The 57,671-nt window shown below is 61.6% G+C and carries 41 protein-coding genes (1 of these 41 cut by a window edge); 10 read left to right on the top strand and 31 right to left on the bottom strand.

The genetic code is table 11. The annotated features are described in order from the left end of the window. Nucleotides 1-96: 96 nt before the first annotated feature. Genes V7651_RS12260 through V7651_RS12285 form a run of 6 tightly spaced genes read right to left on the bottom strand, consistent with a single transcriptional unit; the run spans nucleotide 97 to nucleotide 6,403 of the window. A complete protein-coding gene (locus V7651_RS12260) occupies nucleotides 97-1,056 on the bottom strand; it encodes a C1 family peptidase (protein ID WP_035539203.1) in 960 nt (319 codons plus the stop codon). 2 nt (nucleotides 1,057-1,058) lie between these two features. Then, entirely contained in the window at nucleotides 1,059-1,556 is a 498-nt protein-coding gene (locus tag V7651_RS12265; protein WP_035539206.1) for a hypothetical protein, read from the bottom strand. After that, on the bottom strand, nucleotides 1,553-3,076 hold the full coding sequence (locus V7651_RS12270; RefSeq protein ID WP_084146301.1) for a serine/threonine-protein kinase: 1,524 nt from the start codon (nucleotides 3,074-3,076) through the stop codon (nucleotides 1,553-1,555). Before V7651_RS12270 ends, V7651_RS12265 begins: the two co-directional genes overlap by 4 nt. Next, a complete protein-coding gene (locus V7651_RS12275) occupies nucleotides 3,073-4,218 on the bottom strand; it encodes an FHA domain-containing protein (RefSeq protein ID WP_162174845.1) in 1,146 nt (381 codons plus the stop codon). The genes V7651_RS12270 and V7651_RS12275 overlap by 4 nt, the downstream gene beginning before the upstream one ends. Nucleotides 4,219-4,223: 5 nt before the next feature. Beyond that, entirely contained in the window at nucleotides 4,224-5,849 is a 1,626-nt protein-coding gene (locus tag V7651_RS12280; RefSeq protein WP_335613374.1) for a hypothetical protein, read from the bottom strand. 2 nt (nucleotides 5,850-5,851) lie between these two features. Next, complete coding sequence (locus V7651_RS12285; RefSeq protein ID WP_335613375.1) at nucleotides 5,852-6,403, bottom strand: hypothetical protein; 552 nt, start codon at nucleotides 6,401-6,403, stop codon at nucleotides 5,852-5,854. A gap of 145 nt (nucleotides 6,404-6,548) precedes the next feature. Between V7651_RS12285 and V7651_RS12290 the strand changes: the two genes are divergently transcribed. Continuing rightward, complete coding sequence (locus V7651_RS12290) at nucleotides 6,549-7,133, top strand: ECF-type sigma factor (RefSeq protein ID WP_335613376.1); 585 nt, start codon at nucleotides 6,549-6,551, stop codon at nucleotides 7,131-7,133. 48 nt (nucleotides 7,134-7,181) lie between these two features. Here the strand turns inward: V7651_RS12290 and V7651_RS12295 are convergent, their stop codons facing one another. After that, complete coding sequence (locus V7651_RS12295) at nucleotides 7,182-7,664, bottom strand: TetR/AcrR family transcriptional regulator (RefSeq protein ID WP_418887244.1); 483 nt, start codon at nucleotides 7,662-7,664, stop codon at nucleotides 7,182-7,184. Nucleotides 7,665-7,912: 248 nt separating this feature from the next. Here V7651_RS12295 and V7651_RS12300 point away from each other — a divergent pair, with 248 nt between their 5' ends. The 5 genes from V7651_RS12300 to V7651_RS12320 all read left to right on the top strand — a co-directional run bounded on the left by V7651_RS12300 (nucleotide 7,913) and on the right by V7651_RS12320 (nucleotide 15,008). Next, nucleotides 7,913-9,112, top strand: coding sequence for an efflux RND transporter periplasmic adaptor subunit (locus V7651_RS12300; RefSeq protein ID WP_335613378.1), 1,200 nt, complete (start codon nucleotides 7,913-7,915; stop codon nucleotides 9,110-9,112). A 22-nt stretch (nucleotides 9,113-9,134) separates the two neighbouring features. Beyond that, a complete protein-coding gene (locus V7651_RS12305) occupies nucleotides 9,135-12,281 on the top strand; it encodes an efflux RND transporter permease subunit (protein ID WP_335613379.1) in 3,147 nt (1,048 codons plus the stop codon). Continuing rightward, nucleotides 12,278-13,690: an efflux transporter outer membrane subunit gene (locus V7651_RS12310; protein ID WP_051624846.1), complete on the top strand. Its 1,413-nt coding sequence runs from the start codon at nucleotides 12,278-12,280 to the stop codon at nucleotides 13,688-13,690. The genes V7651_RS12305 and V7651_RS12310 overlap by 4 nt, the downstream gene beginning before the upstream one ends. Nucleotides 13,691-13,810: 120 nt before the next feature. Further along, a complete protein-coding gene (locus V7651_RS12315; RefSeq protein WP_035539219.1) occupies nucleotides 13,811-14,455 on the top strand; it encodes a TetR/AcrR family transcriptional regulator in 645 nt (214 codons plus the stop codon). Nucleotides 14,456-14,513: 58 nt separating this feature from the next. After that, complete coding sequence (locus V7651_RS12320; RefSeq protein ID WP_035539220.1) at nucleotides 14,514-15,008, top strand: MarR family winged helix-turn-helix transcriptional regulator; 495 nt, start codon at nucleotides 14,514-14,516, stop codon at nucleotides 15,006-15,008. Here V7651_RS12320 and proB read toward each other — a convergent pair. Beyond that, nucleotides 15,005-16,165 carry a glutamate 5-kinase gene (proB, locus tag V7651_RS12325; protein ID WP_035539221.1) on the bottom strand — a complete coding sequence of 387 codons (1,161 nt, stop codon included), beginning with the start codon at nucleotides 16,163-16,165 and terminating at the stop codon, nucleotides 15,005-15,007. The genes V7651_RS12320 and proB overlap by 4 nt on opposite strands. Nucleotides 16,166-16,449: 284 nt before the next feature. Here proB and V7651_RS12330 point away from each other — a divergent pair, with 284 nt between their 5' ends. Both V7651_RS12330 and putP read left to right on the top strand, forming a co-directional pair. Further along, complete coding sequence (locus V7651_RS12330; protein ID WP_035539223.1) at nucleotides 16,450-17,229, top strand: pyrroline-5-carboxylate reductase family protein; 780 nt, start codon at nucleotides 16,450-16,452, stop codon at nucleotides 17,227-17,229. Between the two features lie 71 nt (nucleotides 17,230-17,300). Beyond that, a complete protein-coding gene (putP, locus tag V7651_RS12335) occupies nucleotides 17,301-18,845 on the top strand; it encodes a sodium/proline symporter PutP (RefSeq protein WP_035539225.1) in 1,545 nt (514 codons plus the stop codon). A gap of 14 nt (nucleotides 18,846-18,859) precedes the next feature. Here the strand turns inward: putP and mdoH are convergent, their stop codons facing one another. Together mdoH and V7651_RS12345 are read right to left on the bottom strand one after the other, a co-directional pair. After that, nucleotides 18,860-20,980 (bottom strand): glucans biosynthesis glucosyltransferase MdoH, encoded by a 2,121-nt coding sequence (gene mdoH / locus V7651_RS12340; RefSeq protein WP_084146305.1) that lies wholly within the window; start codon nucleotides 20,978-20,980, stop codon nucleotides 18,860-18,862. Further along, entirely contained in the window at nucleotides 20,980-22,716 is a 1,737-nt protein-coding gene (locus V7651_RS12345) for a glucan biosynthesis protein G (protein WP_156950480.1), read from the bottom strand. Before V7651_RS12345 ends, mdoH begins: the two co-directional genes overlap by 1 nt. A gap of 506 nt (nucleotides 22,717-23,222) precedes the next feature. Between V7651_RS12345 and V7651_RS12350 the strand changes: the two genes are divergently transcribed. Beyond that, nucleotides 23,223-23,825, top strand: a complete 603-nt coding sequence (locus V7651_RS12350) for a 4'-phosphopantetheinyl transferase family protein (RefSeq protein WP_162174846.1) — start codon at nucleotides 23,223-23,225, stop codon at nucleotides 23,823-23,825. Here the strand turns inward: V7651_RS12350 and V7651_RS12355 are convergent. The 21 genes from V7651_RS12355 to V7651_RS12455 all read right to left on the bottom strand — a co-directional run bounded on the left by V7651_RS12355 (nucleotide 23,822) and on the right by V7651_RS12455 (nucleotide 55,608). After that, nucleotides 23,822-29,941, bottom strand: coding sequence for a beta-ketoacyl synthase N-terminal-like domain-containing protein (locus tag V7651_RS12355; protein WP_051624849.1), 6,120 nt, complete (start codon nucleotides 29,939-29,941; stop codon nucleotides 23,822-23,824). The genes V7651_RS12350 and V7651_RS12355 overlap by 4 nt on opposite strands. Then, nucleotides 29,938-31,251 (bottom strand): SDR family NAD(P)-dependent oxidoreductase, encoded by a 1,314-nt coding sequence (locus V7651_RS12360; RefSeq protein WP_335613380.1) that lies wholly within the window; start codon nucleotides 31,249-31,251, stop codon nucleotides 29,938-29,940. The genes V7651_RS12355 and V7651_RS12360 overlap by 4 nt, the downstream gene beginning before the upstream one ends. A 113-nt stretch (nucleotides 31,252-31,364) precedes the next feature. After that, a complete protein-coding gene (locus V7651_RS12365) occupies nucleotides 31,365-35,309 on the bottom strand; it encodes a type I polyketide synthase (protein ID WP_051624850.1) in 3,945 nt (1,314 codons plus the stop codon). Nucleotides 35,310-35,318: 9 nt separating this feature from the next. Further along, nucleotides 35,319-36,872 carry a PfaD family polyunsaturated fatty acid/polyketide biosynthesis protein gene (locus V7651_RS12370; RefSeq protein WP_335592011.1) on the bottom strand — a complete coding sequence of 518 codons (1,554 nt, stop codon included), beginning with the start codon at nucleotides 36,870-36,872 and terminating at the stop codon, nucleotides 35,319-35,321. A 218-nt stretch (nucleotides 36,873-37,090) separates the two neighbouring features. Continuing rightward, nucleotides 37,091-38,998: an ABC-F family ATP-binding cassette domain-containing protein gene (locus tag V7651_RS12375; protein ID WP_035539310.1), complete on the bottom strand. Its 1,908-nt coding sequence runs from the start codon at nucleotides 38,996-38,998 to the stop codon at nucleotides 37,091-37,093. Nucleotides 38,999-39,068: 70 nt separating this feature from the next. Continuing rightward, nucleotides 39,069-42,224 carry an efflux RND transporter permease subunit gene (locus V7651_RS12380; protein ID WP_035539231.1) on the bottom strand — a complete coding sequence of 1,052 codons (3,156 nt, stop codon included), beginning with the start codon at nucleotides 42,222-42,224 and terminating at the stop codon, nucleotides 39,069-39,071. A gap of 15 nt (nucleotides 42,225-42,239) precedes the next feature. After that, on the bottom strand, nucleotides 42,240-43,490 hold the full coding sequence (locus tag V7651_RS12385; protein WP_335613381.1) for an efflux RND transporter periplasmic adaptor subunit: 1,251 nt from the start codon (nucleotides 43,488-43,490) through the stop codon (nucleotides 42,240-42,242). A 246-nt stretch (nucleotides 43,491-43,736) separates the two neighbouring features. After that, nucleotides 43,737-44,225 carry a hypothetical protein gene (locus V7651_RS12390; protein ID WP_035539232.1) on the bottom strand — a complete coding sequence of 163 codons (489 nt, stop codon included), beginning with the start codon at nucleotides 44,223-44,225 and terminating at the stop codon, nucleotides 43,737-43,739. Between the two features lie 2 nt (nucleotides 44,226-44,227). After that, nucleotides 44,228-44,980: a type II secretion system protein N gene (gene gspN, locus V7651_RS12395; RefSeq protein WP_335613382.1), complete on the bottom strand. Its 753-nt coding sequence runs from the start codon at nucleotides 44,978-44,980 to the stop codon at nucleotides 44,228-44,230. After that, nucleotides 44,977-45,453, bottom strand: a complete 477-nt coding sequence (gene gspM / locus V7651_RS12400; protein ID WP_335613383.1) for a type II secretion system protein GspM — start codon at nucleotides 45,451-45,453, stop codon at nucleotides 44,977-44,979. Before gspM ends, gspN begins: the two co-directional genes overlap by 4 nt. After that, nucleotides 45,450-46,604 carry a type II secretion system protein GspL gene (gene gspL / locus V7651_RS12405; RefSeq protein WP_035539238.1) on the bottom strand — a complete coding sequence of 385 codons (1,155 nt, stop codon included), beginning with the start codon at nucleotides 46,602-46,604 and terminating at the stop codon, nucleotides 45,450-45,452. Before gspL ends, gspM begins: the two co-directional genes overlap by 4 nt. After that, a complete protein-coding gene (gspK, locus tag V7651_RS12410; RefSeq protein WP_335613384.1) occupies nucleotides 46,604-47,569 on the bottom strand; it encodes a type II secretion system minor pseudopilin GspK in 966 nt (321 codons plus the stop codon). The genes gspL and gspK overlap by 1 nt, the downstream gene beginning before the upstream one ends. Continuing rightward, nucleotides 47,566-48,171: a type II secretion system minor pseudopilin GspJ gene (gspJ, locus tag V7651_RS12415; RefSeq protein WP_335613385.1), complete on the bottom strand. Its 606-nt coding sequence runs from the start codon at nucleotides 48,169-48,171 to the stop codon at nucleotides 47,566-47,568. Before gspJ ends, gspK begins: the two co-directional genes overlap by 4 nt. After that, entirely contained in the window at nucleotides 48,168-48,539 is a 372-nt protein-coding gene (gene gspI / locus V7651_RS12420; RefSeq protein ID WP_335613386.1) for a type II secretion system minor pseudopilin GspI, read from the bottom strand. Before gspI ends, gspJ begins: the two co-directional genes overlap by 4 nt. Next, nucleotides 48,532-49,038: a prepilin-type N-terminal cleavage/methylation domain-containing protein gene (locus V7651_RS12425; RefSeq protein WP_418887245.1), complete on the bottom strand. Its 507-nt coding sequence runs from the start codon at nucleotides 49,036-49,038 to the stop codon at nucleotides 48,532-48,534. Before V7651_RS12425 ends, gspI begins: the two co-directional genes overlap by 8 nt. Nucleotides 49,039-49,046: 8 nt before the next feature. After that, nucleotides 49,047-49,496 (bottom strand): type II secretion system major pseudopilin GspG, encoded by a 450-nt coding sequence (gene gspG / locus V7651_RS12430; protein WP_035539245.1) that lies wholly within the window; start codon nucleotides 49,494-49,496, stop codon nucleotides 49,047-49,049. Between the two features lie 25 nt (nucleotides 49,497-49,521). Continuing rightward, entirely contained in the window at nucleotides 49,522-50,730 is a 1,209-nt protein-coding gene (gene gspF, locus V7651_RS12435) for a type II secretion system inner membrane protein GspF (RefSeq protein ID WP_035539247.1), read from the bottom strand. Then, a complete protein-coding gene (locus V7651_RS12440; RefSeq protein ID WP_035539250.1) occupies nucleotides 50,717-52,219 on the bottom strand; it encodes a GspE/PulE family protein in 1,503 nt (500 codons plus the stop codon). The genes gspF and V7651_RS12440 overlap by 14 nt, the downstream gene beginning before the upstream one ends. Before the next feature lie 4 nt (nucleotides 52,220-52,223). Then, entirely contained in the window at nucleotides 52,224-54,167 is a 1,944-nt protein-coding gene (gene gspD, locus V7651_RS12445) for a type II secretion system secretin GspD (protein ID WP_335613388.1), read from the bottom strand. Nucleotide 54,168: 1 nt separating this feature from the next. Beyond that, nucleotides 54,169-55,032 (bottom strand): type II secretion system protein N, encoded by an 864-nt coding sequence (locus tag V7651_RS12450; RefSeq protein WP_335613389.1) that lies wholly within the window; start codon nucleotides 55,030-55,032, stop codon nucleotides 54,169-54,171. Nucleotides 55,033-55,284: 252 nt separating this feature from the next. Further along, nucleotides 55,285-55,608, bottom strand: a complete 324-nt coding sequence (locus tag V7651_RS12455) for a helix-turn-helix transcriptional regulator (protein WP_335592026.1) — start codon at nucleotides 55,606-55,608, stop codon at nucleotides 55,285-55,287. Nucleotides 55,609-56,113: 505 nt separating this feature from the next. On the opposite strand from V7651_RS12455, the gene V7651_RS12460 reads away from it, so the two are divergent. After that, nucleotides 56,114-57,671: the 5' portion of a hypothetical protein gene (locus V7651_RS12460; protein WP_335613390.1), read on the top strand. It continues 968 nt past the right edge of the window; 1,558 of the gene's 2,526 nt are visible here — the first part of the coding sequence; the start codon lies at nucleotides 56,114-56,116; its stop codon lies beyond the right edge, outside the window.

Consider the following 57,671-nt stretch of genomic DNA (forward strand, 5'->3'; position numbering starts at 1 on the left):
GCTGCCGGGAGGGGGACGCCCGGAGGAACGCCACCTGGCTTGCTAATCTCCATAGCGGCCGGGTGGCGGTCCATTGGCTGCCCCATGGCAGACCGATCAATAGCCGCCCCCGGCGCCCGGTCCCCGCAGGCGATCCCGTATACCGCGCTTGGCCTGTTCGAGGCTGGATTCCAGGTCGGCGCCGATATTGCGCTTCAGGTTGGACAGGGCGCTTGTCATCTGGGCGGGCGCCTCGGCCCGGACGGCTGAGACGGCCTGCTGCTGCGATGGCCCGCTGACGGAGAAGTTCGAGCGGCTCTCGATGGAACCGATGGTCCAGAAGCCATAGGGGTGGCTGTAATGCTCCATCACATCATAGGCGATCCAGAGGTGGCCCTGTTGCCCCCAGTCGGCGCCCCATGAGTTGCGCACGAGCCAGGCGCCGCGCGCGTCGTCATACCCGACGATGAGCATGGCGTGGCCGCCCGACGGCTGGAGCCAGCCGCCACGCGGGCTGGCGATCTGGCCGGTATCGCGGGCTTCGACCATCAGCATCTGCTCCGGCAGGCTGATGCCGAACACGACAGGCAGGCCATTGGCGACGGTGGCCTTGGCGCCGAGGCCACTGCCTGTGCGGGCATAGGATATGGCGCTGAACTGTTCCGCGCCCTGGTAGCAGGCCTGAACGGGCTCGGTGGCCCACATGGCCTGCTGGTAGGGCCAGGCGCGTTCGGGGCAAGCGCCGAAGGCGAGGACAGAGGCCATGACATGGTGGATGAAGGTGCCGCAGTCTTTGTCGGTTGTGCCGCCGATCTTGCGGGCGTTGTAGTAGACATAGAGGCGCGAAAGGTCTGTCAGGCCCTGACCGGAGAGGCGCTGGTGATATTCCAGTGCGCCGACGACGGCATTGGCCGCGCAGGAGCCGACATGGCCCTGGTTCTCGACTGGCGAACACAGGCCGCGCAGGTCGATGCGTTCCGGAAGGCCGCTATTGTCGGCCTTGAGCATGGGCGCGGCGCTTGGCGTCTCCTCGATCAGGCAGCCATCCGTGCGGTACTTTGAGTAATCCTGTGGCATTCTCAGTCTCCTGTTAGATCTGTGTCGGGATCAACTGCTTGCGGGCGTAGCTCGGTTGGTTGTCCCGCCGGAACGAAGGCCGCGTGATTGAAGTGAAGCAGGCCGTGGGCGTTGAGTGAGCCGTCCAGGTTGTGCGTTTCGAAAAGGGCGTGCGTGTCGTCGATCAGGTGGGCCTCGCCCTGGGCGAGCGGCGTGCTGTCTGGATAGGCGATCTGGTAGAGGAGCTGGCCGTTACGGATGTGGCCGGTCATCGTCACCCCGGCTAGATTGCCGTTGCCGAGCGTTGCGGCCAAGTTGGCGCCGGTGACGCTGACATCCCAGTTATTGCCGAGGCCGTCTTCCCACTCGCCTGTCGGATAATAGAGGGCGGGTGAGACTGGCAGCTCGGTCGTTTCACCGCCGAGCAGCTCATCCTTCTTCTCGCTTTCGGGGCCGAAGACGGAGCTGGGTTTGCAGGCTGTGAGGGCGAGGACAACGGTCAATATAAGGATAAGTCTCATGGGCAGGGCCCTCCGGGCTCATGATTGACGTGGAACTGGCCTGACAGGTTGAGATTCCCGTAGCTGTCGAAGGTCCGGTAGTTGAAGTGGCACTGGTCGGTCTGGGTGCCGGTGCCGCTGGCGACGTCCATGCCCTGCACGTTGAGAACGTATTGAAGTTTCTGGCCGTTGATGCCGCCGCGAATGTTGATCGGTGTTCCATCGGCGGCGCGGCCGGATCCGGAGAAGGCGCCATTGTTGTTGAACTGGAGATTGTAGTAGCCGCCGATGCCGTCGGCCCATGTGCCGTTGTAATAGGCGAATGGAGAAGCCGGAGGCAGGGGTGGAGGCAGAGGTGGAGAAGGAGGTAGTGGCGGCGGGAGTGGAGGAGCCGGAGGAGCCGGAGGAGGCTGGGGATTGCCGGGTGAGTCGACAACCATGCCGACGACAACAAGACTAAACAGGACCGCAGAGCCGGCGGCGACCCAGATGAGCGGCTTTGCAGATGTCTTGTTTGGGTTCGGCTCAACGGGCTTGTGCGGGATGCGGTTGACTGCGCCGATGAGGGACTGACGGTACTCAGCCGCCGACTGGGGGCGGGAGTCGCGATTGTCGGACATGCCCTTGAGAATGAGTGCGTCGACTTCCAGCGGCACGTCCGAGCGCCCGCCAGATGGCGGTTGCCAGTGGCGGCCGGGGACCACGCCGACGAGAAGTTCGTAGAGCATGACCGATATGGAGTAGAGGTCTGCCGAGGGGCCGGCGGCGTCCGCATTGGTGCGCTGTTCGGGGGCCATGTAATCGGGCGTGCCGAGGCCCGTGCCGCTGGACGAACTGGCAAGGTTGCCTGCGGCGCGGGCGATGCCGAAGTCGAGCAGCTTGAGCGGGGCGGACCGATCCGTCGGCTCGTGCAGGAGAATGATGTTCTCGGGTTTGAGGTCGCGGTGGATGACGCCTGCATCATGGGCAGCGCGAAGGCCGTCGAGGATTTCCACGATGATGCGGGCGGCGACGCGGAGCGGCACGGACTCACCGCGCTGCATGACGCGGCCATGCCAGCTGCGCAGGGAAATGCCGTCGAGATATTCCATCGCCACGAAGGGCTGCTCGCCCGCGAGGCCGACGTCATAGACGGCAACGACATTGGGGTGGCGGATGTCGCGGGCGGTGACGCCCTCTTCGATGAGGCGCTTGATGGCGCGCTCGCCGCCGAGATGGGAGGCATTGATGAGCTTCAGGGCGACAGTCTTGCCGGAGACCTTGTCGGCGGACTTGTAGACGACGCCCATGCCGCCGCGCCCGATGACGCTGTCGATTGTGTAGCGGTCCGCGAAGACCTGTCCTGGCTGGAGCGTGGGAGAGGTTTTCGACTGAGTGCCGGTTGGGTTGTCCGGGTCAGGCGTGATGAGGCCGGTCATGGGTGTAACCTGGTCCACGGCGCCCGACAGCTCGCTGTTCGCACGAACGGGTTTTCCGCAATTGGGGCAGAAGAGGGAATCGGGCGGCAGGTCTGCGCCGCATTTCTCGCAAGGGGTCATCATTGGCCTCCGACCAGACGTTTGAGGATGATCCTGTCGACTTCGTCGTGCTGGGTTTCGAACTGGACCTTGAGGGCGATGGCGTTGGGATTGCGGACGAGCGGGCGGATCATGTCTCCGTCGCTGAGGGCGACCATTTTGCCGCGCCGCAAGGCTTCGTCGTTCACCAGGAGGCCATTCTGGCTCTCCACGCGGAGCATGAGACGATCATTTTCTATGAAGAGCTGGAAGTGACGGCGGGAGATGTGGATCGAGGCATCCTCATCAATCTCGCCATTGCGGGAGATCAGCAGGCGGACGTCATTCATGCCGCCTTCCGGGGCATTCGAGGCGCGGCCGATGCCGATGACGCCGGTATGCGTGCGGATTGGGCCATCATAAGGCGCGTGGCCCTTGTCGAAGCCCTGCCAGACAAGCGCGGTTGACTTGGTGACGGCGAGATTGGCCGCGTATCCGCGATGGCCGAGCGTGCGCTCGAGTGTATCGGCGCGGCGCAGGGTGAGGCGGATCGGCTCAGCATGGGTGGCGATGCCGGCCTCGCGTTCCTTCTGGATGCGGGTCGGGTTGTAGATGGTCATGCCAGCGCCGATGGCATCGGCCTGGATATTGTAATTCTGGACAATTTCGGACGGGCCATCGGGATCAACCGGAATGGCGATGGATGTGGTGAAGACGTAGCGCTCCTCGCGCCAGAGATAGCGGGTGGCTACGGTGATGTGGACGTCGAAGCGATGGAGGCCTGCGGTTTCGAGGACACCCGTACGCAGGCCGACTTCGGCTGTGCCGCCCGAATTCAGCCGCTGGAAGGTGAGATCGACGGGGCGTACCTCGCCGTCACCGCCGCGTATCCACATTTCCTCGACGAAGAGGGGACGACCGACCGGGGAATTGTTTGCCACGACCAGCGGCAAGGCCAGCGTGCCCCCGACCTTGATGCTTGAAGCGGAGCCGGCGTCGAGGCTGATCTCGGGTGAGACGCAAACGGGGCAGCAGCCGGCCGCATCGAGCAGGCCGCCGCACTCGTCTGTCGCCATACAGCGCTGCAGTGGCGAGCCGCATTCGTCGCAGAAGGTCGCCTCCCGGTCGAGCGATGCCCTGAAGCAGCACTTTCCGGGATAGACGGTGGAGGGCTGGGGACGTGCCATCAGGGTCATGTCCGAAGCTTGTGGCCGCACTGTTTGCAGAAGTTCGCCTTGGCGAGGTTTACAGCCGAGCATTTGGCGCATTCGATCGAGGTGGCAGCTGCCGCTGAGGAGCCGCTGCTGGCCGGGGCGCCACCTTCCTTGCCACCTGCGCCATGGGCAACACCGACGGCGCCGTCCATGCCCATGCGGAACATGTCGCGGGCTTGGGCCTCTGACCGGATCTGGGCGGCGGTGGCGGCCTCGACCATGTCGCGCATGGCCTGCATGGTTTCGCCCGAGGATTGCCCCTTGGCGCGGGCCTGTTCGGCGAGCACGGCGGCAACGTCTGTCGAGAGGCCTGCATTGATCGCGAGGATCTGTTCGGGCGACATGGACTTGAAGGCGTTGATCTCGTTAGCTTTGGCGCGGGCCTTGGCATCCAGCATGGAGATTTCATTCTGGGTCGTCGCGCCTGACATGCGGATGGCGAGATTGGCCTCGGCCTCATTGGCCTGGAGTTCGATCTGCTGCAGGCGGGCGATGTGGTCGGCCTGCTGCTTCTGGACGGCGCCGGTGATTTCAAGTTCGGTGAAGGCACCGGACTTGCGCATCTGGTCGGCCTGGCTCTGCTGGATCAGGGCGATGTCGCGTTCGACACCGGCCTGGCGTTTGCGGATTTCGAGCAGGTCGACATCATTGCGGGCCGTGGCGAGGGAGTCTTCGAAACGGGCGCCGCGTTCGATTTCGAGCGTGTTGATCTCGTGGCCGAGGGCTTCGAGTTCCTGCCGCCGCTTGGCCCCTTCACGGGCATCGAGGAATTCGATCTCGCTGTTGAGGGCCATGTGCTTCAGTTCGTCTTCCGACGCGCTTTGCAGCTTGGCGAGGTCGACCTGCGACTTCAGCGTAATTTCGGTCGCGTCATTCTCGCGTTCGATTTCGCGCTTGATGATTTCGAGCTGGTGGTCGAGGGCGTCCTGCCGGCGGTCGGCATCGGCGCGTTCAATCTCTGCGACTTCGGCCGTGTTGGTAGCCCATTCGAGGGAGACGGCGCGGACGATGAGGCCGAGATCGCCGACGATGCGCTCGACTTCGAGCATGATGTCGGCCTGGATCTTATCCTGCAGGCCGGTTTCGCCGCGGATCTCGGCAGCATCCATGCGGCCGATGGCGGCCTCGAAGACGCGGTCGGACAGGTGAGGGCGGATGCGATCCAGCACGTCAGCCTTGGAGAGGGCCTTGCGGCCGGGTGTCTGCTCGTCGCCATTGGAGCGGCTGACGCCGTGCATCATGCCGAGAATGTTGGAGGGCTTGTCGGGATCGACCTGCAGTTCGAGCGTTGCGACGCCGGCGATCTCGATCTTGTCTTTCGACATGGCCTTAAGGGCTGTCTGGACGGAAAATGGCTTAAGGTCGGCGATCATCATGCCGATATGGGTGGAGCCACCGACGAGACCCTTTAACTTGTCGACGACACCGCCGACCGAGAAGTGGCCGCCCTTGAAGGCATCGATCAGCTGACCGTTCTTGAACAGGAGCGCAGCATAGTCCGGCGGGACGGCATAGCGTTTTTCGAAGAAGGCCTTGAATTCGGACTGGCGCATGAATTCAGCCAGCATGCGTGGGTCGCTCAGGACGATTGGCTCGGATGCCATGACTATTTCTCCTCCCATTTGCGGTTGGTGACGAAGGTGACGAGGTTGTAGAGAATGACGACAACAGTGACGCCGACGCCGATCGGGTGGGCCGTGATGACCGCCATGAGGCGCTCGCTGGCAGAGTATTTTTCCCAGATGGCGCCCATGAAGGTGACCTGGAACACGGTGCCGGAGATCATCGTGGCAAGCGAGAAGAGCGCCATAAAGAGCGAGATGAGACGCGCGATGCGGCTGATCCGCGTTTCCTTGGCGCGTGCGAGGCGGCGGGCGTGAAGCTCTTCATCGCGCTGGCGCTTATCGAGGTCCTTGTCGAAGCTTTCGCCGCGCTTGATGGCTTCAGCACGGGCCTTCTTGTCGACCGACAGGAAATCCGGCTGTGCCTTGCGGTTCGGACTGGCCGAGCTGGCGGTTGTCAGGTTTGAGGCTGAGCGGCGCCAGAGGACAAAGACTGTCCAGGCGAGCCAGACGGCGGTGACGACGCATGTCACATTGAAAAGGATGTCGATCAGCGGCCATGCTTCGGCCGGTATTGATCGCAGGGTCTCGTCCATTGGCTTGCTCCTTGCATCAGGCTTCCAATGACAGAGGCGCAGGGACGCGACGTTTCGGTTCAGCCAGGCCAATTTTATTTTTTGGCTTTGATCGGGCAGGGCGCTGTGCTTCACTGATTGCGGGGACGACAACAGGATGCGGGTGGTGGCAGACACAGACGGGATTGAAGCCAAGCAATTGCTGACAGCATGGCGGGCCGGCGACATGGTCGCGCGCGATCAGTTGTTCACGCTTCTGTACAGTGAGTTGAGACAGGTTTCGGCGGCTTTGCTGAGGTCTGAGCGCAACAGTTCATTGTCGACCGGCGACCTTGTGAACGAGGCCGTGATGCGGCTGGTTCAGATGGACCAGATCGAATGGGCCGACAAAACGCATTTCCTGGCACTCTCAGCGCGGGCCATGCGCCGTATCCTGATCGACAATGCCCGCAAGAAGCACACTGACAAGCGTCACCATCACAAGGTGACACTGGTAACGCGGCTGGGCGGCGTGACCAGTGAACGGATCGATTTCGATGTGCTGGAAAAGGCGCTGATCCGGCTGGCGGCCATAGACAAGGAAAAAGCCGATATTGTCGAGCTGCGCTATTTCGCCGGGATGAGCCACCAGGAGATCGCCGAGGTGACGGGATCGTCGGAGTCCACCGTCAAGCGCGGCTGGCGCGCGGCGCGGGCCTGGCTGATCGATGCGCTGCAGGAAGACCGCCGGGTCCGCAACGCGCCATCCTGAGCGTTCTTCATTTTAAAGAGATTGTTGCTATCGCTGGACGGCGTGTGATCAGTCCGACAAGACGGCGCGGATGACCTTGCGCAGATAGCGGAGAAGGGCTTCGCGATCGAGGTCCGGGTTGCGAAGGATGCGTATCGGCAGGCCGCCAAACAGCGTGAACATGAGTTCGACGCGGCCTTCGGCGTCGCTGAGCCCCAATTGCTCGCCGAGCAGGCGCTTGAAGGTCTCGCGTGTCTCCGCGTCGTTGGCCCGCAGTTTTTCAGCAATGGCCGGGTTGCGCTGGGCTTCGGCGATGATTTCCAGGTTTAGGGCGGACTGGAAGGGGTCTGTTTGCGTGCGGACGCCCTCGTCGGCGCGCTCGACCAACTCGTGCATGAGCTCTTCCCGCGGAATATCGTGGAATCCGAGCATCTTTTGACTGTGTAATTCCGCTTCACGGTCCACGATGGCTTCGATGATGGCGTCCTTATTTTCGAAATAGTGGTAAATATGCCCGGCGCTCATACCAGCCTGTTCGGCAATGCGGGCCATGCCTGCGCCGTGAAACCCTTGTTCCACAAAGCAAATTGCCGCTGCGTCAAGGATTTGCGTACGCCTCACCTCTGCGCGTCGCGACAGTTTCGCGGTTTCGTTCAGTGGGCTCATCAATCTTGCGACCGCTTATTCATGAAAAATTCTGCCTTTAGGGGTTGATTTGTTGCAGCGCAGTATTATTTCGAACGTTCATTCTAACATTTCAATCAGTACCTACATAGCGGCGATTGATCAAGGTGAGTTTAATGCCACATTTTTCCAATAATATCCGGGCGTTGTTTGCAACTGCGCTTTTTGGCGCAGTCGCCGCGTGTGGTCCTTCGGGACAAGACGCTGCCCCACAGGCGCCGCCTGCTCCCGCCGTCGACATTACTGTTGTCCACAAGACGAGTGTGGAAAGCACACGTGAACTACCAGGGCGTGCCCGCGCTTATCGCGAGGCTGAAATCCGCCCCCAGGTGACAGGGCTGATCCAGTCGCGCCTCTTCACGGAAGGCCAGATGGTCACGGCCGGCCAAGCCCTTTACCAAATTGATGCATCCGAATACGCCGCCAGTGTAAACAGCGCGAAAGCCGCGCTTCAACGCGCCGAGGCGACAGCTGAAGCTGCGCGCCAGACGGCCAGCCGCTATCAGCGCCTTTCCGAGATCAACGCCGTCAGCCGCGAGAATTACGACCAGGCCGTCGCTGCCCAGCGGCAGGCCGAAGCCGACGTTGCCATGCAGAAAGCCGCAGTGCAGAGCGCGAGCATCAATCTGGCCCGCACGAAAGTGACGTCGCCCATTGATGGCCGGATCGGCCGCTCAACGGTGACGCCGGGTGCGCTCGTCACCGCAAACCAGGCAACCGCGCTGGCCAATGTGCTGCAACTCGATCCAATCTACCTGGACCTGACGGCCGGCAGCTCGAAAATCCAGGAATGGAAGCGGGATGTGGCCGAAGGCCGGATCCAGTCGACTGATGGCGAAAGCGTCGAAGTGAAGATCAAGCTTGAGGATGGCACGGTCTATCCCGAGCCGGGCAGGCTGGAATTCAGCGAAGTCAGCGTCGATGAGACGGCCGGTTCGGTGATCATCCGCGCCGCTGTCGCCAATCCGGACGGCCTGTTGCTGCCCGGCATGTATGTGAACGCAAGCTTCAGCGCCGGTGCCTATGACGACGTTTTCGTGCTGCCACAGGCCGCCGTGAACCGCGATACCAAGGGCAATCCGACCGCGATGGTCGTGTCTGCGGACAATAAGGTCGAAGTACGCAACCTGAAGATTATTGAGGCCTCCGGCAGTGACTGGATTGTTTCCGATGGACTTGAAGACGGCGACCGGATGATCGTGAGCGGCTTCCAGAAGATCCAGCCGGGCGCATCCGTGACCGTCAAGCAGCCAATGGCCGAGACGGCTGGTGGCACACAGCAGCCCGGCGCCGATATGGCCGCGGGCAAACCCTAACAAGAACGCGGGCTGATCCCTTATGGCTAATTTCTTTATCGACCGCCCCATCTTTGCATGGGTTGTGGCAATCATTGTCATGATTGCAGGCGCGATCGCGCTGCGCTCCCTTCCGGTTTCCCAATATCCCGACATCGCCCCGGCGACGATTTCGATCAATGCTGTCTATCCCGGCGCTTCTGCCAAGGCGGTCGAAGATACGGTGACGCAGGTTATCGAGCAGCAGATGACCGGGCTGGACGGCTTGGACTATATGTCTTCGTCGTCGAGCTCGCAGGGTGCTGCCTCGATCACGTTGACCTTCAAAACCGGGACGGACCCGGACATCGCGCAGGTCCAGGTGCAGAACAAGCTGTCGCTTGCGACGCCGCTTCTGCCGCAACAGGTGCAGCGCCAAGGCGTTGTGGTGACCAAGGCCTCTGCCGGCTTTCTGATGGTTGTGGCGCTCGTTTCGCCGAATGGGACGTATGATTCCATCGACCTCGGCGACTATGCGCGGAGCAACATCATCGACCCGCTGAGCCGGACCGATGGTGTCGGCAATGTGCAATTGTTCGGGTCGGCCTATGCGATGCGCATCTGGCTCGACCCCAACAAGCTGAACCAGTATCGCCTGATGCCAAGTGACGTGATCGCGGCCGTTACCGCGCAGAACGCTCAGGTGTCTACGGGCTCGCTGGGCGGCGCTCCGGCCGTTGAGGGCCAGTCTATTACGGCCACGATCTCACTGCAGACCCTGCTGTCGACGCCTGAGCAGTTTCGCGACCTCCTGATCCTCACCACGGCTGATGGCGGCTCTGTTCGTCTCGGTGATGTGGCGCGGGTCGAAATGGGCGGCGAGAATTATCAAACGGTTGCCAAGTATAACGGACAACCAGCGGCGGGTATGGCTGTGGCGCTGGCATCCGGCGCCAATGCGCTGGATACGGCTGAAGCTGTGCAGGCGCAGGTGAAAGCGCTCTCTGCGAATTTTCCGGACGACATGACAGTCGTTTACCCGTTTGACTCCACGCCCTTCATCAGCACATCGATCCATGAAGTCCAGAAGACGCTTATGGAAGCTGTCGTCCTGGTCTTTATCGTCATCCTCGTGTTCCTTCAGAGCTTCCGGGCTGCCTTCATTCCGATGATTGCCGTGCCGGTCGTTCTGCTGGGTACGTTCGCAGTGCTGCTGGCCTTTGGCTATTCGATCAATACGTTCACGATGTTCGCCATGGTGCTCGCGATCGGCCTGCTGGTTGATGATGCGATCGTTGTGGTCGAGAACGTCGAGCGCGTGATGACGGAGGAGGGGCTTTCGCCCCGTGAAGCGACGCGCAAGTCGATGAACCAGATTACGGGTGCCCTTATCGGCATCGCGGTTGTGCTGTCGGCTGTGTTCATCCCGATGGCATTCTTCCCTGGCTCGGCTGGTGTGATCTATCGCCAGTTTTCGGTGACCATTGTTTCGGCCATGACGCTTTCGGTTCTGGTGGCGATCATTCTTTCACCGGCCCTTTGTGCGACGATCCTGAAATCGCATGACAAGGACGCGGCGCATGGCAAATCGATTGTCGGACGCGGCGCCGCCCTGTTTGACCGAGGTTTCGACAAATTGCGCAGCGGTTATGAATCCGTGGTGGAGCGCATCGTGCGCCGGCGCTGGATTTTTGCGGGCGTGTTTGTCCTTATGCTGGCGGCACTTGGTATTGGCTATACGAGCCTGCCGTCATCCTTCCTGCCTGATGAAGACCAGGGATCCGTGATGACGGTCGTCCAGCTGCCGGCCGGTGCAACGCTTCAGCGTACCGAGGCTGTCATGGATGATGTCTGGGATTATTACAGCACAGCGGAAGCCGACAATGTGGCTGGCGCGATGCTGGTTTCCGGATTTGGCTTTGCGGGGCAGGGACAGAATGTCGGCATGTCATTCATCCGCCTCAATGATTGGGAAGATCGCACGGCGAAAAAGGACTCGGCAGCGAGTATTGTCGGTCGTGCGTTTGGCACGTTCAGCCAGCGTACCGATGCGTCGGTCTTTCCGGTGCTGCCGCCGCCGATCCGCGAGCTGGGCACGGCCAGCGGTTTTGATCTCTACCTGAAAGATACCGGCGGTATCGGCCATGAGGCTCTTGTCCAGGCCCGAAACCAGTTGCTGGGCATGGCTGCAGGCGATCCGAGCCTGGACGCCGTGCGGCCAAACGGCCAGGAAGACAGCCCGCAGTTCAAGCTGAACCTTGACTACCAGAAAGCTCAGGCACTCGGCGTGAGCCTGTCGGATGCGACGAGCCTCCTGTCGGTCGCGCTCGGTGGCTCCTATGTGAACGACTTCATCGACCGTGGCCGGATCAAGAAAGTGTACGTGCAGGGCGATGCGCCTTTCCGTATGCAACCGGAGGCGATTGGCGACTGGCGCGTCCGCAACAATTCAGGCGAGATGACGCCGATGTCGGAACTCCTGTCGTCTGACTGGCAGTATGGTGCGTCTCTGCTCCAGCGCTATAACGGCGTGCCGGCCCTGAATATTCAGGGACAGGCCGCTCCGGGTGAAAGCTCGGGCGTTGCCATGGACAAGATGGAAGAGCTGATCGGCCAATTGCCTAAGGGCACCGGGTTTGAGTGGACGGGCATCAGCGCGCAGGAGCGCAGCTCCGGCAACCAGACGACGCTGCTCTATACGCTCTCGGCCCTGTTCATCTTCCTTTGCCTTGCCGCTCTTTACGAGAGCTGGACAGTGCCGATCTCGGTGCTTCTGGTCGCGCCGATTGGTGTGATGGGCGCGGTGGCGGGTGCGCACTTTGGCGGACTGTCGAACGACGTGTTCTTCCAGGTCGGCCTGCTCACTACCATCGGTCTGGCATCGAAGAACGCCATCCTGATTGTCGAGTTCGCACGCGGACTTGAGGCGGAAGGCAAGGAACTGATCCCGGCAACGATGGAGGCGATCCGAATTCGTTTCCGGCCGATCATGATGACGTCGCTTGCCTTTGGCTTTGGCATTCTGCCATTGGCCCTGAGTTCGGGCGCCGGTGCAGGTGCCCGGTCGGCGCTCGGCATCACGGTGCTGGGTGGTATGGCGGCCGTTACACTGCTCGGCCTGTTCGCAGCGCCTCTGTTCTACGTGATCGTTCGTAAGCTGACGACACGCAATCCGAAAACACCCGCGCAAGCAAATGGAGCTGCATCATGAATAACGGAATGCGCGTTGCGCCATTGATGCTGTCTGCCTTTCTGGCAGGGTGCGTGAACTTGTCGCCGGATTACAAGCAGGCCGATGCGCCTATGCCGACGGCGCTGCCGATTGCGGACGAGCAAGGCGCGGATGCCGTGTCTGTGGGCGGCTGGGAGGACCTGATCGTATCGCCGGAGCTGGAGCGGGTTATTGCGCTGGCACTGGAAAACAACCGCGACCTGCGGGCGGCAACGGCGCGTATTGCTGTGGCGCGCTCGCAGTACGGGATCACGCGTGCTGCACGCCTGCCATCCGTTGCGGCGTCGGGCGGCGTGACGGAAACCGGGACGTTCGGTGACCCAAGCGCAGCGATCGAGCAGGCCGCCAATGCGCAGGAAGGTGTAAGCGCACAACTGGGCGTAACCGCATTCGAACTCGACTTCTTTGGCCGCGTGGCGAGCCTCAACGAGGCCGCACTGCAAAGCTACCTGTCGACGGTTGAGGGTGAGCGCAGCACGAAGATCGCGCTGATCTCCTCCGTGGCGCAGGCCTGGCTGACGCTGGCGGCGGATCAGGAGCTGCTGCGCCTCGCGCAGGAGACGATCGACAGCCAGACGGAATCCCTGAATCTCACCAATGAGATGTTCGACTCGGGCGTTGTCACCGAAATCGATGTGCGCCGTGCATCGGCGAGTGTCGAGACGGCCCGTGCGCAGCTCGCCCAATATACCGGGTTGGTGCGTCAGGACCTGAACGCCTTGCGCTTCATTGTCGGAACGGACTTGCCGGACAATATTGCCGAGTCGGCCCAGCTGTTGCCGTCGCCTGTCGTGAACAGGTTGGCGGTTGGGCAATCGTCCGCCCTGCTGCTGAACCGGCCGGACGTGCTGGCGGCAGAGCGGTCGCTGCGTGCGGCCTATGCGAATATTGGCGCCGCACGCGCAGCCTACTTCCCCAGCATCTCGCTGACGGGATCGGCTGGCTATTCGAGCAATGAACTCGATGGCCTGTTTGATGGTGGTATCTGGAGTGTCGGACCGAAGGTGTCGCTGCCGATCTTTGATGCAGGCAATCGCAAGGCCAATCTCGGTGTCTCCAAGGCAAACCGGGACCTGGCGCTGGCCCAATATGAGCGGGCGATCCAGACGGCTTTCCGTGAGACGGCCGATGCGCTGGCAACGGCGCAGACCGTTGACGAGCGGATCGACGCCTTGCGCCGTCTGGTCGAGGATACGTCCGTGACTCTCAACCTGTCCCAAGAGCGGTTCCGTGTCGGTATCGACGACTATCTCTCGGTCCTGGATGCCCAGCGGGACGATTACACGTCACGCCAGCAGCTGATCAGCGCCGAACTGGTCAAGGCGCTCAACGTGGTGACGCTGTTCCAGGCACTCGGCGGCGCGTCGACCCCGGCTGCATCCCAGTAAGCTCTAATCAGCCTGTCCGGTCGCCCGGGCAGGCTTTTCCACCCTCAGGGCAAGACAAACGCGATTTCGCGGTTAGTATCGCACATCTGCTGCGAACGAGCCCCTGAATGATGCGCCTTCATGCCTGATACAAAGACAGACCGGCGCACGGCTATCCTTGATGCCGCCGAGGGCCAGTTCGCGCGGCATGGCTATGATGGTGTGAACCTGCGGGCCATTGCGCGTGAGGCGGGCGTTGACGTGGCGCTGGCCAATTATCATTTCGGCAAGAAGCAGGACCTGTTTGATGCCGTGCTGATGCGGCGTGCGGATGTGCTGAACGGATGGCGCCTGAAAGCGCTGACGGATGCGATGGGGGAGGCGAGCCCCGCTGCGCCGAGCGTGGAGGCTATCGTTCGGGCCTATCTCGGGCCCTTGCTGACGGGACCGCATGTCGCCGAGCCGGGCTGGAAGCACTATTATGCGCTGATTGCCTATGTGAACAATTCGCCCGAGTGGGGCGGCAAGCTGATGACGCAGTTCTTTGATCCGCTGATCCGGCGCTTCATTGATGCGCTTCGCATGAGCCTCGCGCCGGTGGATGAGAAATCCCTGTACTGGGCATACCATTGCTTTTCTGGCGCCCTGACGCTGACCTTTGCGCAGACAGGACGCATCGACCAGCTTTCGCGCGGGCTCTGCCACTCGGATGATCTGGATGACGCCTATGAGCATGTGGTGCAATTCATCACAGCAGGATTTGAAGCGCTGAAGGCGGATCGATAAATTTGGATGGCAGGCGCCTGCCTTGCAGGCTTGGCTTCGAGCCCTTACCAGAAGACCCATGACCAATCCTTCCGACCTCCTGAAATCACTGCGCCAGATTACGCAGGCCATCGACCTCTATTCCAAGCATTTGCTGAAAGAGACCGGGCTGACATCACCACAGTTGCTGGTGCTGCATGCCGTCAATGCGCAGGGGCGGGAGAAGCCGACAGATATCGCCAAAACGGTGAACCTCTCTCAAGGCACAATCACATCGATCGTGGACCGGCTCGCGCGTGCGGGGCTGGTCGCGCGCGAGCGCAGCGCCGAGGACAAGCGCGTGATCGAAGTCGTCGTAACGGAGGCTGGTCGCGCGCGCCTGAAGAATGCACCTGAGCCGTTGCAGCAGAACTTTCTCGCCGCCTTCAACGCGCTGGCTGAGTGGGAGAAGACGCTACTTGTCTCCTCCGTACAGCGTATAGCCGCGATGATGCATGCGGACGGCCTGGACGCCGCGCCGATACTTGAGATTGGTGACCTCTCTCCGGAAGAGGCGAAAGCCCAGGACGCCTAGCGCGTCACAGGCTCCATCTCGTCTTCGGCGGGGCTGTCCCATGGCAGGTGGCGTTCGTCGAGCACGACGAGATTGTCACGCGACACGAGCGTTGCCTTTGTATGGTAGCCGAGCAGCTTGGTCGTTTCCGTATCCAGGTTGCGGGCGAGCAGCATGGTCTCTTCCGACGAGAAGTTCGTCAGGCCACGGGCGCGCTCGACGCCTTCCTCATCATAGATATGGATGACATCACTGCGGACATATGGCCCGTGAATGGACTGGACGTCTGCACGCTCGACGCCGCGCTTACCGGCGGCGAGGGCATCTGCTGCTTCATTGGTGATGACGAGGCTGCCGGCCATCTGCAGGCGATCAGTAAGCCAGGCGGTCCATGCGGACGCAGGCTCGGTATTCGCGATACACTTGGTGTGCGGGCGCTGGTTCTTGAGCACGGACGAGACGGGATTGTCGGCCTCGCCATTGGCGATAAGGGTGGTGCAACCGGCGTTCTGGGCCATGTTGGCGGCTTGCATCTTGGTCAGCATGCCGCCGCTGCCGAGGGCGCTCGTGCCTTCGGTGACGGACAGGTACTCAGACACATCGTGCAGCTCTTCGACCAGCTTGGCGCCGGGCTCGGACGGGTCCTTGTCATAGAGGCCGTCGACGCTGGTGAGGATGACGAGATGCTGGGCCTGGATCATCTGGGCGATGCGGGCCGCGAGACGGTCATTGTCTCCGACGCGGATCTCTTCAGTCGTGATCGTGTCGTTTTCGTTGACGATCGGCATCACATTGCCGTTCAGCAGGCGGTGAACCGTGTTCTTGGTGTTCAGGAAGCGGCGGCGCTCTTCTAGGTCGCCGCGCGTGACGAGCACTTGCGCGATGTCGAACCCGAATTCATGTGCGACCTGCTTGTAGGCGTTCAGCACGATAGGCATCCCGCAGGCTGCCGCAGCCTGCTTGTCGCGCAGGCCGGCATTTTCGGGCTTTACATTCAGGGTGTTCAGGCCGAGTGCCACTGCACCAGATGATGTCAGAACGACTTCATAGCCTTCTGAACGCAGCAGCGCGATATCTTCAAGCAGCCGCTGGATGAATGCCCATCGCGGGGTGAGCAGGTCTGGATTGGCCAGTAGGCTCGATCCGACTTTCACGACGATCCGTTTGGTTTGGGACAAAATTTCGCTCCATTGGTTTGTGGCCTCGAACTAGGTGTATTTTGAGCAGGAAACAACATGCCAGACTCAAAAACCTCGATGTAATAGCAGCCAGAGGCCTGCGATACGGTAAATATACGTTGTATAACAGGGCGTTGAATAAAGAGTTACAGCGCGCAGGGGCTAGATCTATCTGAATTTCCTGTCATTAAAATTTGAATACAAAACAAAAATGTCTAGGAAGGCAGAATACAGGATCCAACGCGATTCCACTAACAAGAGCATGATGGGAACAGACTATCGCAATGAAGGCACTTTTGATCGGATGCGGAAAAATGGGCGGCGCACTGCTGGAGCAGTGGGCGCAGTCGCCGGACTGGGATTTTACCGTTGTGGACCCCTATACCGAGAAGGTGCCGAATGGCGTCCGTCTCGTGAAGGAGCGCAGCGCAATTGAATCCGAGCGCTTCAACCTGCTGATCGTGGCGATCAAGCCGCAGATGGTTGATGACGTGATGCCGGACTATCGCGACCAGCTGGAAGAGGGCGGCGTAGTTGCCTCCATCGCAGCGGGTTGTTCGGTCAAGCGCCTACAGACGGCGACGGCGGTGGGCCCGGTCATTCGGATCATGCCGAACCTGCCCGCCCTGATCGCCAAGGGTGTCAGCGGCCTGTTCGCCAGCCCGGAATGCTCAGACCAACACAAGCAATCGGTCGAGGCGCTGATGGCGCGCGCCGGTACGGTTGTGTGGGTGAATGAAGAAGACAAACTGGACCGCGTGACAGCGGTGGCCGGCAGCGGACCGGGCTATGTGTTCGAGATTGCCCGTACCTATATTGAAGCGGCCAAGTCGCTGGGCTTCACCCACGAGCAGGCGCGAGACCTTGTGCTGGGAACGATGCAGGGCGCGATCGAGATGGCGCTTGGCTCTGATGACAGTGTCGAGACGCTGCGTAACTCGGTGACCAGCAAGAATGGTACGACGCAGGCAGGGCTTGAAGCGCTGAACGCGGACGGTGCCCTGACGGAGCTGATGCGCCGCACGACGCAAGCCGCCTATGACCGGGCCGTGGAGCTGCGTTAGCCAATTCCCGCCGCTTCTGGCATGACGATCACCAATCATCGCAGATAAAGACGACAGAGAAGAAGGTTTACATGAATATAGCAGCCATTGTTTCACTCGGCGCCTATTTCGTCCTCATGATGCTCATCGGGCTTTATGCCTATCGCAAATCGACGAGCGACGTGTCCGAATACATGCTTGGCGGTCGCCAGCTGCATCCTGCTGTGGGCGCGCTGTCTGCCGGGGCATCGGATATGAGCGGCTGGATGCTCATGGGCCTGCCGGGAGCTGTGTTCGTGACGGGCTTCAGTGCGGCGTGGATTGCTGTTGGCCTGGTGATCGGGGCGTATTTCAACTACCGCCTCGTGGCGCCGAGACTGCGCGTCTATACCGAGCTGTCGGAAGACTCGATCACGATCCCGGATTTCTTCGAGAAACGGTTCAAGGATCGCTCGCACCTGCTGCGTGTCCTGTCATCCGTCGTCATCGTCATCTTCTTTACGCTCTACACGTCATCCGGCGTTGTGGCTGGCGGCAAGCTGTTCGAAGCCTCGTTCGGGCTTGATTACACGCTGGGCCTGTTCGTGACGGCGGGCGTTGTGGTGGCCTATACTTTGTTTGGTGGGTTCTTGGCGGTCAGCCTGACGGACTTCGTGCAGGGCTGCATCATGTTCGTGGCACTGGTACTGGTGCCAATCGTGGCGATCAATGCGGTTGGCGGGTTTGATGCGACGCATGCCGAAGTGCTGGCGTCGCCGCCGGCAAGCGTTGAGGACGCACCGAGCCGCGCGAACTTCTTCAACTGGTTCCAGGGCCTGTCAATTATCGGGATCGTATCCGCTGCGAGTTGGGGGCTTGGCTATTTTGGCCAGCCGCACATCATTGTGCGCTTCATGGCGATCCGGTCACTCAAGGATATTGCGACGGCGCGTTATATCGGTATGAGCTGGATGCTCGTGACGGTGCTCGGCGCCGTTGCCGTGGGTGTTGCTGGCGTGGCGTATGTTAACGAGCAGGGCATCAATGACCAACTGATCGATCCGGAAACGATTTTCATCCTGTTCTCGCAGGTCCTGTTCCATCCGCTGATCACGGGCTTCCTGCTGGCGGCCATCCTTGCGGCGATCATGAGTACGATCTCGTCGCAGCTGCTTGTGTCATCGAGCTCGCTGACTGAGGACTTCTACAAGACCTTCCTGCGCAAGGAAGCGAGCCAGAAGGAACTGGTGCTCGTCGGGCGCCTGTCGGTGCTCGTCGTGTCGCTGATTGCCATCCTGCTGGCCTTTGACCGGTCGAGCAGCATCCTCGCGCTGGTCAGCTATGCCTGGGCCGGCTTTGGTGCCGCATTCGGCCCGATCATCCTCTTGAGCCTCTACTGGCGCCGTATCACGCGCAATGGCGCCTTGGCGGGTATGATCACCGGCGCGTTGACCGTGTTGTTCTGGCTCTATGCGCCGGTCACCATCAATGGCGCGTCACTGTCGGATACGATCTACGCGCTGGTGCCGGGCTTCTTCCTGAGCTTGCTGGCAACAGTGCTGGTCAGCCTCATGCGCAGCGAGCCGCGGCCGAAGGTGCAGGAAGAGTTCGATGAAATGATGGTTGCGATGTCAGCCGAGAAGCAGCCGTTCTTCTAGGCTAAGCTAAAGTCTCACGTGGTGCCCGTGGAGTATTGCTGCTCGCGGGCACCATAGTGATCCACCACCTTTTCAAGGTCGCGTGGTGAGTTCAGCAAAGCAAGCATCTCTTTGGGTGCCAGCGCGCTGATATATTCCTCAACAGTTGGGAGGCGTTCTGCGCGTGCGCGGGCAAGGGCCAGTGGTGTGTGAACCTCGGTACGCTCAAGCGGCCAGTAAGTGTCGACGAGATGTGAGCGGCGCGTGCGCAGGTTGCTGTCGGCGAACAGGCCGGCGATGCTTGGTGCAGTAAGGCCTTTGTAGTGTGCGCGGTCAGCAACCGAGTCGAGAAAGGATTTCGGCGGGTCGATCTCGTCCGGGCTGTGCAGCAGGTTCATGCGGTTGGCAGCGTCACCGCTGCGCTCGCGGCCGGTCCACCAGGAAAGGGTTGCTGCCAGAACCATACCGATCGTGGCGGGCGCGAGCCAAGCCGCGAAGAGGGGCGAGATGGCGAAGGCGGAGACCGTCAGCAGGACGCCGAGCACGATGGCGGGCGTGTGATGACGGAACGTGTCCTTGAGGCTGTACTCGTTGGAGTCTCGATGCTGGGGGTTCCAGCCGCCATCACGGCCTGTAAACACGCGGTACACGGCCACGGTCTGCTCGACAAGCAGTACGGGTGCCAGCAGGACCGATAGGATTGTCTCAGCGAGAACGCCATAAAAAGTGCGCAGCAGGCCTACGGTGTTGCGCCAGCGCGGCGCGGCAAAGCCATAGATCATGCCATAGAGCTTGGGCGCGAACAGGATGGCCATCGTAATCAGGAAGAGGTGCAGGGATCGTTCGGAGTCGATGACGGGCCATGAGGGGAAGAGGGCGGCCGACTCGCCGAAATATTCCGGCGTGAGGAACATGTTCTGCAGGGACAGCATCATACCGATGGTGATGAAGAGCAGCCAAAGCGGTGATGCAAGATAGGAGAAAATGCCGATCATGAGGTGCATGCGGCTGGTAAAGGTCAGGCCGCGCGTTTTCAGGAGCACGGCCATGTGCTGCATGTTGCCCTGGCACCAGCGGCGGTCACGGATCGAGAGGTCGATGATTGAGGGCGGGCCCTGCTCGTAGGATCCGCCCAGTTCCGGCGCGATCTGGACATTCCAGCCAGCACGGCGCAGGAGCGCTGCCTCGACAAAGTCGTGGCTGAGGATTGAGCCGCCGAAGGGGGCGCGACCGGGGATTTCGGGCAGGCCGGCAGCGCTGGCGAGCGCTTCGATCCGAAGGATCGCGTTGTGACCCCAGAAATTACCCTCGTTCTGGGCCCACCACGCCAAGCCACTGCCGAGAACGGGACCGTAGAGGGCCGCAGCGAACTGCTGGGTACGCGAGAAGAGGGTGCGACCGCCAACCAGCTGGGGAATGGTCTGGATGAGGCCTGTTGCAGGAGAAGCCTCCATGCGGCGGGCGAGTTCGATGAGGGTTTCGCGGTCCATGAAGCTGTCGGCGTCGAACACGATCATGTAATCGTAGCGACCGCCCCAGCGCGTGATGAAATCGCGAATATTGCCGGACTTGCGGTGCACGTTCATCGTGCGGCGGCGATAATGAACCAGGACGCCGGGTGATAGACGCGTGCGCATCAGCTCGAATGCGGCTTCTTCCTGCAGGGCGACTTCGGGATCATTGGTGTCGCTTAGGATGAAGCATTCGAAGCGGCCGGGAGCATTCGCAAGCGACTCTGCGGTCGATTCGACTGTGGCGAAGACGCGGTCGACACTTTCGTTATAGATCGGGAAGACGATAACTGTGCGACCGGTGAGCAGGGCCGGGCCGGGCGTGGCCCGGCGTTTCCGGAACAGGCCGACCATGGCCGCGAGGAAGCCAATCGTGCTGCTGACGAAGGCGTAGGCGATCCAGCTGATGTTGATGCAGAAGACAACAAGCAGCAATTGCTCAAGCGATGTCACCCCGGACACGTTGAGCACATGGTACATTTCAATCGTTGCCCAGCCCGCCAGCAGTATGGACAGGCCGAAGAGCGTCACCTTGCGCCACATCTGCGATCTCGGAGCGTTACGGTTGACCGTTGGCGCTGTTTCGAATGCCTGATCAGGCATTGCGACGGGAAATTCGGCAGGGCGAGCGCGAAATGTGATCATCAAGGTCTCCAGCGATAGAGCCAGGTTTCAGAGACCGGACGGTCGGCCTTGGTAAGGCGAGCGCGCAGTTCCGAGAGGCTGGCATCCTTGGAATCCAGCTCAAAGCTGAGACGCATCCCGCCTGTATCCGGATTGGGGCGCACAACAGGCGCAATGATGGTGCCTGACGATGTCGAGACTTCAGGAATGGCGTCCCGCAAGAGGGCGTCATTGTCACTTTCAAAGTCGATCAGGAAGACCGGACGTTTGCTGCTGGGTGAAATGCCGACTTTCGTGGCGGTGATCCGGGCGACAGGCGCGACAACCGGCTGCGGAAGGCTCCACGTCATCTGATAAGCCAGACGGACAGGTTTGCCCGCATCCCACGCAGTCGACGGGCGCCAGGAGACGACGATATTGTCGTTGTACTCGTTGGTTGTGGGTATTTCGACAAGAGTCAGGTTGCCGGCGCCCCAATCGCCTTTGGGGGCGATCCAGACGTTCGGGCGACGTTCGTAGCTGGCTTCGAGATCATCATAGTCCTTGAACTCGCGGTGGCGCTGGATGAGGCCAAAGCCGAGCGGCGGCTCTGTCGCGAAGCTGGAGATTTCAAGCTGACTCGGATTGACGAGCGGACGCCATACCCATTCGCCATTGTGCATTTGCATCATCAGGCCTTCGGAATCGTGCACGGCGACACGGTAGTCGCGGTTGCCGCGATTGATGCTGTGCGGCGAAAAATAATACATCGACGTGATTGGCGCGATACCGACCTCGGGGAGCTTGCGGCGCGGGAAAAAGACGGCCTCGACATCAATCATGGTCGCTGTGCCGGGCGTAATGATGAAGCGGAAGGCGCCCGTCATGCTCTGGCCGTTGAGTAGCGCATAAACGGTCATGGAGTGAGCGCCGGGTTCAGGCTTTACCAGCCAGAATTCGCGAAAGGACGGGAACTCTTCGCCCGATGGTGAGGCGGTGGAGATGGCGATACCCCGGGCCGAGGCGCCATACACTGTTCCGGCGCTGAGAGCGCGGAAGAAGCTGGCGCCCTTGAAACTGATCAGGTCGTCCCACTTGCCGGACGAATTGAGCGGCGTGGTGACATGGAAGCCAGCAAAGCCGAGGGCTGTCTTGTCTTCATCCGATAGCGGGAGGTCGAAGAATGAGAAATCTGCTTCACTGTACGGACGAGGTTTCGCGACGCCGTTCTCTATGATGTTGAGCTTGACCTCGTCATTGAAGAGGTACCCGCGCGGATCGTAGTGGACGCGGAAGGGAACCGTTTCGTCGGGCGTCCACTCGGCGGCTTCGCGTTTGAACTCGACGCGGCGATACTGGTCGTAATTGAGCGCGGCGGCGGACGAGGGCACGGGCGGAGATTTCTGGACTTCGTGCTCGGACAAAGCCTGGGCCTTGTTGATGACCTGCTCGAAGCTGAAAGGGGCTGCGGCTTGCGCAGGGGCGGATGTTGGCGTGGCGGAAGCGACCTTGGCAGTATCCGCGGGGATTTCCGCGAGCGGTTCAGTCGTGATGGCCGCGACCGAGTCGAGCGGTGTTACCACGGGTGCCGTTGGGGGCAGATTCGTACCATCGGGATCGACGGATTCGATATCGGCGGTCTGTGCTGCGCCATCGGTTGCGACCTTGCGCGACGGGTTGGACGACATTGAAACGATCAGGGCGCCACCCGCAAGGATGAGCGTCGCTGCGCCGAGGGCCACAGCGGGAATGAAGTAAGGACGTTCAGTCAGTTTCAAGGCAACCTCATTGTCGGCTACGCCATGGTCTTTCAAAGCGTTACGAATTTCCTGAGGCAAACAAAAACGCCCAGCAGATTGCTGGCGCTATTGATAGCGCCTTCCAACCGGGCATTACGCCTCACCTCAGCTTTCGTTTCACTGAGAATTTTGGTTATTTTGCGGCGCAGCATTACCATGCTGCAATGACACCCCTGACAACCGACCCATGTAACCAATGCTGCACCTTGCAATTTGTTGCAAGTGCTCAAATGCTGTAGGTGGATGTTGGGGCGGATTGCACACGTACTGCTCAGGTATTCCCGTATCTGAAGCAAGAAATCGTCCTAAACCGGCTAATTGGGGAAGACATGAGCCAGATATTGCCGTGCGGTGGATCGGGATAGGTGATGGAAACGGATGAAAACTTAAAGCGTTTGTGGCCTGTCCAGTCATTCCTGAATGTAGTGACAGGACAGGTAAGCATTGAGGCGACTTTGTGCAACAGCTCAACCTGGGCGGAATGTTTGGGCGACGCCATTCCCCCAATCCGCGAAGAAGAGGCTGCACGGGTGGCGAAGTTGGTGGATGAGGGGGCGGCCAGTCGTCTGCGGGATTCGCTTGTCTGTGCGCGGGTTATGATTGCTGAGCGGCTTGGAATTAGGGCGGACGAGGTGCGCTTTGCCCGCTCAGATGAAGGGGCTCCGCGACTGAAAAACGTGCCAGAGCGGAGCGTTTCCGTTTCCCGCAGTGGCGGGTGGACGCTTGTGGCGCTTGGCGATGGACTCGCTATCGGCGCAGATGTGGAGCTTATGCGGGACCTCAATTGGCGGGCCATGTTGGGCATGGTTTCCAGCGAGCCGGAAGCTGCGGCTTTTCTCGCATTGGCGAAAAATGAGCCTGAGCAGACGCTTCGGGCCTTCTTCACGCTTTGGACCATCAAGGAAGCCGTTCTGAAAGCCACGGGACGCGGAATGCGCGCCGGGGCGAAATCGGTGCAGGTGCCGGTTGAGGGGCTGGTCAGAGATCCGCACCCGCTCCGCGAGATCCACATGGCGGGTGTGACCTATACCGTTTGGTCTGGCTGGGAGGGTGACGTGGCCCTGAGCGTTGCTGTGGCGCGCGACTAGGGGCGATCTTCCAAAGCGATTGTCAGCAGGCTTGCCTCGTAGATGCGCAGGCCGTCGCACCAGAGACTGCCCTTGCCGGCAATGAGCGTGCGATTGCCGGAGGTGGCGATGTCCATGATTTCCATCACTGTCGTGACTTCCTGTTTGTCGGGTGCGACTTGGCCCCGATACATCCATTTGACGGGCGCGCCAGCGGCAACTGTCTCGAAGCGCGGCGACGTCATACTGTTTGCGAGGCCTTTGAGGCAGGCGGCGTGGGAGAGAAGCTGAACGAGGGCATCGAGGCCAAGTGAGCCCGGCTGAACTGGATCCTGGAAGAAGTGGGCCTTGAAGTACCAGGCGTGCGGATCGACGGACTGGCGACCACGGGCGAGGCCGAGGCCTGCCGAGCCACCATTGGCGTCGAAATAGTCGAGCCGGTCGAGCATGCGCAGGTCGCCGCGGGCGACAGGGGCGGCCGGCAGGGTGCCGTCACGGTTCGGGGCGAGGTTCAGGAGGGCGCGGTGGGCGTCCGTCACGGCGAGGCCTGCCTGCCTGACGAGAGCGGCGGCGGGGAAGAAGCCGAACTGGGTGTTTAGGTTCATCACCGGTCGGCCATCGGCCAGCCGTGCCTTCAGCGTAAAGGCAACGATGGTCATCGGGCCGACCTTGGAAAAGGATGTCAGCGTCGTGTCGACGATGATCGTGCCGTCTTGCGGGCCGACTTCCATGAAGACTTCGCCGTCGCCGTCGAGGTTACGGAAACGCTCGCCGCCTTCGAGGGCGAAGCCGCAATGGCTTGCGAGCCAGCCGCAGGGCTGGAGGACGATTTCGGAGAGGACGGCGAAGGGCATGGCGCCATTGGCATTGTCGCGGAAATACCAGGCGTCTGCAGGAATGTCGTATTCGGCGGTGATTTTGGCGCCCGCTTCCTTGACGCCGGGACGGGTCGAGACCTGCGTGACGCGGGTCATCATGTGATAGGGCGGCTGGGGCAGGCGCGGTGCGCGGCCAGCCATGTCGAAGGGGCGGTAGAGTTCGCCGAAGGCTGAGGAGGGCGCGCTGGCGGCGCAGTTCAGGAGCGCGGCATGGTCGCCCCGGCTTTCGCCCATCGGGCCTACACGGAGCGGCGTGTCGGTTGTGTGGGGCGCCGGCCAGTCCTTGCGCAGGCGGATGGCGAAGCGCGGGCAGTGGAAGACTTTCTTTCCGTCAGAGCTGGCAAGGAGCGAGGCGTAGAGGACCGGGCTTTCGCCATCAATGACATCATCGATGAAGACTTCATAGGTCACTTCGTGGGCACGGTCGGGAATGACCTGTCCACGACAGACGAATTTCGCGGTTTCGCCGGGCATGGGCTCGAAGACGTAGCCGTCGCGTTCGATGGTGAGCCCTGCGGCGGCTGCGTAGAATTCGAGCGCCTGAACGGCGGCTTCAGCCATGAGCGTACCGGGCATGCACGGGTCTTCGTGGAAATGGCCCTGATAGAACCATGCATCGGTGGGCACATGCGCGCGGGCCTTGAGATAGCCGCGTCCCCATGGGCCGCCGGCAGGATCAAAAGCCGTGATCTCGTCGAAGAAGGCGAGCTGGCCGTCCGGCAGGTGGGCCGGGCGGGAATGGGCAGCGCAGAATTCAAAACCCTTGCCGAAACAGGCGAAGGCGTCGCCGGCGCGGAAGGCGGCGAGGTCCGTTGCAGAAAAGGCGCGCTTGGCGCTGGCGCGCGACGTGTCGAACGGGTGCGGTGCGGCGATGGATGGCGCGTTCGTTGCGGCGTCCCAGATGACGCCCTTGCCGGAGGCCAGTTCGTCGTCCGTGAAGAAGCCAGCTTGACCATTACGGACGGAGAAGACCTTCCGGTCGCCGACCATGCAGTCATACTGGAAGAAGAACATACGCACACCTGCGAGCGTGGCGTGGCCGGTGATCTCGATCTGGAAGGCGAGCGTGTCGCCGGGGCCGGGCAGGCCGCCATCATGGAAGGTGATCTCGCAGCCAAGGAGGCGGTAGACGCGCTCGTTGCGGTTTTTAAGGTCGGCGCCCATCCAGCCGATCAGTGTGAGATCGGCCTGGCCACATTCGATCAGCGGGCCGGGGCGGACACGGCCACCCCGAACATGCCAGTCGTCGGCGGTGAGGTCCGTCTCGGTCCAGATCACGCCGAGGCTTTCGACGCCGGCCTCGGCATCGATGCCTGTGATGCGGTCTACGAGCAGGAGCGGCGGGGCAGGCAGGCGGACCTGGCGGGCGAACTGGTCCTGTCCGATGAATTCGGGGCCGAAGAAATCTGACATCAGGCCGCGCGAGGCGGCTTCGATAGCAGGGCGTGTCCATGCCGGGCCAGTCGGCGCGCGCGGGGTGAGCGGCTCGTTGCCGGAGACGACCTTGCGGGGCGGGGCGCCGGGCGTGCGGGGCGGGGCGCCGGGCGTGCGGGGCTTGGGGGCGGAGCATGGGCGCGGTGCAGGCGCGACTGTGACGGCGCTGCTATGGGCGTAATGTGGCACAGGCAGGGCCGGAGCGGGTGGCAGGCCGCCTGCTGGGGCCGGGCGCGATTGCGGAATTTTGGGGGTCGGATAGTGAACCGGTGTCGTGAGGGGCATGGGGTCGGTTCCTGTCCAGGGATTGTTGCGGGCTGCATCGAGCCTTTCGGCGACGCGGGCAATATTGATGTGGCGGCCATCCGCGAAGAGCGTGCCGGTGAAATGGGCGATTTGCGCGAGGTCAGATGCGACGATCCGGTCGGTGGCGACGGCGACGTGGGGCTTGTCGCCGAGGATGCTGGAGATGGCGCGGCTGAGCGTGGCGCGGGGGCCGAGTTCCACAAAGGTGCGTACGCCATCTTCATACGCCTGCAGAACGGTCGGTGGGAAATCGACCGTGTCGACGGCCTGACGGGTCAGCATGTCGGCGACGCGTGCCTTGGTCGGCGTGTAGCTGGCATTGATGGCATTGGCGTAGAGGCGGATGCCCGGGACGCGGGAGACGGGGCGCGTGTGCAGCTTGCGCCACTGGCCCTCGAAGGGTTTCATGGCCTTGGCGTGGACGATCAGATGCTGGTGCATTGCGGCGCCCGCGCGGGGACCGAGGGATTCTGCGACGGCGCGGCATTCCGCCGAGGGGCCGCCGATGAGGCAGTCATTGGCGGAATAGATGATCGTGATCTCGACATTCGGGTGGGCGGCGATGGCGACGCGCAGCTTTTCCAGCGGGGCCTGGATGTGCCAGTTGGCCCAGTCAGAAGGGACGTTCGGCCCCCATGCGGCCTGCGCTGTTTCGAAGTCACCGCCGAGATGGCGTTCGTACATGGCAGCGTCTTCGATCTCGTCGAGGAGCTTGCCGGGATCTTTCCAGAAGCCGAAGGCGAAGAGGGCGTTGCTTTCACCGAGCGAAAGACCGAGGGCGGCGGTTGGCGTGACGCCCAGCACGTCGCGCAGGAGGATCGTGTGGGCCTGGCTGACCAGTGTGCCGGCACAGAGCTGTTCGAATTCGGTAAGCCCGGAGTGTGTGAGCAGCGCGGCCATTTCCGTGGCGCGAGAAATGGTGGCCAGCTGCTTCCCAAGTTCCGGGAAGGCCATGAACAGGCCGCGCGACATGCGGGGATAGACGGCGGCGGAGCCGGTGAAGACGAAAGCGAGTTCGCCGTCGGGTTCGCCTTCGCCGTAATAAATGCCAGGGCCTTCAGGTGTGTTGCCGGCTTCGAGGGCGTTCGCGGCGGATTCTATGAGGGCGTCACGTTTGGATTCATCGGAAGCGAGGAGCGCAATGCGGCACTTGCCTTTGCCGCCGGTTCGGCCGCTTCGGAGTTTCTTCGCGAGGGAGGCTGGCGTGGCGCCGGAGGCCCATACCAGGTGTGGCGGGGAGCGAAGTGGGTCGGGACTCGGCTGCGGTGGGGCGCCGGTGAGTGAGACGCTGGCGCCGTGCGATAGGCGCGTGGTGGGCGCAGTGACGGTATGCGTTGCTGGGTCGCCAGTCAGGTTCGGGATCGCGGCCTCTGGCGTGATGACCTGATCGCGGGCCATGAGCAGCGCGGCGGCGGCCAGTTCGAAGAGGGGTGAGGCGGCAGGGGCAGCTCCGTAGGCGGCGGATATGAGGGAAGTGCCGGTTTCGGCTGCGGGGCTCCATGCGACCGGACCGAGGGTTGCGAGAATCGGGTCGCCGGCGGCTTCGGCATCGGCGCGGCGTTTGAGGACGAGGGCGGCGGCCATGTCGCCCGGGGTTTCGGCGCCCAGCCCTGCGAGGGCGGTTTTTGCGACTGTCTCTGTGGCAAAGTCGGCCGCTGCGACGACGGCCATGTCCAGGCGTCCGGCGCGGAGGGCATCGCAGGCGATGTCGAGTGTGGCGAGGCTGGATACGCCTTCAGAGGAGATGGCATAGCCTTGCCCGCGCAGGTCTTCGGCTGAGGTGATGCGGTTGGCGGTCATGTTGGCCATGGCGCCAAGGACGGTCGCGGCTTGGAGCGGTGGGGCGATGCCTTCCTGCGCTTTCGCATGTTCAGGTGTGCCGGGCGTGATGCCGAACGCGTTGGCGACGCGTTCGCGGAGTAGCCAGCGGGCGGAGTCCGCGGCGCAGCCCATGCCGACGAACACACCGGCGCGTTCGGGATTCGGCCGTGAGACTTTATCGAGGACAGAGCGGCTAAGTGAGAGGACCGCGAGCTGCTGCGCTTCGGCCTGCAGCAGGTCATTGGGCGGCGTGCGGGCATGGCGCGGGTCGGCGCCTACGGTCTCGCACGACTTTGCCGGGGTGACCGGGTGGTTCATCAGGCGGCGGAGGACATAGCGCTCGCCGCAGTCTGCGCCGGCCATGAGCGCGGCGCTGCAGATGACGATGTCGTCTTCTGGGGTGTCCGGTAGGGCAACCTGAATGGCGCCTGTTGTGGGCTCGTACTGGTCGAGGATCAGGTGGGCATTGTTTCCGCCGAAGCCGAAATTGCTGATGGCGGCGCGGCGGGGACTGCCCGAGGTTTTCCAGTCTTTGGGCGTTGAGAGCGGGTGAAGGGCTGGGGAGGAAAGTGCGTCGATCAGTTCGCCATTCAGAGGCATGGGCGGCAGGGTTTCGTTCGCCATGGCCTGCGTCAGCTTTAGGAGACTGGCTAGGCCAGCGACCGTGATCAGGTGGCCCGTATTGGCCTTGAGTGAGCCGATGGGAAGTTCGCGATCTTTGCCGAAGACGCTTGAGGCGGCGGCGATTTCAACGCTGTCGCCGACGGGGGTGCCGGTGGCGTGGCATTCGAGGAAGTCTAGGCTGTCGGGCTTGATGCCTGCATCGGCATAGGCGCGCTGCATAGCCTCGGCCTGCCCTGTGGCATCGGGTGCAAGCAGGCCTTTGCGCTTGCCATCATTGGAGAGGCCGATGGCGCGAATGACGCCGTGGACTGTGTCGGCTGGGGCGACATCGCTGAGGCGTTTCAGGACGACAGCGACGGCACCTTCGGATGGGACGAGGCCGTCTGCGCCCTTGATGAAGGGGCGGGAGCGTCCTGTGGGGCTGAGCGCCTGAAGCGCTTCGAAGCCAATATGAAGAATGAGGTTGTCGGCTGCGTTGACGGCACCGACGAGGGCGACGTCGATCTGGCAGGTCTGGAGTTTATGGCATGCGATTTCGAGGGCGTAGAGCGAGGAGGCGCAAGCGGCATCGAGTGCAAGGACGGGGCCGGTGGCGCAAATGGCTTGTGCCAGGATATGCGCTGGGAAGCCGGAATTGAAGGCATCGGTGGCGGGGCGGATGGATTTGCCGCTGGTCCAGATGTCAGCGGCGTAAGCGGCCTTGGCGCGGCTTGGGTAGGAGAGGTTGGCGAGGAAGACGCCGCGCCTGTCTGCAGCGGCAGTTGTCTTGCCTGCTTCGTCCCACGCTTGCAGGGCGGCGTGGAGGGGCCATTGGCAGACGGGGTCGAGAGAAGCGGCAGTGAGGCCGGGCAGCTTGGCGCGGGTAGGATCGAAGATGGTGTCGAAGCCGGTGACGAAGCCTGCAACATAGCGGGAGGCGGCTTCTTCGGCGTCGGTCAGGCCGAAGGCGCCTTTGGGTGCGCTTGTGATGAGGCATTCATTGCCGACGACGGCTTTCCAGAGTGCATCTGGCGAGAGCGCGCCGGGCAGGACGCAGCCTTGACCGACAATGGCGATGGGCTCGAAAGCCGTCATGCACCGCTCCATGCGTCGCCGACGAGGAGTTCGACAATTTTGCGGTCGCCGCTGAGCAGCTGATCAGCGAAGATACGGGCACCATCGGCTTGTCCGATCAGGGATATGCCTTGCTGGGCGAAGTGGGCGGCGAGGCCGGCATCGACCATGCCGCCGTCCCATGGCCCCCAGTTGAAGGATTTGACCTGCGCGTTGGGGAGTTGCGCGTGGAGCTGGCGGGCCAGCTGGTTCAGGCACTCATTGGCCATGGCATAGTCGGCCTGTCCTGTGTTGCCGAACAGGGCAGAGGCCGATGAGAAGAGGCCGACATGGGCGAGCTGGGCCGTATTGATGGTGTCGAGAAGGGCGAGGAGGCCGTCGACTTTGGGCCCGAAGACCTTGCGGACTTCAGCTTCGGTCTTCTCCATGGCCAGTTTGTCGGCGAGCACGCCTGCACCGTGGACAAACCCAGTGATCGCGCCATGTTGGGCCTGAATGGCGGCGATAGCGGGTGCGAGCGTGGCCGTGTCGGACAGGTCCAGCTGGACGTAGTGGGCATTGGCGCCAGCGGCGGCGAGGGCGGTGAGCGTGGTGTGTATTTCCTGTCCAGCGAGGGCGGCGCGAGCTATGCGGTCTATGTCGGCGGGTTTGACCTTCTCCCCGCTGGCAACGGCCTGTTGGGCAAGCGCCGCGCGGAGGGTCTTCAGGTCCTGCGTTTGGGCAACGCCTTCTGGCCACGGGCTGAGCGCAGAGCGACCAGCGAGCAGGAAAGTGCCTGCTGTGCGGCGGGCGAGCTCAATAGCGCAGGTGGCGGTGACGCCGCGCGCGCCGCCTGTGACAAGCCATAGGGCTGGGGTGGTGTGTGCCGAGGAAGTGGGCGGTGCCAGCGTTGATGAGATGTGGGTTTCGCGGGACTGGCCATCAGCGGTCAGCAGCCGGTCGGTTGGTGAAGCAGTCAGGGCCGCGAGTGTGTGCGTGGTCCGGGTGGCGGCGTCCGTGGCGGAGAGGGAGAGTGCGGTCATACTTACGCCCGGCCATTCCTTGCGCAGCGTGCGAGAGAGGCCGGACAGCCCGGAGACCGTTTCAGTGCTTTGCAGAAGGACAATGCGGGCGCCGGGCGCGCGGGCGGTCCGGGCTTGTGCGAGGGCTGACCAGTGGCGGTCAGCAGGGGGATGGCTGGTCAGGCCCTCTGTCAGGATGACAGTGTCGGCCGTCCCGGATGGCGTTGCGACGCGGGTCGCTTTTCCACCGATTGCGGCGGCGAGGGCTGCAGCCATGGAGGGGTCTGCATCGGTGATCTCGACGGTGCCGAGGCTTGGAATATTAGCCATTGGCAGCGGTTCCGGCGCGGTGAAGCGGACCGGGCAAACGTCGCTGCCATAGGCGGCGACGGGCTGAACCATGACTGGGGAACGGTGAGCTGAGGACGTATCCTCACCGCCCCCTAGCTGAAAAAATCGGCGATTTTCCGGATCGTGCGGAGTTCGGCGATGGCTTCCGGGTCGACTTCGGGCAGCGAGGGATGCTGGTCGCGCAGGGCCGACAGGATTTCGACCTGTTTGATGGAGTCGACGCCGAGTTCGCCTTCGAGATCCATGTCGTCTTCGAGCATGGAGGATGGGTAGCCTGTCTTGTCTGCAACGAGGGCGCGGATAACGTCTGGTGTGATGCCATTGCCGTTGGAGGCCGGCGCTGAGACAGCGGTTGGGGCCGCGACGGGCGCCGGTGCTGCGGCGACCGGGGCAGGCGCGGAAGGTGCGGGTGCCGGGGTGGATCCGCCGATCATTGTGGCGATGGCATTGATTGTGCGCAGTTCGACGAGCTGTTCGGGATCAATTTCCGGCAGGTGTGGCATGCGTTCGCGCAGGGTGGAGAGGATCTCGACCTGCTTGATGGAGTCGACACCGAGTTCGCCTTCGAGGTCCATGTCCGCGTCCAGCATGTCGACCGGGTACCCGGTTTTTTCCGATACGATGGACTGGACGAGTTCGACCGGGCTTTGGCCGGATGCAGCCTTGGGCGCCGAGGCAGGCGCTGGCGCAGCAGGAGCAGGTGGTGGCGCCTGAGGTGCAGGCTGTGGTGCCGGTGCTGCCGCGCCGTTCGTGTAGGGCTTGGGCGCAGGCGTGGGTTGTGGCGCGAGCGCAGGGGCTGCGGGTTGAGGCGCAGGGGCCGCTTGCTGTGGCGTTGGTTGAGGAGCGGGGGCCGGCGCGGCGATGCGCTGGACCGGCGCGGGGCTCGGCTGTTGCGAAACCGGCTGGCCGCTCAGCAGGGATGCGGCCGCATTGAGAAAGGCCGTATGGCTAGCCGCCATGGTCGCGAGGTATTCGGAGTGAACATGTGATACGTCGCTCCAGATGCGTTCCGCAGAGGAGGAGGCCGGCGCGGGGGCGGTATAGGTCTGGGGCGTGTCGGTCATGGGAGAAGTCCTGCTGGGAGTCTGGTCGGGTGAAGCGGCGGTTGGCGCGGGCGCCGGTTGCGGTGTGGGCGGAGGTGTTGACGGTGCAGCGGTGATAGCGGGTTGGGTCGGAGCCCGTGCTACATTGGGAGCGGCGCGGCCTTCTGCGCCATTCCTTGGCGGGTAGGGCTTGTCGTAATTGGCGCCGTTTATGTAAACTGCGTGCTTCGATGGTGGCGGCGCCGGCACTGGCGGCGGCGTGTCAGCGAAGAGGGCGGCAAGATCGAGCGACTGGCCGGCTACGCTGAGTTCGCCGACGGCCGAGAGGAACTGGCTGAGGCCATTGGCGCGCTTGTTGTCTAGCGAGACAGCACGGAACGGGCGGTCCCCGAGGACATCGCGGACAAGGCCGGTAACGATATTACCGGGGCCGACTTCGAGAAATAGGCGGGCGCCGGCCTCATACATGGCTTCTACCTGGTCGCGGAAACGGACAGGCGTGGCGATCTGGCCAGCGATGACGTCGGGCAGGTCTGCGGCTTTGACATTATAGGGTGAGGCCGTCGCGTTGGCGTAGACCGGGAGTTTCGGTTTGCGCGGGCGCAGGGCCGTCAGCTCTGCCGCGAAAGGCTCAACGGCGGCGTGGACGATGGATGAGTGGAAGGCGGTTGCAACCGGAAGTCGGCGGGCTTTCAGGCCCTTCTCGATACAGATTGCTTCAGCGGCCTTGATGGCGTCAACCGGGCCGGAGAGGACGACCTGGCTGGGGCCATTATCATTGGCGAGGACGACATTGGTGACCTTGGCGACGATCGGCGCGATAGTCTCTGAATCGGTCTGCACGGCCATCATCGCGCCGGGCGTGGATTTGGCAGCCTCGGCCATAAGCCGACCGCGTGCGGCCGCGACGCTGAGGACGCTTTCGGCGTCGAAGCTTCGCGCAACATGGAGGGCCATCATCTCGCCGAAGCTATGGCCGCCGGCCATGTCCGGGTCGATGCCGAGGCGTTCGAGCAAGGCAAGCTGGGCCAAGGCAACGGTTGCTATGGCGGGCTGGGCATGTTGCATCTCGGTGAGGCGTTGGGTCTGCTCGCCGAATTCTACCTGATCGAAGGCGGCTGACGGGAAGGCGAGCCGCTGGAGCTTCAGCGGGCCAGTCTTAGCGTGGCCTGCGGCCATGTCCCAGGCTGCGCGAGCAGCGGGAAAGGCCATGGCAAGGTCCGAGCCCATGCCGACATATTGGCTGCCCTGGCCGGAGAAGAGGAAGGCGATCTTGCCGTTTTCGGGGGGCGTAGTGGAGGCGTGGATACCTGCACCGAGCGGAGCCGTGCCAAGTGTGCCGGATTCGATTTGGCCGATCAGGCGGGAAGCCTTGGCGGCGAGGTCTTTCTGGTCGTCGGCGACAATGGCGGCACGGACGCGGGCATCGGATTCGAAGGCCTCATGCGTGGTGGCCGCGAGGGCGGCGAAACCATCTTCTGCTGTTTCGGTATGAATGAGGGTTTCGAGCTGCTCGACGAGGCCGTCTGGCGTGCCAGCCGATACGAGGAAGAGTTCCGATGGGAAAACGCGCGGCGGCTGGAGTGCCGTCGGGCCGGTATATTCCTCAAGCGTTGCGTGGAAGTTGCTGCCCCCGAAGCCGAAGGAACTGACTGCGGCGCGGCGCGGACGACTGGTCGGTGAAATCCACGGGCGCGCTTCGCTATTGAGGTAGAAGCTCTTGCTGTCCTTCAGGACGTCTGCCGGTTCGGCGATCTTGATCGTGGGCGGAAGGATCTTGCGGCTGAGGGCGTGCACCGTCTTGATCAGGCTGGCAGCGCCTGCTGCACCCTTGGCATGGCCGATCTGGGATTTGACCGAGCCAATGGCGCACCATGGCGTGCCGTCCCCTTTGCCGTCGAAGACAAGGTGCAAGCCAGCCAGTTCAGCCTTGTCGCCTGCCTTTGTGCCAGTGCCATGAGCCTCGACGAGATCGACGGATTCCGGGCCATAACCAGCCTGGACGTATGCGCGCTCAATCGCGCGGGCCTGCCCGGACGGGAGCGGCGTGTAGATGGCCGTTCCCTTTCCGTCAGAGCCGCCGCCCATGCCGCGAATGACCGCGTGGATGCGGTTGCCGTCGCGCTCTGCATCCGACAGGCGGCGCAGCGCGATAATACCGACGCCTTCGCTGAGCATCGTTCCGTCTGCATCTGCGGAGAAGGGGCGGCAGTCGCCTGTTGGCGAGAGAGCCGGTGTTTTCGAGAAACACATATACATGAGAATGTCGTTGAGCGCGTCGGCGCCGCCCGCCAGCACCGTGTCGGAGTCGCCAGCGCGGAGTTCCTGCACGGCAATGTTCAGGGCCGACAGGCTGGAGGCGCAGGCAGCGTCAGTGACAAAGTTGGCGCCTCCGAGATCAAGCCGGTTGGCGATGCGTCCGGCGACGACATTGCCGAGCAGGCCCGGGAAGGTGCTTTCCTTCCACTCGATATAATGCGCTTCAATACGTTTGACGATTTCCTGCACTTCAGGCTCGCCGATGCCGGACTGGCGCAGGGCGTTGACCCAGACGGGGCGCTGTAGGCGGCCTGCCATGTGGGCCGTGAGTTCGGTGGCAGAGGCGACGCCGAGCATGACGCTCGTGCGTGTAAGGTCTATCTCGCAGCCATTGGTGCTTTGGATGTCGTCGAGCGCATTCTTAGCAGCAACGAGGGCGAGAAGCTGGGCGCTGTCGGTGTGTTGCAGGGCGTTGGGCGGAATGCCGAAAGCCATGGGGTCGAATGGAAGGGGAGCGATGAAGCCACCGCGCCGACCATAGGTGCGATCAGGCGTGAGCGGGTTGGCGTCATAATAGTCTTCGATCAGCCAGTGGCTTGCGGGTGTTTCGGTCAGCAGGTCGCGGCCCTGGAATATATCGCGCCAGAAACCGGTATTGCCGCCCCGGCCGGGGAAGATAGAGCCGACCCCAATGACGGCGATCGGTTCGGGGGACGTGCGGGTCTCAGTGCTCATGGATATGTCTCATTGGGCGTCTGCGAACTGGCGGGGCGCGTAATTGAAGTCGGTTGGGGCAACGGGCAGGCCCAGGGCTCTTAGTTGTCCGGCGCGGGTGATGTGGGCAGCGCCTTCGAGCAGGTTCCAGGCGATCTGCCTGACCGTGCGGTTCTCGACGGGCTCAAGGAAGCTGTCGGCAACCCATTCATTGAAGACGCCCATCGCTGGGCCGCACCAGACCTGGTAGTCCATCTCGCGTCCGGGCGTGCCTTCGCGGGCCCACTGGGCGCCCATGAAGAGGTAGCGGCGGGCGACGAGGGCGAAGCGCTTGTTGCCATCCGTTTCGGCACGTTTGGCCTCGGCGGGATTGGCCTGCGCGATATAGGCGTGGGTGCGGGCCCATGCGGCGTCGAACGGTTCGCCGAGTACGTCGTCGATCCAGTCGCGATCCTTCTGTGGAAGGTTTTCGTAGCTGGCACCGGAGCGGTAGATGGCATGAAGACGCTTGCCGCGCATGGCGAAGAGTGTGCCGCGTTTCAGAACCTGAACTTCGACGCCCTGCTCGAACATGTCGGCGGCTGGCGCCATAGTGACATCGGCGGGCCCAGCCTTGGCGAGCAGGCGACGGCCGGCTTCGGACAGGCCGGATTCAACGGCGGACTGGTTCACGGAGCCTGTGAGCACGTAGGCAGCGCCCATCTGGAAGGCTGCGGCGACGGCCATCGGCGTCGAGATGCCGCCGGCCAGGCCTATGCGGATGGCGTTGGCGTCGACGCCCGTGCGGGCGGCCACGCGGTCGCGGGCAAGGACGAGAGAGGGGAAGAGCGTGCTGGCCGGTCGGTTGTCGGTGTGGCCGCCGGAATCGGATTCCGCGGTGATCTCGGCGGCAACCGGGACTTGGGCGGCGAGCTCTGCCTGCTCGGCAGTGATGGCGCCGTTGGCGACCAAGTCCTGCAGGATTTTGGCTGGGGCGGGGGCCATGAAGGGCTCGGCGACTTCAGCGCGGGAGACCTTGGCGAAGACGTGATTGGCTCGATGAATGGTGCCGTCCGGTGCGCGGGAAAGTCCGACGGCGGTGTATCGAACCAGATCAACCGAAAGTTTCATGAAAGCCGAGGCGGAGACACGTCGCACACCCTTGGCGAGGAAAAGGTCGACAACGCGTGCTTCATAGCCGGGCTGCTGCGGGGAATGGATCAGGTTGGCGCCCCAAGCTGTCTGGTCGGTCGAAAGATGGGATTTTATCTCTGCAATTCCGGCCTCGATCACATCCGGAGACAGGCCTGCGCTTCCATAGAAACCGACACACCCTGCTTTTACTGCTTCGACGACCATTCGCGTCGTCGCAATTCCGCGGGCCATTTCCCCTACCACGTAGTTGAATCTACAGCCGTGGGTGTGGGCAAAGAGGCGGTCGCCGAGCCATTCGGGATAGATTGGAGGCAGGATCGTCGGTTTCGCCGACGTGTTGGCGCTATCTTCGGAATCGAGAATGGCGAGACCGTTGAGCGGCGTATGCGACAGGGTCACCTGCTCCCGTGGGAAGGCGATGGCCCTTTTCAGGTTCTCTGAAACACCCATGTCTGTCCCTTGCGAGCTTGTCTGCCGAATGGAAAACAAGCTCTCCCGATCCGCAAATTCTTTGCGGCCTTTTCAATTTCTAACTGCGCAATTTATCCCGACTTGTACAGGGGTAGTATTGCGACAGTCCCTTAGAACGGGTTGTCCTGCCCAGACAAATTTCACTTAACGTGGTTAATAGCACAAATAGGTCGCGGCAGGCGGACGTACAGCAGTGATCAGGCGTTAAGAGCCGTTTCATAATCCTCGATCGCCTGAAGCCAGTCTATCTCGGTCGACTCGGCTTCGGCCGCGAGATCAGCGCGCTGACGGAGCAGGTCCTGGATCTTTTCCGAGCTGTGTCCGGGGCGTGACAGATCCGTATCAATGGCGCCGATTTTGGCATTGATCTTTTCGAGCCGCTTCTCGGCGTCGTCCGCTTTGCGCTTGAGACCGGAGGCCGCTTTGCGGGACTCGGAAGATTTCTGGCGCTGGTCGGCCTTGTTCAGCTTTGGGGCTGGCTCAACCGGCTCGGACTTTGTTTTTTTTTGATTGTTGTCGGATTTGTTGCGATCCGCCTGCAGGACGAGGGCGCGATAATCCTGCAGGTCGCCATCATAGACGTCCGCCTTGCCGTCTTTGACGAGCCAGAGCTGGTCAGCTGTACCTTCAGCAAGGAAGATATCGTGGGTAATGAGCAGAACAGCGCCCTTGAAGTCGTTCAGCGCATAGATCAGCGCTTCGCGGCTGTCGATGTCGAGGTGCGACGTCGGTTCGTCTAGGATCAGGATGTGGGGCTTCTCCATGGCCATGAGGCCAAGTAGCAGACGAACTTTTTCGCCGCCGGAGAGCTTTTCAACTTTGGTCTCCACCTTTTCATGGCTGAAACCCATTTGGGATGCCGTCGAGCGCTGTTTGGCGACCGGTGTTTCCTTCGGCATGGCGTGGCGGACGTGGTCGAGCACGGTTTCGCCGGGTGTGAGCTCGTCCAGCTGGTCCTGCGAGAAATAGCCGATGCGGACCTTGCTGTGGGTCACACGGGCGCCGTCCATCAGGGGCAGGCGCTCGGCGATGGATTTGACCAGCGTCGTCTTGCCTTGGCCATTGGTGCCAACAATGGCGATGCGGTCGTCGGGATCAAGGCGGAGGGTCACGCCGCGCAGGATGCTGGCATCGGTACCATAGCCGAGTTCTGCGCCGCGCAGTTCCAGCAGTGGCGGGGCCATCTTGTCGCCGGGCTCGGGGAAATGGAACGGCACCGTGCGTTCGGCCATCGGGATGGAGATGTCCTGCATCTTTTCGAGCATTTTGACGCGCGACTGGGCCTGGCGTGCCTTGGACGCTTTGGCGCGAAAGCGGTCAACGAACGCCTGAAGGTGGGCCTTATCGACTTCCTGCTTGGCGCGCTGGCTTTCAAGTTGGGCGTATTTGGCGGAGCGAAGGCGCAGCCAGGCGTCATAACCACCGGGCACAATCGCGAGTTTCTTGTGCTCAAGCGCCATCGTGTGGGTAACACAGCGGTTCAGCATTTCGCGGTCGTGCGAGACGATCAGCACCGTGTGCGGGTATTTCTTGATATAGCCCTCAAGCCACGCCGCACCCTCGAGGTCGAGATAGTTGGTCGGTTCGTCAAGCAGCAGCAGGTCAGGCTGAGAGAAGAGGACGCCCGCGATGGCGGCACGCATGCGCCAGCCGCCGGAGAATTCGCGTGTCGGGCGGTCAAGATCTGCTTGCGTGAAGCCGAGGCCCATGAGGACCTCAGCTGCCCGTGAATCCGCTGACCAAGCGTCTATATCGACGAGACGGGTGTGGATATCTGCGATCCGCATAGGATCTTCGGCCGTCTCCGCTTCCTGCATCAGGGCGTGGCGCTCGGTATCGGCGGCTAGAACGACTTCCAGAATGGTCTCGTCTGTCGGGGCGACTTCCTGCGCGACCCAGCCAAGCTTGGCGCCCTGATTCAGGCGGATTGAGCCGTCATTGGTTGGATGCGTGATCTCCTCGCGGATCAGCTTCAGCAGCGTGGACTTGCCCGTGCCGTTGCGGCCGACGAGGCCGACTTTCCAGCCAGACGCGATCTGGGCGGAGGCGCCTTCAAACAGGAGGCGCGCTTCAATACGATAGTCGAGGTTCGAAATGGTCAGCATTTCGTGGGGTTTAGCGATGAGCCCCATGAAGGCAAGGGCCTAAGCTCCGTTGTGGGGTCAGGCCCTGCCTTTATTCCGCTGGAACAGGGGCGATCTCTTCCAGTGCCTTCATATCGAGCTGCGCATCGAAGGCAGGATAGTGCTTGCCTGTGATGAGATGGGCGAAGAAGCGCTTGATATCGGCCCCGATGCCGTAGAGGGCCGGAACGAAGAATAGGGTGACGAAGAGCGCAAACAGAACACCGAAGGCGAGCCCCACACCGATCGGGATGAGGAACTGGGCCTGGATGGACCGTTCCAGCATCAGCGGCAGGAGGCCGACAAAGGTTGTGAGCGAGGTGAGCAGGATTGGACGGAAGCGGCGTGTACCGGCCTCGACCAGTGCTTGTGCGCCGTCCATGCCGCGATCACGCAGCTGGTGTACATAGTCAATGAGGACGAGGTTGTCGTTCACGGCGACGCCGGCCGCTGCCATTATGCCCATATAGGACAGGATACTGAGCGGGAAACCCATCACGAGATGGCCGACCATGGCCCCGGTGAAACAAAACGGAATGGCGGCGAGCAGGATGAGGATTGGTTCTGCATAAGACTTGAATGCCACGGCGACGAGGAAATAGGCGACGCCTATTGCGATCAGCAGGAGCGTCATGATCTCGGCGAAGAATTCAGCCTCGCCTTGTGCCCGGCCTATATTGCCGCGCCGAACCTGTGGATGAGCTTTGTCAAAGCTTTCGAAGAAATTGTTGTCGAGTTCGTTGCGGATTTCGGTAATCCGTTCGGCCGCGACTTCTGCACTGACCACAATGGCCCGGCGGCGTTCGCGTCGATTGATCTGCGAAATGCCTTTCTCGAAGCGAATGTCGGCAACGGCATAGAGTGGCAGCTCACGCCCATCGGCGGTGCGGATGCGGATGTTGTTGAGAAAATCCAGGGATTCTCGGTCAGACCGCGGATAGCGAACGAAGACACGAACATCTTCACCATCGCGCGGCAGGCGTTGGACTTCCTCACCATAGAAGCCCTGCCGGACCTGACGGGCGACATCGGCGGTGGTGATGCCGAGGGATTCTGCGCCGGGCTTCAGGTCAAACTGGATTTCATCGGTCGCGCTCTGGACGTCGTTCACGACATTGTAGACGCCGTCATAGGAGCGGAGCTTCAACATCAAATCTTCAGCAGCTGCGTTCAGCGCGTCCAAGTCGGTAGAGTTGAGCATGTACTGGATCGGCGGGTCGGTGTCGGCATTCTTGTAGTTGACGGTGATGGTCTCAGCGTCCGGTACTTCCCCGATGAGGGCGCGCAGGCGTTCGGCCGTTTCCTTGGCGGTGAGCGTGCGTGTTTCGGGCGGCACAAGTTTGACCAGCGCGAGGACATTGTTGTCGCGTGAGCGGGTGTACCAGTTCTCGATCAGTTTGCCTTCGCCATTGGTCGAGGCATTGATTTCGTCTTCGAGCGCTTTCTCGCCAGCCTGGATCTGGGCCAGGACTTCGAGTGTGCGGGAATAGGGTGTGCCCTCGGGCAGCTCAACCGTGACGGCGATCTGATCGGATTCTGTTTCTGGAAAGAAGATCGTCTTGACGAGACCGTTTGTCAGGAGGCCGACGGAGAGCACCATGCCGCCGACAAAGATGGCTGCTGTCAGGTAGCGCTGGCGCAAAGCCGCGACCATGAGCGGGCGGTAGAGGTTGCGCGCGACCCAGACGATGGAATTGGCAATCGTGTCCTGGAAGCGCGCGAAACGGCTGTCGCGACTGGCGGGTTTCAGATGTGACAGGTGAGCCGGCAGTATCAGAAGCGATTCAATGAGCGAGAATGTAAGCGCGAGGATGACGACGAGCGAAATGGAGCGTGTGAACTCGCTGGTGCCGCCCGAGAGCATCATCCACGGCGCAAAGAAAATCATTGTTGTAAAGACCGCGAAGATGACCGGCTTGATGACCATCGTCGTGCCGTTGATTGCGGCGGTCAGGCCTTCTTCGCCGTCTTCCGTTCGGGAGTGAATAGCCTCGCCGACAATAATCGCATCGTCAACGATCACGCCAATCACAAGCAGGAAGGCGAAGGTGGAGATCATGTTGAATGAGACGTCCATCAGCGGCAGCAGCGCGAGACCGCCGGCGAAGGCCGTACCGATGCCAACCGCGACCCAGATGGCGATCTTCGGGCGCAGGAAGAGAAGGAGCGTAATCAGGACCAGGCCGAGGCCCATCAGGAAGTTCGACCCGATAAGCCTTATGCGGCTCATATAGTCGATGGAGGAGTCCTGCCATATGGTCATCGTGATGCCGGGGGGCGTGTGTTTGACAGCCTCGTCGTAATAGCCGCGCACATTCTTCGCCATCTTCACGATGTTCATGTTCGGGCCGTTCATGACCTGAACGAGAATCGTACGCTTGCCGTTGACCGTGGCGAGAAGGTTCACTTCCTCAAAGCCGTCGATGACCTTGGCCATGTCGGAGACGCGGACCACGGCGCCGTTTGGCATCTGTTTGACGATGATGTTCTCGAATTCAGCCTGCGTGTCCGCCTGTGAGCGGGTGCGCAGCTGGACATTGCCGCCATCACTGCGGACATTACCGGCTGAGATGTTGACCGAGGTTCCGCCGACCGCATTGGCCACTTCGGAGAGGCTGACACCATAGCGGCGCAGGGCTTCTTCGGAGACCTCAATCGAGATTTCCGCATTGCGCACGCCAAACAGGTCTACCGACGGCACATAGCCAAGCAGACCGATTTCCCGACGGGTGGCTTCGGCAAAACGCTTCAGCTCCTGTTCGCTGACGCTTTCATCGGCCGAAACAGCGATGCGCATCAGTTCATACCGATTGCGGAAAACATGAATCTGAGCGGGTTCGGCTGCGGATGGGAATGTGCTGATGGAATCGATCTGGCGTTTCAGTTCCTGCAGGAACTTGCCTTCGTCCAAGTCTTCATTGCCGACCACGACCACGCGAGCGACGCCTTCATAGGAACTGGAGCTCAGTTCCTTGATACCCTCCACCGTGCTGACGGCCTCTTCCATGCGGACGGTGAGCTGTTCCTCAACGTCCTGGGGAGAGGCGCCGCGCCATACAACGGTGATCGCCGCGCCGGGGAATTCGACATAGGGCTCAAGCTCGCGCTCCATACGGAGATAGGCGACGATGCCCGCAATGATCAGGGCGATCATCAGAAGATTGGCAGCGACCTTGTTGTCTGCCCACCAGCGGATAAATCCCGACATGCCCCCGGTTCCCTTCTAGTCGTTCGACGCACTGGCTTCAGCCGCGAAGGCTGTTTCCAGTCGGTCGACAGATTTGATCTTCATACCCTCGGCTACGGCGCGCACAGGCGATGTGATGACTTTCTCGCCTGCAGAAACGCCGCTTGTGAGAACGAGGCGCTCCCGGTCTGAAAAGGCGACGTTCACGGGGCGGATTTCGAGCGTGTCATCATCACGTGCGACATAGACCGAAGCCTTGCCGCGCAGGGCGGTGCGCGGGAGAACGACACTTTCGTCGAGGGCGCGACCGGCAATCACCGCGTCAACATAGAGGCCGGTGGCGAGTGGCGTGCCATTGTCTGCGCCTTTGCCATAAGGGTCGGCGACCTCGACATAGGCAAAGAGGACCCGGGTTTCGGGATCAAAGCCGCTATCGGTACGGGTAATGCGGCCCGACCATTTATGAGGCATGCCTGCAACAGTGGCTTCAAGTGTAACGGGTGGCCCTTTTTGGCCGGAAGCTTCTGAAAAACCGATGCCGAGGCCCAGATTCTCGAGATCGGCGTCGCTCAGCGCAATGGCGATTTCGACCACGTCGCTGGCATAGATATCGCCGAGACGCGCGCCCGGAGAGACATAGGCGCCGACATTGACCGACTTCTGGCGCACACGCCCGGGGAAGGGCGCAACGATCCGGGTGCGAGAGAGCTGGAGACGGGCTTCGTCGAGGCGCGCTTCAGCTGAGGCGAGTTGGGCCTCAGCCTGGGCGCGTTGAGGGCGGCGGAGTGTAAGGTCGGAGACGTCAGAGATGCCGAGTTGCTCGGCGCCGTGGCTTGCAATCTGGCCTTCGGAGATTTCCTGCATAAGAGCTGTATGCGCCTGGGCGACGGCGGCCTCGGCCTGGACAATGCCGAGTTCGTATTCGCGCGCCTCGAGCCGAACGAGTGTTTCACCTTGCTTGAATTGCGCGCCGGCGAGGAAATTCGGGGAGACATAGGCGACCCGGCCAGTGATCTCTGCGGCAAGACTCACTTCGGAGCGGGCCTTCACTGCGCCCTGGCCGTGGACCGTGATCGTTACAGGTTCCTTGCGCGCTGTTGCGGTGAGCACAGGGAGCGCTTCAATGATGGTTGCTTTCTCCTCGGGAGCGGGCTTGAGGGCGCTCATGCCGATGAAGCCGCCAGCCGCACCTATCAACACCAGGACTGGCAGGACCAAAAAGATGAGTCGCTTGATCAGGAGACCCAGCCGGAAGGGCGGTTTTTGGGCTGTTTCTGCATAAGTCATCGGCGAAATGCTCATCTTGTGTCTGGCGTGAGGTGCGGTTTTCTGCGCGCATCCTCTTGTGCCTTGATGAGTCTTGGTAACACCGAAATTATTGAATAACAATATCTCGTAGTTGATAAACAACGAAAGATTGCTGTTTTTCGGTCTTTGAATTCTACGCTTACTTATCCACTGGTGTCTTTTGAGGGCGCCGTTTACGTTGTTCTATAGGTGCTAATAGCGTCCGTCGTGCCCTACCTGCCTGGCTCAGCGGCTCTCCGGCTGGCAGGCCGAGAGGCCAAAGACGGGGATCATGGTTTCCCAGCCATCCTTGGCGACAAGCGAGAGACGGCCATCTTCAATGCGTTGACCGCCGTCGAGCATTTCACCAGCACTGAAGCTGACGCCGACATTGCCCTGGTCGGACGCGTAGGTCATGCGGGTCATGAACTGGCCAAACAAATCACCCTTGGAGGATGTGAGACGCAATTCACGCTGCTCGCCATCTATCTCCATCACAGCTGTGTCAGTGCCGGCTTTTGCGAAGAAGATGAAGCGGAGCGGCTCCCCATTGGTCCAGAGGAAGAGGCCGCAAGCGCCTGGGGGAAGCGTCTGCGGCGGCAGCTCGCCGGTCCGGTTTATGACATCCGACGCGCTTATTGTGGGCGCTTCTGGTGTGGGCTTGCTTGTGCAGGCGGTGAAGACAGCGCCGCTCAGGAGGATCATGGCCAAGTGGCTGAGACGCAGGCTTGGCATGATCAATTCTCCTCGTTCCGGGCGGCTTCCCGGCGCAGGGTGTACCCGTTCCCGGATTTTGTGAAGCCAAGTGTGGCAAGGGCAGCAGTTGCCTGTGGATCCAGCTTTTCGACATGCAGGTCCATGCCTGTACGCCCATCCGGCAAGGTCGATAGTGTGATCTCAAAACGTTCGCCATTCTGTCCGTCACCGGACAGCGGCAGTTTGAGTGTGCCGTCGGTGCAGACAGGTGAACCCGTGAGCATCGGCCAGTCGCGGCCATACTGGACACCGAGGCGGCTTACGAGATCCAGCTGTGCCGAGCCGTTCGCGCTGGTGCACTGTCCGTTGCGGCCAAGGCGAATGGCGGCATTGAACAGTTTGAGCGTGCCGCCGACGCGGCGCAGTTCGTCATGGATGCCGTCCAGCCGACTGATATCCACTTCAGCGCCGAGATTGGACAGGTTCACCGACGATGGTGAGATTGAGACTCTCAAACGCGCCCGACCGGTAGGAGCGCCCCAGTTTATGTCTGAGCCGATTGAGCCTGTGAAGAGCGATAGCGGGGACGATCGGATATCCAGCGCGCCTGCGGGCGTGCCGCGATAAACCAGTCCTGTGACTTGTCCGTGCCAGATGGTGCCGCGCGCCTGCTGCCAGCCTATGCCTTGTTCGATCAGGCCAGCGTTGCGCATGGCGAATGACAGGGGAATGCCTGAAACCAGACCCACTATAAGCGCCGCCGCGAAGACGAGGATGAGAGCGATCCGCTTCATCCTTGCTTGCCTCCAAATTCGAAACTTGAGCGGACTAGGCCTGCGCCCGTGTCATTCATTGTCGCGCGACTGGCCTCAAGGGAGGCTGTGTTGCGTAGGTCAAAGAGCCAGGCGAAAATGTTCTCTGCGTTTGTGTCATCGATCTGGACCTTAATGACGCCTTCAGTGCTGACCTGAATGCGTGCGATGGCCAGACCGCGCCTTGTGGCAGCTTCGAGAATGGCGCGCCGGCTGCTGTCTGGATCGAGTGCAGGGGCAGCCTGCGTGCCATTCGCGGCTGCAGGCGACAGGCCGCGCGATGTCATGACGTCTAATGTACGAGAAGCCTGGTCAGCTTTGAGCGCCGCTTCCGCCCTCCCGGCGAACAGGGGAACAATGATGAACTGTAACAGGATGATAAGCGCGAGCAGGATGGCTGCCGCGGCTACAAGGCCTTGCTCGCGCAGGCTGCGTTTGTCCCACCATTCAATCATTGGGCTGCCTCCAGTGTCAGGTCACCGATAACCCGGTCATCCTGCTGACGGGAGTCGCCGAGCGAAACGCCGAGGCCCTTGGCCTCAAGTGCATTCTTGAGGTCCGCGTCGCTGCCATATTTTGGATAGACCATATTTGCGAGAAGCCGCCCGGTCTGCCGGTCATAACGCAGCCCCTCAATTGAAATGCCACTTTCAGCGGGAATGGATTCATAGAGGAGTGCGGTGGCATCAAGGAAGGCCAGCCGGTTGGCGGCGGGAGCGGCGTCCTGGTTTCGCACCGCTGCGTCGAGGTTGCTGGGCACCGGCGTCCCGGGAAATGATGCGGCATAGATCCCACGCGCGTGCTGATCGAGCACATCGGACAGGCGCGAAAGGGACCAGGTTTCCAGCCCGACCATCGCAAGGAGAGCGACGGCAGCGGCCGCGCCCAGTAGAAGCGTTGAGCGCCACGCACCAATACGGATATCGGCTTGTTTGCGACTGATAAACGGACCCTGACGGAGGTCGGTCAGTGCACCAGCTGTTTCGGCCCATTGGGCGAGTTGCGCGAGAACCGGCAGAGACGACGCGCTGCTTGCTGACACACCGAGCCGATGCGCGAGTGCGGCACTGGACGTTGTAAGCGGCGCTTTTGACGAATTCGCGAGGGCTTTCAGCGCGTCGTCTGGCAGCGCGGCATCAATGGCAAACCGTTTTTCGCCTGTGGAAACGAGGACGTGGTCTCCGGCGTCTACGGCCATGGGGGCTGCGGGCAGGACAGAGACGTCGGCCACAAGTTTAGCCGTCTTCAAGCCAGACGCGTTCAGACGCGCGACCCATTCTTCCATGAGCGCCGGCTCAACCACATGTACAGGGCGCAATCCGCTGTCGAGTGTCTGACCAATCGCGACATGGGCTTCTTCAACAGGAACGGCGACTTCATCTTCAAGGGCAAAGGCGGCAGACCGCCGAATTTCGGCCGCGCCCTGTGCCGGTATGCGTACTTCGAAACAGCCGACGTCCGTACCGGGTACGAACACGACCACATCATCGCCAGAGGAGACATTCGCGTCTGCGGCAGACAGGAGATTGATGCTCCTGTCGTTGACGAGCGCGAATTCCGTGGGCGCGCCCGAAGGTGGCATAAGAGTAAAAAGGCGCCGGGCCATCAGAAGTCTCCCGTCGTGCGCTGGATAAGGCTGGCCTGGCCGCCTTTGTCCATTGCATAGACAAGCTGGAGGGTTTCCTGTGTTGAGCCAGACACAATGCGGGCTGTCAAACGCAGGTTGCTGGGTTTCAGCGAGAGCATGGAATCGTCGCGTGCGGCGACGGCGATGGTCTGGATGTGTTCATTTTGCAGGAACGTGTCCAGCGAATGCCAGCCACCAAGTGGCTTGGCGCGGATGACCGACTGGGCTTTCTCAAGGGTAAGTTCGCCGGAATAGAGTGCGACCAGCAGGGGCGCATCCTCTTCTTTGAGTGTCTCGATATTGAGGGCGGTCTGGAAATGGTCTGGCCTGACACAGACCAGCGGCTGGATCATCGCGATAATTTCAGGGGTGAAGCCTTTTATGGCTCGTAGCTCTGTCAAGTTTGCGAGCGGTGCGTTGGCGGAACGGTAAGGAGTTTCAAGGGTGCCATAATAGCCAGCCTCGGCGCCATATGCCCGGGGCGAGGAATCCTTGTCTATCCAGTCGGCCAGGCTTTCGGAAAGCGCCTGAGCGTCCGAGCGGAACACATCCATGGCTTCGAGCAGGCGCTGGAATTTGATGTGATTGACGTCATTGGCCTCGCCCGTGACGGTATTCAGGTTGAAGCAGTTGGAGGCGTCAGAGAGTGTTGCCTGGATCACGCCGCGATCAAACGGCAAGGTCATGCTCTGGCCGGTTTCGAGTGCTTCCCGGATGGCATCGTCGCCCAAGGTCTTGATCCGGGCCACAGCAAGGACGCCGAGCGCCTCTGTTGATCGACTGGCCCATATGGTCTGGGACCGTTCTGACGAGACACGCGCGAGGCTGAGCGAGCGCCCAAGCGCCTCGACAGCAGCAAGCGCCGCAACCGACATCACGGCCACGATCATCAGGATCGACAGCAGCGCGGCGCCGCGATCCTTCGGGGAAACGTGGGGCGTCATGACATGGCACCAAGCATATACGTGAGGGTCAGTTCATCCTGGTCAGCGAATGTCATCTTGAATTCAATGAGATCAGGATAGTCGCCGCTGGTCGTCGCTGGCCACGCATCGAACCAGGCGCCTTTTCGGCGGTAACGGATGTCGAGCTTGTCTATTCCCTCCATCAGGACGCGCTCGACAACAGGCGTGGTGCTGACCGGATCTGGCCGGAGCCACGCCTTTCGAACCAGTGTGCCCTTGTCATAGGCATAAGCCACGCGCTGGAGGTCGCTGCGCTGGCTGCCGATCTGGGGGGCTATCCATCCGGACCGGACGAACGTGATCAACTCGCCGGTCTTGTCGCTCTTCAAGCCCTGAAAGCCGATGGGCGGGTAAAGGTCATCTGGAGCGGAGGAAGAACGGTGCGTGACCTCATTGAAATCCGACCTCATCAGACCGAAGGCCGCCTCGAGTGAACGCGCCTCGTCCATCCGTGTATTCACGGCGCGGCTGGCCTGAAGGGTCTGCAGCATCATGAGTGTGCCAGCTGTCGCCAGCGTTGCTGTGACGGCGAGCGCAACAAGGGTCTCGACGAGCGTGAAGCCGGCGCTGGGGCGGTTCATTGGCCGACCCTCAAGCTCTGCAGGTGTGCAAGAACCTGTCCGCTTTCTGGTGCGGTTACAGTGATTTCAACGAGGAAAAGACCGTTTTCCTGCGTTGGCGTGACGGTGCGGTTCCAGTCAAAGCTGCGGCCACGCTGGGTGGATTCGCCTGCAATGACGCCGGTGGGCAGCGGCGGGGGGGTGGTGAGCGCGTCGGCCATGCGATTATTGGCTTCGATTTCGGCGAGGGCGCGCATGTCGACCTGACGGGCGCCGATCATGGTTTCGCTGCTGAGATGGATCAGCCCGATGGCGGAAATCGAAAAAACGCCAAGTGCTGCAAGGACTTCGACCAGGGTGAACCCGGACTGGCGATGGGGGTCAGGCATTGGGCGCCTCCCATGTCACTTTGCCGTCGGGCGCAATTGTCAGTTCGATTGTCTGGTTGCCGCGCTCAAGGATCAGCGGGTCGGCTTGGGCGGTACCTGTGGTATCGAGGATGACCTCGGGGGGGGCTTCATTGGGACTTCCCGGACCATTCCCGGACCGCTGAGGGGGCGTGCGGGACCTGTCGAAGGCCACATTGCGGGCCAATGTGACCTTCCCGCCGGCTGCCGGCAGCCATGCCTGGTTGCGCCAGGTGACAAGCTGATAGCCCTGCTCGGTGAGCTTCAGTCCCTGCGGGGCGCCGGTCACCAGCGCGAGGTCCATTGCAGAGGTGATGTCGCGTTCAAGGCGGGCTGCGGCTTCCTCAAGCGGGTCTGCGGGTGCACGCATGGTCATGGCGACCATGCCGGCGGCAAGGCCCATGATGAACACTGCGACCAGCACTTCGATCAGGCTCATGCCTGCATCGTGTGGAAGTGGGAGGTCGCGGTTCGGATTCATGGATCAGGTCAGTTCCAGTTGCCGATGTCGTCTTCATTGCCGGGTTGACCGTCAGGGCCGGCCGAGAAGACGTCATAGGCGCCGGCGGAGCGGACACCGGGCACGTTGTAGATGTAATCATTGCCCCAGGGGTCTTGCTGGATGCGCTTGATGTAGCCGCCGGGACGGTACTGGGCGGCGTTTGCGCCTGAGGGTGGCGTCTTGAGGGCAGCGAGCCCGACATCCGCGCCCGGATAGTTGAACATGTCGAAGCTGTATTGCTCGAGGCCGCTCTCAAGGGCGGCGATATCGGACCGCGCGCGATCGACGCGGGACTTGCCGAGCACCGGGCCGACAGAGATGACGACAGCGGTTGCGAGCAGCGCCATGATCGAGACGGTCACCAGCAGTTCGACAAGCGAGAAGCCGGCATCCTTGCGGATGGTTTCGGGGGATTGGTTGTCCTGGTCCTGTGTCATGGAGGCCTCCTGATTGCGTGCGGCGCTATTGGAGCGCGAGTGTGTTGAGCTGGATGATGGGTAGCATGATGGACAATACGATTGTCCCGACCAGACCGCCAAGAATAACGATGATGATGGGTTCCATCAGACTGAGGGCGGTGGACGTGGCGTTCTCGAATTCTTCCTCGAGGAATTCGGCGGCGCGCGTCATCATGCCGGGCACGTCGCGGCCCGCTTCGCCACTCGCCACCATATGCACCATCATGGGCGGGAAGGCGTGCGTGTTCTTGAGCGCAGCGGCGAAGGAGCCGCCTTCGCTGACCTTAATGGCAATTTCGTCTGCAGCCTTGCGGAACACGCTGTTCGCCATCGCGCCGCGGGCGGCCTGCAGGGATTCCAGCACAGTCGCACCCGAGGATGAGAGCGTGGCGAAGATGCGGGCGAACCGCGCGGCTGAGACGGTGCGGGCGAGATTGCCGATGACGGGCAGGCGCAGGATGAAGCGGTCCATGGATTCGCGCACGCCGGGCGCGCGCAGGAGGCGATTGAGCGCAATGACCCCCACGACGACGCCAATGGCGATGAGCCAGCCCCAGTTGCGGAGCAAGTTTGACATCATGATGACCTGCTGGGTCAGCCAGGGCAGTTTGGCGTCGAACATGTCGAACTGTTCGACAAGGCGCGGCACGACGATAATCATGAGCGCGATGACCATGCCGATGGCCAGCGTGGCCAGGAGGGCCGGATAGATCAGCGCGGACTGGACCTTCTGGCGCAGGCGCCATGTGTTCTCAAGATAGATCGCGAGGCGCTCCATCACTTCGCCCTGTCGGCCCGACATTTCACCGGCGGCCACAACGGACTTGAAGAGAGGCGGAAACGCGCGGGGGGCGGTGGCGAGGGCGTCGGCAAAGCGCGAGCCTTCGGTGACTTCGTTGCGGACGCGGTGAAGGATGGCGACGGTCTCGGGCTTCGCATCGGCCGCAACGGCCGTCAGAGCCTGTTCGACAGTGAGGCCGGACTGGAGGAGGACAGCGAGTTGTCGCGCGAGCAGGGCGCGGTCTTTTTCCGAAATGCGGCCACCGGCGCCCTTGCCGCCGCGCGCGCTCTTTGCGCTGAGCGGAGAAACCTCGATGGGCATGAGCTCGCGCATCCGCAATTCCTTGCGGGCTGCGCGGGGGCTGTCTGCTGAAATGACACCGCGCATGCGTTTGCCGCCTGTATCGACAGCGACGTACTCAAACGCTGCCATCGCGGGCCTCCTTGCGGCAGACGCGCAGGACTTCCGTCACGCTTGTCTCGCCGGAGAATACATAGCGCCGCGCATTTTCGATCAGGCGGTGATGATCGGCGAAGGCAACGGCTTCGATGGCATCTTCCGTGGCATCCGCATGCAGCAGGTTTCGCACGGCATTATCGATGACGAGCAGCTCATAGATGGCGATGCGGCCATGGAAGCCGGTATTGCCGCAGGCCATGCAGCCTTTCGGCGTGTAGTGTGTGAAGGCCTGACCATGTGGCAGGTCGAGGGCTTCATATTCGGCGGTTCCGGCCTCGGCGGGCTCCTTGCAGACATCGCACAGTTTGCGCACGAGACGCTGGGCCATGACGGCGCGCAGGGTGGACGCCATAAGATATGTTTCGACGCCCATATCGCGCAGACGGGTAATAGCGCCAGCCGCACTATTGGTGTGCAGGGTGGAGAAGGCGAGGCGGCCGGTGGAGGCGAATTCGAACGCGGCTTCGGCGGTTTCCAGATCGCGAATCTCGCCCACCATGACGATGTTGAAGTCCTGACGCAGGATGTTTCGCAGGGCGCGGGCGAAGGTGAGGCCGACCTTGGAGTCCATCTGTGTCTGACTGATGCCCGGCAGGCCGTATTCGACCGGGTCTTCCAGCGTCATGATGTTCACGTTTCCGGTGTTGAGACGCGAGATGGAGGAATAAAGCGTGGTGGTCTTGCCCGAGCCGACAGGACCAGTGACGAGGATCACGCCGTTTGGCTGGCTGAGCACCTGATCGAAGCGCTGATAGGTGTCGGAATCCATGCCGAGCTCTTCAAGCGTCAGCAGGGCGTTCTGCGTGTCGAGCAGGCGAAGCGCAACCCGTTCGCCAAAGCGGGTCGGCAGGATGGCGACGCGCACGTCGATTGAGCGGCCGCCGGCCTGCAGCGAGATGCGGCCATCCTGTGGCAGGCGTTTCTCGGCGATGTCGAGGCGCGCCATGACCTTGATGCGGGAGACCAGCGGCGCCGCAAGCTTGCGTGGCGGCGTGATGACCTCGACGAGATCACCATCGATGCGATAGCGGATCGACAGTTTGTCCTCAAACGGATCAATATGAATATCTGAAGCGCGGCGCTTCATCGCCTCATAGATAAGCCCGTTGATGAGGCGGATGACGGGTGCATCATCGCTGCCGCCGAGCAGGTCAGCCGCTTCCGGGATGTCGTCGATCAGGCTTTCGAGGCCACCACGGCTGGCAACAGCCGCCTCAATGTCGGTGGCGCCGAGCGGACCCTGGCTGAAGGCGTTCGTGAGGGCGCGGTCAAAACTGGCGGCGTCCATGGATTCGATGGCGTGCGGGCGGCCAAGGGCGCGGCGCGCTTCAACCAGTGAGAAAGCATCAGCACCCATACGCACGCCGACCGTCAGCGCTTCGCGATCAGGCAGGACAATGAGGCCCTTGTCCTTGGCGAAGGCGTATGTGAATTGCCGGGAGGGTGCTGCGTGTGTGCTCATCGAATTATTGTGGAGGCGGCGAGCTCAGAACCTCGCTGACGAAGGCGTCGAGCGAGTTCACCTTGTCGTCCTTGCCGTTCCAGAGCTCTTCTGCGCGGATAAACCGGTAACTGCGTGCGGTCACGTCGCGCGCGCTCTGGCGGTCACGGATAACCGTTGGGCGAATGAAAACCATCAGGTTTGTGCGCTTGCTGGCCTTGCCTTCCGACCGGAACAGACGGCCGGCGACAGGCACGTCTCCAAGGATAGGCACTTTCTCGTTTGCAATCGTGTCCGACTGCTGGATCAGGCCGCCGATGACGATGATTTCACCACTGTCGGCAAGTACATCGGTCTGGATCTGGCGCTTGTTGAAGATGAGGTCGGAGGTCGCCGTCGAGATGGCGCCGGCAATGCTGGAGACTTCCTGGTTGATCTCAAGACGCACGGCATCGTCAGACGAAATGCGGGGTGTTACATCCAGCCGCACACCGATTTCCTTGCGGTCTACCGTCTGGAACGGATTGGTGTTGTCGTTGCCGAGGACGGAGCCGGTAATGATCGGCACTTCCTGGCCGACGAGGAGGGATGATGTTCCGTTGTCGAGCGTCATGTTGAAGGGCTTGGAGAGTACGCGGGAATTTGTGTCGCTTTCCACCGCCGTCAGGATGGCACCAAAGAGCGTATCGCCGTCCTGTCCGCCGATGCCCACGCTGAGGCCGGTGAGGCCCAGCAGGGAGCTGACTGCGGAGGCTGCGAACGGATTGCTGTCGCCCGTGTTGAAAGGTGTATCGCCCGCGACGGCGCCTGCCAGTGCAAGCAGGTTCGGCGCCGACCGCGAATAGTTGGTGGAGGCGAAGGGCACGGTGGAATTGCCGGTGCCGCTGAGCAGGAACTGGAGGCCGAGCTCGCGCGCCGTGTCGTCCGACATTTCAACAATGATGGCTTCGACCAGGACCTGGGCGCGGCGTTTGTCGAGATCCTGAATGACGCGCTCCAGCGTCAGGAGGGTTTCGCTGGGAGCGTTGATGACGATCGAATTGGTCGGCGCATGGAAGGCAATCGTGCTGGGCGTGACTTCACCGCCGGTTTCAGCGCGGCGGAAGGCCATGGCGCCTGCGACCTTTTCAAGGATCGGCACGATTTCGGAGGCGTCGGCATTCTTGAGCGAGATGACGCGCAGTGTGTCCTCGACGCGGTCCGTCGAATCGAGCTGCTCGATCACTTTCAGGGCGCGGTCGATCGTGACGTCATCACCGCGGATGACGATTGAGTTGCCTGTCTGTGAGGCAATGGCCTGGAAGTTTGAGGCGCCGGAGTCCTCACCGCCATTCTTCTGCAGGGCCATCAGAATGGATTCCATCTCGCCTGACGGGATGTTCTTCAGGCCAATGGTTTCTGTCCGGGTCCGGTCCTCATCAATGCCCGCCACCAGCTGTCGGATACGCGGCATGTTGGATCCATAATCGACGACGACCAGTGTGTTTGAGCGGGGGTTGGCGATGACCTGGCCCTGCGCATCGACGAGCGGCTTGACCATCTGGGCGGCTTCAAGCGCATTGAAATTGTTGAGGTGGATGATTTCCGTCACGAAGCTGTTGGCGCTGGAGGAGCGTGTACCGGCTTCGCTGACGGCGGACTGTTCCGGGATGATGCGGTAGGTGTTCTTGCCGGCAGGAACGGCTGTGAAGCCCTGGACGCGAAGCGTTGAGAGGAAAACCTCAAACACGCCTTCGCGCGTCAGCGGCGTGGAAGACGTGACCGTGACGCGTTTGCCCCGGACATCAGGGTGAACAATGAACGTGTAGCCGGTCACGATCGACACATCGGCGATCAGGGAGCTTAGCTCCACATCGTCGAAGTTCAGAACGTGGCGTGCAGCCGGAGGTGTGGCCTCGCCAGCCAGCCCGAAGGCGGGCAGGGCGGTCGTGGCCAGCAGGACGGCTGTAAGGCCGAAGCGGAAGTTCATTCTATTCTCCCTCGGGGAAACGAAGTGTGACCGGCACATCCGCGTTTCCGCGTCTGACGGTCATTGAAATCTCAGGCGCCCGGGCCAGTCGCTCTGTAAGGCTCTGAATGTCGATATCCTTGACCGGCGTTCCGTCCAGACTTGTCAGGATGTCGCCTGATTCAATTCCTGTGCCACTCAAGGCTGCAGACGAGGCAGGCGAACTAAGGCGATATCCGACGAGGTTGCCGTCTTCCAGAACGGGTGCGACGTTGAGGGACGCCAGCAGTGCCCGGTCTATCGTGGCAGGTCTGGATGTGACGACTTCCGGGCGTTGCTCGCCCTGGATCATGCCTTCCTGTCCAGGCAGGGAAAGGACAGCCAGCGTGTCGGCATTGCTCTCCATCATGAGCGTTTCGAGACGGCCCCCTTTGCGCAGCAGCACCCGGTCGGGCAGTACGCGGTCGAGCGTGACGCCATCAACGATCGTGTCGCCAGGGCCAAAGCTGCGCGCTTGCTTGTCCGACATCTGGATGATGGCAATTGCGGCCGCATCGGTTCCGTTCGCGCCGGATTCGCCTGTCACGGAACGAACGCCCTTCAGTTTGAGGTTCAGTGTTGTCGGGGGCGCGCTGGGCACAAGCGCGCTGCCAGATGCGGAACCGTCCGCGCGTTTGAAGTAATTGACCCTTGTGAGAATTGTTGTGTCGCCACGCGGGACGCGAGCATTTGCGGATCCCGATTGGGAAATGACGAATTGCGGAAGGGGCTTGCTGACCGCACCGGACCGGTCGATCGCAATCCACAGGATGCGCGCGACCAGCAAGCCGAGAAGGGCAACCAGCACAATATCAAGCACTATGCGTACGCGCGGCACGATATGCATTGTACTTGCTGTGAGTTTCGCTAGCGGGTTCATATATTACGCAAACAGTCTAATTCTGTAGTGATGTTAAGTATATTTATCGGCACTTCTGCGCCGTTTACCTTGCAAAAAGGAGGCGCGTTAACGGTTGATGCAGCAATCGGGCCACAGTGCCAAACAGATTTACAGTACATCATTGTAATGGTTGAGAACATGGCGCCCATTCAGCCATCAGTGACGCCGTCATTCTTTCCGTCGCTGCCGCCCGTATACTCAGAATAGCAGGCTGGCGGGAACATTCAGCGCCTCTGACAACCGACGAGCCGTTTTGAGACCGAAGGTCTGGCCGCGTTCGATTGCGGAAATATGATTTGGACGAATACCGCAAAGCTCACTCAACTGGCTTTGAGTCAGCAGACGCAACTCGCGTATGACGCGAACGGGATGCTCACCCGCATCAATCCTGCGCTGCGCCTCGTCAGGAATCTCCGGTTCCGCTTTGGGAATTTCGGACATCGCCTTCTCAAGCTGTGAAACCTTTGTCTCAAGATCTATCAGCCGACCTTCCAGTCTATATAGCAAATCCTGGTCACTCACCGATGCAGCCCCTTAAATTGCGCCGTTGGCCCTGTCTTTAATGTCGGACGGATATTCTGAAATTAACGCGCTCACATGTCGCTTTCGCGAAAGTTTTATGACGTTCCGCGAGGTTAACAGGTGTTGCTGCTGCAGGCGGCGCGAAGGGGCGAACGGACTGTCTTTAAAGTGCAATATTTCCGTTAATTGAATGTCATGCCCCGCCGCTATTGAGCGCCTGACAGCCCGCGATTCAGTTGGGCTCGTTCGGTGGTTTCAACGAGGGGTTATCATGATTTTCCGCACTTCAGTGAGCGCGCTTGCGCTTTGCCTACTAGCTGCGTGTTCGCAGGGAAGCGACATCGCATCACCAGGGCCCAGCAATCCTGGTACACCTCCCGGCGGCGGCGGTGGTGGCGGCGATGGCGGCGGTGGCAGCACTGCAGAGTGCCCGACCGGATTCACCGAAGGCGACGCAGTTGGCGGCCTTACGACATGTAACCTTTCTGGAACATACCTTGCCGACTTGACGCTCCCTTATGTTGCGGGCGTTGCCTACGCGATCGACGGGCGGGTTGATATCGGTGTGGATCTTGGCGCAAGCGGAACGGCCACTAGCGGCACCGCTGCGACACTGACGGTCGAACCAGGCGTAACTGTCTTTGGTCGCTCGGGTGCAGACTACATTGTTGTTAATCGTGGTTCGGAAATCGATGCAGACGGTACTGCGTCCAACCCCATCATCTTCACCAGCGCGAACGATCTGGTGCGTCGCGCGGCCAATCCGGATGATTTCGGCGGTGACAACATTGGCGAATGGGGCGGCCTCGTCATTCTCGGACGCGCACCCATCAACCGTTGCCGTAATGCTGCAGCTCCCGGGACGGTCGATTGTGACAACGTCATCGAAGGCGTGAGCAATCCTGATGCGATTTACGGTGGCGCAGATGCTACCGACAGCAGCGGTACACTGCGCTACGTGTCGCTCCGCTTCTCTGGTTTCGCTATCGGCAATGGCAACGAGCTCAACGGCATTTCGCTTGGCGGTGTCGGATCGGGCACCACGATTGACTATGTGCAGGTCCACAACAGTTCGGATGATGGCATCGAGTTCTTCGGTGGAACGGTAAACGCCAAGCACCTTGTGCTGACCGGTAACGATGATGACTCGCTGGACACAGACAATGGTCTGGCAAGCAACATTCAGTACGTGGTCGTGAAACAGCGTGACCTCAGCGGCGACAACATGGTTGAAGCCAGCGGCGTACCCAGCGTGACACCTGCGTCTAATGCAAAGGTTTCGAACTTCACCTTCATCGGCAATGCCACAGGCAACGCCTTCCGCCTGAACACAGGAACGGTCGGTACTTATGTAAACGGGGTCGTGAACAACCTGTCCGAATGCTTCCGCTGGGAAGAATCGGCTGGCAACGGTACGGCAGGCTACCAAGCTGGCGTTGACCCGGCCTTTGCCTCGGTTCTGTTTGACTGTGCTGCTGGCCTTTCAACGGATGGATCCGATGCCGCAGCAGCAAGCGCTGCCGTCGCAGCCGATGCCAACAATACAACAACGGCAGGCAACACGCTCGCGGCCTCTTACTTCCCCGGCCCTAACGAAGCTGCTGTAACACCATTCAACACCGCGTCGCTTGGCTCGTTCTTTGAGCCGACCACATATATTGGTGCATTTGGTCCAGCGGAATCCGAGACGCAGAACTGGGCGAGTGGCTGGACATTCGGTCTGTTCCCGGATCCGAGCTGCCCCGAAGGCACTGCAGATTCCGGTATCTCGATCGATGATCAGACGATTTGCCGCATTTCCGGCACCATCCTCGATGACGTGCGCCTGACGCGCGGCAACTATTATGAAGTCGTGGGACGTCTCAATGTCGGCGTCGATGTCGGTGCCGATGGCAATGATGCAGGCGGTGACCCGGCTTCCCTGACCATCGAAGCGGGCGTGACCGTATTCGGCGGAAGCGGGCTGGACTACATTGTCGTCAATCGGGGTTCGCAGATCTTCGCGAATGGCACGAAGGAAAACCCGGTGGTCATGACATCCGAAGCTGATGTGACGGGCAACC

This window comes from Hyphomonas oceanitis (genome assembly GCF_036964545.1).
Taxonomy (GTDB): domain Bacteria; phylum Pseudomonadota; class Alphaproteobacteria; order Caulobacterales; family Hyphomonadaceae; genus Hyphomonas; species Hyphomonas oceanitis.

Bases quoted from the DNA above. Each gene is read 5' to 3' on its own strand.
- V7651_RS12280 (WP_335613374.1), bottom strand. From the start codon at position 5,849: ATGGCATCCGAGCCAATCGTCCTGAGCGACCCACGCATGCTGGCTGAA.
- V7651_RS12295 (WP_418887244.1), bottom strand. From the start codon at position 7,664: ATGGCCCGCATTGCCGAACAGGCTGGTATGAGCGCCGGGCATATTTAC.
- gspF (WP_035539247.1), bottom strand. From the start codon at position 50,730: ATGGCAGCGTTTGAGTACGTCGCTGTCGATACAGGCGGCAAACGCATG.
- V7651_RS12270 (WP_084146301.1), bottom strand. From the start codon at position 3,076: ATGATGACCCCTTGCGAGAAATGCGGCGCAGACCTGCCGCCCGATTCC.
- gspN (WP_335613382.1), bottom strand. From the start codon at position 44,980: ATGAAGCGGATCGCTCTCATCCTCGTCTTCGCGGCGGCGCTTATAGTG.
- V7651_RS12450 (WP_335613389.1), bottom strand. From the start codon at position 55,032: ATGCATATCGTGCCGCGCGTACGCATAGTGCTTGATATTGTGCTGGTT.
- V7651_RS12305 (WP_335613379.1), top strand. From the start codon at position 9,135: ATGGCTAATTTCTTTATCGACCGCCCCATCTTTGCATGGGTTGTGGCA.
- V7651_RS12300 (WP_335613378.1), top strand. From the start codon at position 7,913: ATGCCACATTTTTCCAATAATATCCGGGCGTTGTTTGCAACTGCGCTT.
- V7651_RS12355 (WP_051624849.1), bottom strand. From the start codon at position 29,941: ATGACGGCTTTCGAGCCCATCGCCATTGTCGGTCAAGGCTGCGTCCTG.
- V7651_RS12310 (WP_051624846.1), top strand. From the start codon at position 12,278: ATGAATAACGGAATGCGCGTTGCGCCATTGATGCTGTCTGCCTTTCTG.
- V7651_RS12265 (WP_035539206.1), bottom strand. From the start codon at position 1,556: ATGAGACTTATCCTTATATTGACCGTTGTCCTCGCCCTCACAGCCTGC.
- V7651_RS12315 (WP_035539219.1), top strand. From the start codon at position 13,811: ATGCCTGATACAAAGACAGACCGGCGCACGGCTATCCTTGATGCCGCC.
- gspM (WP_335613383.1), bottom strand. From the start codon at position 45,453: ATGATTGAATGGTGGGACAAACGCAGCCTGCGCGAGCAAGGCCTTGTA.
- V7651_RS12375 (WP_035539310.1), bottom strand. From the start codon at position 38,998: ATGCTGACCATTTCGAACCTCGACTATCGTATTGAAGCGCGCCTCCTG.
- V7651_RS12440 (WP_035539250.1), bottom strand. From the start codon at position 52,219: ATGAGCACACACGCAGCACCCTCCCGGCAATTCACATACGCCTTCGCC.
- V7651_RS12370 (WP_335592011.1), bottom strand. From the start codon at position 36,872: ATGGGTGTTTCAGAGAACCTGAAAAGGGCCATCGCCTTCCCACGGGAG.
- V7651_RS12275 (WP_162174845.1), bottom strand. From the start codon at position 4,218: ATGGCACGTCCCCAGCCCTCCACCGTCTATCCCGGAAAGTGCTGCTTC.
- gspI (WP_335613386.1), bottom strand. From the start codon at position 48,539: ATGCCTGACCCCCATCGCCAGTCCGGGTTCACCCTGGTCGAAGTCCTT.
- V7651_RS12360 (WP_335613380.1), bottom strand. From the start codon at position 31,251: ATGGCTAATATTCCAAGCCTCGGCACCGTCGAGATCACCGATGCAGAC.
- V7651_RS12390 (WP_035539232.1), bottom strand. From the start codon at position 44,225: ATGCCAAGCCTGCGTCTCAGCCACTTGGCCATGATCCTCCTGAGCGGC.
- gspG (WP_035539245.1), bottom strand. From the start codon at position 49,496: ATGACACAGGACCAGGACAACCAATCCCCCGAAACCATCCGCAAGGAT.
- V7651_RS12365 (WP_051624850.1), bottom strand. From the start codon at position 35,309: ATGAGCACTGAGACCCGCACGTCCCCCGAACCGATCGCCGTCATTGGG.
- gspK (WP_335613384.1), bottom strand. From the start codon at position 47,569: ATGACGCCCCACGTTTCCCCGAAGGATCGCGGCGCCGCGCTGCTGTCG.
- V7651_RS12385 (WP_335613381.1), bottom strand. From the start codon at position 43,490: ATGACTTATGCAGAAACAGCCCAAAAACCGCCCTTCCGGCTGGGTCTC.
- mdoH (WP_084146305.1), bottom strand. From the start codon at position 20,980: ATGATCACATTTCGCGCTCGCCCTGCCGAATTTCCCGTCGCAATGCCT.
- gspD (WP_335613388.1), bottom strand. From the start codon at position 54,167: ATGAACTTCCGCTTCGGCCTTACAGCCGTCCTGCTGGCCACGACCGCC.
- putP (WP_035539225.1), top strand. From the start codon at position 17,301: ATGAATATAGCAGCCATTGTTTCACTCGGCGCCTATTTCGTCCTCATG.
- V7651_RS12425 (WP_418887245.1), bottom strand. From the start codon at position 49,038: ATGAATCCGAACCGCGACCTCCCACTTCCACACGATGCAGGCATGAGC.
- gspL (WP_035539238.1), bottom strand. From the start codon at position 46,604: ATGGCCCGGCGCCTTTTTACTCTTATGCCACCTTCGGGCGCGCCCACG.
- V7651_RS12380 (WP_035539231.1), bottom strand. From the start codon at position 42,224: ATGTCGGGATTTATCCGCTGGTGGGCAGACAACAAGGTCGCTGCCAAT.
- V7651_RS12260 (WP_035539203.1), bottom strand. From the start codon at position 1,056: ATGCCACAGGATTACTCAAAGTACCGCACGGATGGCTGCCTGATCGAG.
- V7651_RS12330 (WP_035539223.1), top strand. From the start codon at position 16,450: ATGAAGGCACTTTTGATCGGATGCGGAAAAATGGGCGGCGCACTGCTG.
- V7651_RS12285 (WP_335613375.1), bottom strand. From the start codon at position 6,403: ATGGACGAGACCCTGCGATCAATACCGGCCGAAGCATGGCCGCTGATC.
- gspJ (WP_335613385.1), bottom strand. From the start codon at position 48,171: ATGAACCGCCCCAGCGCCGGCTTCACGCTCGTCGAGACCCTTGTTGCG.
- V7651_RS12320 (WP_035539220.1), top strand. From the start codon at position 14,514: ATGACCAATCCTTCCGACCTCCTGAAATCACTGCGCCAGATTACGCAG.